Genomic DNA, 50,026 nt, shown 5'->3' with positions numbered 1-50,026 from the left:
TACTCACCCGTTCGCCACTCGCCGCCAGGTTGCCCCGCGCTGCCGTTCGACTTGCATGTGTAAGGCATGCCGCCAGCGTTCAATCTGAGCCAGGATCAAACTCTTCAGTTTAATCTCTGTTTATTTGCTATTTCTAGCACCGTCATTGCTGACGGGTCGCTCACTCAAAATACTGACAGGCCACTTCTTGCGAAGCGCCTATTTCATTACTTCTTGTGAACATTTGATATTTTAAGTATCAGCAGGACTAGCCTGCTGTGCACTTTCATCAAACGTCCACACTTATCGACTGTTAATTTTTAAAGAACTTATTCGGTACTGCTTGCTTGCTGCGGAGCGTTGTGTCCGTCAGCGAAGAAGAAAGAGTATGAAGCGTTTAGATCGTTTCGTCAACCCCTTCTTTTTTCCGCTTCACTCAGCATTTTCATGCGTCGTTCTGCGAGGGGGCGAACTATAGCAAACGAGAATGGATTCCGCAAGTGCGCTACGACGTTTAATATTTTTCGCGCCATCCTCCTCTTCCGCTCTCCTCGCCTCCCATTCCCGTCTTTCTGCAGCCTGTCGCATGCCCATGGTTTCCATGCCAGCCATCCCTTACAGTTGCATCGTCCCAATAGCATTGTCATTCCGGGCAATATGGAAGCTCTCAACAGTTGATCGTTAAGCTACACTTGCCGCTTGCATGACAATACAGAACGAAAGCCTCACATGTTTCCGATGCCTAAAACGCAAGACACCCTGAAAACCGCCGGCGCCTGGCTGCACCGCGGCTTCGATGCGACCGCCACCTGGGTAACGCAGCTGTCGTGGTGGAAGTTCCTGGTGTTCGCAGTGTTGACGCTGATTGCCGGCTCCATCCTGCAAGACGAGCTGTTCTCGTCCAGTCCGGACGAAGAAGTCGTCATCAAAAACGACAAGCATTCGAAACGCAAGAACGGCGACACCAACATCCTGATTGACGACAGCGGCATCCACTTCAACCCGCGCGGCAAGATCCGCAACAAGGATGTCGATAAAACCGACAAGAGCGATTCATCCGATTCCAGCAGCGACGACAGCAAGGGCGTTCCTGTCGCACCACCGGCCCCGCCAGCCGAGCCGGCCAACCCGGCACAGCCCGCCGAACCAGCCGAGCCGGCTGCCCCCGCAGGCAAGGCCGGCAAACCCGCCAAGCCGGGAGTCGCCTCCGTCCCCGCCCTGCCCACCCTGCCAGGCGAAGAAGTCCACATCGACCTGCCGCCGCAGATCGGTGAAGAGTTGTCGAACGCGATTGAAGAAGCCGTCGACGACGCCGCCGAGCAAAAAGTCACCCGCTACCACCGTCAGGCCTCGACCTGGTTCAAGAGCTTCGTCTCGCTGCTGGTGCTGGCTCTGTTCGGCACCAAGGCGCTGATGGGCGGCAAAAAACGCGCCGAAGCCGAAACCCTGACCGCCAACGCCGCCGTCGAACGTGAATCCATGCAGCGCCAGCTCAGCGAAGCCAAAATGCAGATGATGCAAGCGCAAGTCGAGCCGCACTTCCTGTTCAACACGCTTGCCTCGGTCGAACATCTGATCGAAACCGACCCGCCGCGCGCCTCCGCCATGCAGCGCAGCCTGATCAAATACCTGCGCGCGGTGCTGCCGCAAATGCGCGACAACGCCCTGATTACCAACCTCGGCCGTGAAGCCGACATGGTGGTGGCCTACCTGAACCTGCTGAAAATGCGTATGGAAGAGCGCCTGACCGTGGACTTCGACATCCCCGACGGCCTGCGCACCGCCGCCTTCCCGCCAATGATGCTGCAATCGATGGTGGAAAACGCCATCAAGCACGGCCTCGAAGCCAAGCCCGAGGGCGGCACGCTGAAAGTGCGCGCCGATGTCGCCCACAACAAGCTGCGCGTGATCGTCACCGACGACGGCCTCGGCTTCGGCGCCGTGCCTAGCGACGGCACCGGCCTGGGCCTGATGACCATCCGCGAGCGCCTGAAACTGCTGCATGGCGACCAGGGCCAGCTGCTGATCGCCGCCAACAGCCCAAGCGGCGTCATCGCCACGATCGAAGTGCCGTACCAGTTGTCCAAATAAGATCGATTGATTATTACGGCGATTCGTTGAATAATTAATTGTTTAAATAATTAACATTGCAGAACACACCCACATGCCTACAGCAATCATTGCCGACGACGAACGTTTGATGCGCGACCAACTGCGCATGCGCCTGGGCCAGGTCTGGCCCGAACTGGAAATCATCGGCGAAGCCAAGAATGGCGACGAAGCGATCGAACTGGTCGACCAGCTAAAGCCGGACTTCACCTTCCTCGACATCCGTATGCCCGGCAAGACCGGCATGGAAGCGGCCACGGTCATCGGCAACAAGAGCAACATCGTGTTCGTGACCGCCTACGACGCCTACGCGGTCGAAGCCTTCGAGCGCGGCGCGGTCGATTACGTGCTGAAACCGCCCGAGCAGGAGCGCCTGCAGATCACCGTCGACCGCCTCAAGACCCGCATGAACAAGCCAGCCGCCGACGTCAACGCCAGCGTGACGGCGATGCTGTCGCAACTGGCGGAAAAGATCGCCACGCCGAAACCGGCCTATCTGCAGTGGATACAGGCCAGCATCGGCCAGGACTTGCGCATGATCCCGGTCGAGGAAATCCTGTTCTTCCGCTCCGACGAAAAATACACCTGCGTGCAGACCGAGCGCTATGAAGCGCTGATCCGCAAGCCGGTGCGCGACCTGGCGGAAGAACTCGACCCTGCACTGTTCTGGCAGATCCACCGCGCGACGCTGGTCAACGTCAACGCCATCGAAGGCGTGACGCGCGACATCCGTGGCCGCCATCTGGTCATGATCAAGGGCAAGCCGGACAAGCTGGAAGTCAGCCGCAGCTTCCTGCACCTGTTCAAGCAAATGTAATTCCCGCAGACGCCGAGCGCGTCTGCGTCAAATCAATCCCCTGCCCTGCACTTGCATTAGTGTGTACCCACGCGGCCGCCGGCCGCATGGAGACGCGCATGGGTCGCACCCGATCATTGCTACTGCTTGCGGGCGCGGTCGCGCTGGCCAGCCGGCTGTCCTGGCGCATGGGCTGGCAATGCGCCAGGACAGCCGCCGCCCACAAGCGCAGCCGGGGCATCATCCAGCACGCCAGCGACGCCATCATCTCCACCGACGAGCGCCAGCACATCCTGCAAGCCAATCCCTCCGCCGCCGCCATGTTCGGCACCACGGTGCAGGCGATGGAAGGCTCGCCCTTGCACCGCTTCATCCCGCGCGACCAGCGCCAGAACAACGAACCCACGACCACCCGCTATTTCGGCGACACCGGCATCCGCCTGCGCATGAAGGGCCGCCGCGCCAGCGATTACGCGGTGACAGGGCTCAAGGCCGGTGGCCAGCACTTCCCGCTGGAGGGGTCGATCTCGTCGCTGGCGGAAAACGGCCACCGCATCTACACCATCATCCTGCGCGACATCACCGAGCGCAAGCAGGTGCAGGAGCAGCTGGAACAGTCGTACTCGCAGCTGCGCGAGCTGTCTGCAGCGCTGCAGACGATACGCGAGGAAGAGCGCAAGCACATCGCCCGCGAACTGCACGACGACCTCGGCCAGCTGCTGGCGACGCTGCGGGTGGACCTGGCGCTGCTGCAACAGCAGCACAGCAACGACGCCGTGGCCCGCAAGCTGCAGGCCGGCATGGACGAGCTGCTGATGTCGGCGATCACGTCGCTGCGGCGCATCGCCAGCAATCTGCGGCCGCGCGCGCTCGATGAGGGCGGTTTGTATTTTGCGCTGGAGAGCTTGCGTCAGGAATTCGTGGCCCGCTACGGCATCGCCTGCACGCTGGACGCGAATGAAGAGGATTTGATACTCGATGACGCCTACAGCACAGCCATCTTCCGCATCGCGCAGGAAGCGCTGACCAACATCACCCGCCACGCCGAGGCGCGCAAGGTCATGCTGTCGCTGTACCGCACCGATTCACTGCTGCAAATCACGATACACGACGACGGCCGCGGCATCGCCGAAAAGGACATGGACAAAGCGTCGTCCTTCGGCCTGATCGGGATGCGCGAACGCGTCTGGGCACTGCATGGCGACATTTCCATCGTCAGCGACGGCGGCACCCGGATCATGATCCGGCTGCCGCTGCCTCCTCAGGAAAATCCCGCCAGTATTGCTTAGAAGGCGTGACGGATGCCGACGTTGAAGGCCTTGTCGCCGCTACCAGCTTCGTTGTTGTTACCAACGGTGTAGCCAGCGCCGTTCTTGTTCTTGATCTTGGCGTAGGCGACGTAGATGCCGGTACGCTTCGACAGCGAGTGCAGGTAGCCCAGAGCCCACTGGTCGGCGTCCTGGTTGTTGACGGTCTTGTCGTTCTTGCGGATGTACGAAGCCATGATGGTGCCGCTAGGAGCGACTGGCACTTGCACGCCGATCAGCAGGTCGTTGCTGTCAACGCTGGCTTTCGGAGCCACGGCGTAGCCGTAGGCGTTGGCCACTGGCAGGGCTGCGCTGTTCACGCCTTTGTCTGCGCCGTAGGCGAAGTAGGCTTTAACAACCTGGAAGTCGTAGTTGATCGCGAACAGGGTGTTGCGGCCGCTGTCTTGCAGCTTGGCCGGGGTGGCGCCGACGGCGGCGGTGTCGTTGTTGCGGTTGTTGTACACCAGACGCGCGTTCAGCGGGCCGTTGGCGTAGTTCAGGCCGAAGCCGAACTGACGGCCGGCGGTCGAGCTGCCAGCCTGCTCGCCCAGCGAGTACAGACCTTCGGCGCTGAAGCCTTCAACGCTAGGCGATGCGTAGACCAGGGCGTTGCTGGTGCGGGTGTTGGCGCCAGCAGCTGGGAACAAGTTCTTGATGCTGCCTGCGTAGCCGGCGCCGAACGGGTCAGCGACCTGGCTCATGGCGTTGTACAGCATGGTGTATTGACGACCGATGGTCAGGGTGCCGGCTTCCTTGCTTTTCAGGCCGACGAACGATTGACGGTTGAACAGGGCGCTGTTGGCGTTGTCCAGCGCGCCATCATCCACTTTCACGCCGGTTTCCAGGGTGAAGATAGCCGACAGACCGCCGCCCAGATCTTCCGTACCGCGGAAGCCCAGACGCGACTGGCCGCCGATACCGCTGGTGACTTTGGTCACGCTGCCAGCAGCGCCGCCGCGCTCGCCGACCAGGCCGGCATCGACCAGGCCATAGATCGTGACATTCGATTGCGCTTGTACTTGGGCTGCGAAACCGCCGATGATCATTGCTACCAGAGTAAGTTTTTTCACTTGATGTTCTCTACTGAAGGTTGAAAGAAGTAACTGCATGTAATGAATCTACGGGGCGAATCATGCCTATCAATTACTTCAACAATGTGACATTGACCATTTGTTGTAATTCGACATCAATAAAAAAAAGCCGCTAAAAGCGGCTTTTCGGGGCTGAACGGGCTTATTTCAAGCGGCAGCTGAGCAGGTAGTAGTACTCCATGCGTTCGATGCGGACCTGCCGCGCCGACGTCGCGAAGCGCTTGCGCAGCGTACTATCGGTCAGGTAATTCTTCATCACTTCGTAGCGCTGGCCGTCGTCGGCCGTCAGGATCTGGAAGGTATTGCCTTCCAGGTCGGTGCGGGCGAATACCATGCTGTTGCCATCGACATAAGTTTCATCGAGCAACACCAGCAGCACATCCTTGCCCAGCTTGGTGCGCAGCGTCTTCAGGTATTTTTCCTGGTCTTCACGCTTGACGTGGGCCCACAGGCCGGCAGCGAACACCGCCGTGTACTTGCCTTCCAGGCCATCCGGCAGGTTGAAGGCGTCCATCACGCCGAAGCTGACGACATCCTCGTCCAGGCCGCGGGTTTCGGCCAACGCGATCATTTCCGGCAGCAGGTCGGTGGCGTGCACCGATTCCGCCACTTCGGCGATCAGGTCGGTCCAGTAAGCGGTGCCGCAGGCCAGTTCCAGCACCTTGTGGCCCTGGAACAGCTCGGCAACCATTTCCTGCAGGTCATCCAGATCGTCGAAGCGCTCTTCCTGCGCGTAGACCTGGTCATAGTTATCGGCGTTGACGGCATAAAATTGTGCCAACTGATTGGTAATCATGTCTTACTTTCTAATTTACAGTTCGTAGTGCTCTTTTTCACCGCTCATGGCTTGCTCGATCAACTTGCGGTTGAGCGTAGGCGCCAGCAGTTCAATAAAGGTGTAGATATAGCTGCGCAGATAAGCCCCCTGCTTGACCGCCACCCGCGACACATTCATGCCGAACAGGTGGCCCACGGGGATGGCGCGCAGGTTCTTGTCGCGCTCGGCGTCGAAGGCCATGCCCGCTATGATACCAATCCCCATGCCCAACTCCACATAAGTCTTGATCACGTCGGCGTCGATGGCTTCCAGCAGCACGTCCAGCTTCAGCCCGCGCAGGGAGAAGGCATGGTCGATCTTGCTGCGGCCGGCAAAGGCGCCATCGTAAGTGATAATCGGGAAAGCGGCAATTTCTTCCAGCGTAACCTGCTTGGATTTAAGCAAAGGATGGTCCGGCGCCACCACCACCACGTGTTCCCATTGGTAACACGGCAATGTTATCAATCCAGTCACGCCGGCGATGGACTCGGTGGCGATGGCCAGGTCGGCCTGGTCGCGCTGGACCATTTCGGCGATCTGTTGCGGATTACCTTGCAACAAAGACAACCTCACCTTGGGAAACTTCAGCATGAAAGCCTGCACCACTTTCGGCAGCGTGTAGCGCGCCTGCGTGTGTGTGGTGGCGATGGTAAAACTGCCACTATCCTGGGCCGCATATTCCTTACCGATGCGCTTCAGGCTGTCGATCTCCTGCATAATTAACTCCACCGATTCCAGCACCAGCCGCCCCGGTTCGGTCAGGCCGCGGATACGCTTGCCGTGCCGGGTGAAGATATCGACGCCCAACTCCTCCTCCAGCTCGATAATCGCCTTGGACACGCCCGGCTGCGACGTAAACAGCGCCTTGGCGGCGTCGGTCAGGTTGTAATTCTGGCGTACAGCTTCGCGCACAAAGCGCAGTTGGTGAAGGTTCATTGCAGATCCAGGCCCATCATAAATTGAACGTCCATGCTTATACCCAATACGTATATAAGCAAATAAAGACTAAGTCGTATGGAATAAAGACGAAGTTTATTACTATTAGCGCTAGTTTGGGGGTTCTAGCAAGCGACTATCTAGGAAGAATATGTATCAATACGACCAATATGACCATCTTATCGTGCGTGAACGCATCGCCCAGTACCGCGATCAGGTGCGCCGCCGCCTGTCCGATGAGCTGACCGAAGCCGAATTCCTGCCGCTGCGCCTGCAAAACGGCCTGTATATGCAGCGTCACGCCTACATGCTGCGCATCGCCGTGCCTTACGGCCTGCTGGCGTCCAGGCAAATGCGCATGTTTGCCCAGATCGCCCGCAAGTACGATCGCGGCTACGGCCACTTCACCACCCGCCAGAACATCCAGTTCAACTGGATCGAGCTGGAACAGACCCCGGACATCCTGAGCGACCTGGCCTCGGTGGAGATGCACGCCATCCAGACCTCGGGCAACTGCATCCGCAACACCACCTCCGATCCGTACGCCGGCGTCGCCGCCGACGAGATCATCGATCCGCGTCCGTACGCCGAGGTGCTGCGCCAGTGGTCCACCTTCCACCCTGAGTTCATCGCCCTGCCGCGCAAATTCAAGGTAGCCATCAACGGCGCCGTCGAAGACCGCGCCGCCATCGCCGTACACGACATCGGCCTGACCGTGGTGCGCAACGACGCCGGCGAGATCGGCTTCAAGTTCATGGCCGGCGGCGGCATGGGCCGCACGCCCATCCTGGGCAGCGTGATCCGCGACTTCCTGCCATGGCAGCACCTGCTGACCTACACCGAAGCCGTGATGCGCGTATATAACCAGTACGGCCGCCGCGACAACAAGTACAAGGCCCGCATCAAGATCCTGCTGAAAGCCATCGGCGTCGAGGAATTTACCCGTCAGGTCGAAGCCGAATGGACCGACCTCAAAGACGGCCCGGAAACGCTGACCGTCGAAGAGATGCAGCGCGTGATCGACTACTTCCAGCCGCCCGCATATAAACAGCTGGACGACAGCGACGTCGCTGCTCTTCCTGGCGCAAGCGCCAACAAGGCCTTCGCCAACTGGGTCAACCGCAACGTCAAGCCGCACAAACAGCCTGGCTATGCCGCCGTGGTGCTGTCGCTGAAGAAGACCGGCGTGCCGCCGGGCGACGCCACCGCCGAACAGATGGACTTCATGGCCGACCTGGCCGACCGCTACAGCTTCGGCGAACTGCGCGTCACGCACGAACAGAACATCGTGCTGGCCGACGTCGAACAGTCGCAGTTGTACACGCTGTGGGAACAGGTCAAGGCCAAGGGCCTGGCGACGCCGAACATCGGCCTGCTGACCGACATGATCTGCTGCCCTGGCGGCGACTTCTGCTCGCTGGCCAACGCCAAATCGCTGCCGATCGCCGCCGCCATCGCGGAGCGCTTCGACAATATCGACTTCCAGCACGACATCGGCGAGATCGAACTGAATATCTCCGGCTGCATCAACGCCTGCGGCCACCACCATGTCGGCAGCATCGGCGTGCTGGGCGTCGACAAGGACGGCAGCGAATGGTATCAGGTGTCGATCGGCGGCTCGCAGGGCAACAACGCCGCCATCGGCAAGATCATCGGACCATCGTTCTCCGCGCTGCAAATGCCGGAAGTGATCGGCCGCCTGCTGCAGGTCTATGTGCGCGATCGCTACGAGGACGAATCGTTCGCCGACTGTGCGCAGCGCCTCGGCATCGCACCGTTCAAGGAATTTGTGTACGCCACGCCGATCGCCGAAGCCGGTCGCCTGGTTGGAGAGGATGAATATGTCTGACGTTAAAAACCTGATCATCAAGGGCCGCGAAGTTGTCGAAGACAGCTGGCACGTGCTGCGCGCGCCGGAAGCGGCCGACGGCGGCGTCGCCCCCGAAGCCGACGCCATCGCCGCCCTGCCCGTCCCGGCGGGCAAAGTGATCGTGCCGGTCGCCGTCTGGAACGCCCAGCGCGAATCGCTGCTGGCGCGCGCCGAAGCCGGCGAAATCGGCGTCTGGATCGCCAGCGACGAACGCCCTGAAGCACTGAAGGACGACCTGTCGAAATTCGCCGTGATCGCCGTCGACTTCCCTAAATTCACCGATGGCCGCGGCTACTCGATCGCCTACAACCTGCGCACCCGCCTGGGCTGGACCGGCGAACTGCGCGCCATCGGCGACGTGCTGCGCGACCAGCTGTTCTCGATGCAGCGCGTCGGCTTCGACGCCTACGCCACGCGTCCCGACCGCAGCATCCACGATGCGCTCAAAGGCCTGTCCGATTTCTCGGAGACCTACCAGGCGTCGGTGGACCAGAAAGTGCCGCTGTTCCGCCGCCATGCGCGCAACGTCGGCGTCAAAGACGGCGATGCCGGCTACGGTATCTGAACGGAGCGAACATGAGTGACCTGAGCAAGCTGATTGCGGACACCAGCGCCACGCTGAACCGCATCGCCAGCGAACATAGCCCGGCGGTCTTCGCCTCCAGCCTGGCGGCCGAAGACATGGTGCTGACCGATTTGATCCTGAAGGCCAAGCTGAATATCGGCATCTTCTCGCTGGAGACCGGCCGCCTGCATCCCGAAACGCTGGCCATGCTGGACCGCGTGAAGGAACACTACGACGGCTACGAGATCGCCCTGTACAAGCCTGAGACCGAAGCGATCGACGCCTACGTCGCGCAGAACGGCCTGAACGCCTTCTACGACAGCGTCGAGATGCGCCGCGAATGCTGCCGCATCCGCAAGGTGGAGCCGCTGGGCCGCGCCCTGGCCGGCAACAAGGCCTGGGTCACGGGCCAGCGCCGCGCGCAGTCGGCCACCCGCACCTCGCTGATGGTGGAAGAAGACGATCCGGCGCATTTCATGACCAAGTTCAATCCGCTGGCCGACTGGTCGGAGGAAGACGTCTGGAACTACATCCGCGACAACGGCGTGCCGTACAACGCGCTGCACGATCAGGGTTATCCATCGATAGGCTGCGCACCATGCACGCGCGCCATCGAACCGGGTGAAGACGTCCGCGCCGGCCGCTGGTGGTGGGAGAATCCGGAATCGAAGGAATGCGGCCTGCACATGGTCGACGGCAAACTGATACGCATTAAATCCGTGGCGGCGTAATCCCGCCACACCAAAAGAATAGGCATAGTCCCATGAACGCTATAGTTGAAAACCACGCCGCGCATGTCAATGCACGCCACCTCGACGCCCTGGAATCCGAAGCGATCCACATCATGCGCGAAGTGGCGGCCGAGTGCAGCAACCCTGCCCTGCTGTTCTCAGGCGGTAAAGACTCGGTGGTCCTGCTGCGGATCGCGGAGAAGGCTTTCCGCCCCGGCAAATTCCCGTTCCCGCTGGTGCACGTCGATACCGGCCATAACTTCGCCGAAGTGATTACCTTCCGCGACAAACGCGTGGCCGAACTGGGCGAGCGCCTGATCGTCGGCTCGGTCGAAGAGTCGATCAAAAAAGGCACGGTGCGCCTGCGTAATCCGCTGACCGATTCGCGCAACGCCGCGCAGGCGGTCACGCTGCTGGAGACCATCGCCGAACACGGCTTCGACGCCTGCATCGGCGGCGCGCGCCGCGACGAAGAGAAGGCCCGCGCCAAAGAGCGCATCTTCTCCTTCCGCGACGAATTCGGCCAGTGGGATCCGAAGTCGCAGCGCCCGGAACTGTGGGACTTGTATAACACCCGCGTTCATCCAGGCGAAAACATGCGCGTGTTCCCGATCTCGAACTGGACCGAACTCGATGTGTGGCAGTACATCGCCCGCGAAAAGCTGGAACTGCCGCCGATCTACTTCGCCCACGAGCGCCAGGTCATTCCGCGCAACGGCCTGCTGGTGCCGCTGACCGACCTGACCCCGGCCCGCGAAGGCGAAACCGTCGAAACGCAAGTGGTGCGCTTCCGCACCGTCGGCGACATCTCCTGCACCTGCCCGGTGTCGTCGGATGCGGCCACGGTGGAACAGATCATCGCCGAAACCGCAGTCACGCAGATCACCGAACGCGGCGCCACCCGGATGGACGATCAGACCTCCGAAGCCTCGATGGAAAAACGTAAGAAAGCAGGATACTTCTGATGAACGCACTGAATGAAAACCTGACCGAGCGCGGACTGCTGCGCTTCATCACCGCCGGCTCCGTCGACGACGGCAAGTCCACCCTGATCGGCCGCCTGCTGTTCGACAGCAAAGGCATTTTCGCCGACCAGCTGGACGCCATGTCACGCTCCAAGCACAAGCGCACCGTCGGCGACGCCGTAGACCTGTCGCTGCTGACCGACGGCCTGGAAGCCGAACGCGAACAAGGCATCACCATCGACGTGGCCTACCGTTACTTCGCCACGCCGAAGCGCAAGTTCATCATCGCCGACACGCCGGGCCACGAGCAGTACACCCGCAACATGGTCACAGGCGCCTCGACCGCCGATGCCGTCATCATCCTGATCGACGTCTCGAAGGTGAAGCTGCATGACGACGGCAGCGTCGACCTGCTGATCCAGACCAAGCGCCACTCGACCATCGCCCACCTGCTGCAGATCGAGCACGTGGTGGTCGCGGTCAACAAGATGGACCTGGTGAACTACGATCAGGCGATCTACGACCGCATCGTCAAAGCCTACCGCGAGTTCGCCGAAACGCTGGGCTTGAAGGACATCACGCCGATTCCGCTGTCCGCCCTGACCGGCGACAACGTCGTCGACGCCAGCGAGAAACTGAGCTGGTACAAGGGCCCGACGCTGATCGAGCTGCTGGAATCGCTGTCGGTGTACGACGAATCGCACAACGCGCCGTTCCGCTTCCCAGTACAGCTGGTGGCACGCCACAACGGCCACGAAGCCAACGACTTCCGCGGCTACATGGGCCGCATCGAAGCGGGCAAGGTCTCGGTTGGCGACAAGCTGGTGGTGCAGCCGTCCGGCCAAGCCGCTACGGTCAAGGATATCGTCACGCTGGAAGGTTCGCATCAATCGGCGGTGGTCGGCCAATCGGTCACGCTGCTGCTGAACGAATACCTGGACATCTCGCGCGGCGACCTGCTGGCCGGCGCCGACCAGCCTGCGACCCTGCTCAAGCAGCTGAAGGCCGATGTATGCTGGATGTCCGACGAGCCGCTGGACCAGCGCCGCAAATACTGGATCAAGCACGGCACCAAGCAGACTTCGGCCAAGATCACCGGCATCGAGTCGCTGTTGGACATCAACACCCAGCAGCGCCACAGCGCCGAAGGCTTGAAGCTGAACGACATCGCCCGCATTGGCCTGACCGTGCAGCAGCCGCTGGCGGCCGACGCCTATGCCGATATCCGCGCGACCGGCGCCTTCATCCTGATCGACGAAGTCACGCACCAGACCGTCGCTGCAGGCATGATCCGCTTGGGCGAGTAGCCAATACGTCATTCCCGCGCAGGCGGGAATCCATACTCAGCATGGACTCCCGCTTGCGCGGGAGCGACGAGCCAACAAAGGAATCACGATGGTCATCCTCGGAAAAGTCTACCTTATCGGCGCCGGTCCCGGCGCCCAGGACTTGATCACCCTGCGCGGCGCGCGCCTGCTGGCGCAAGCCGACGTGGTGCTGCACGACGCGCTGGTGACGGCCGAGATGCTGGAGCTGTGCCCTCAAGCCGAGAAGATCCTGGTCGGCAAACGCTATGGCCAGCTGTCGACCGCGCAGCAGTTTATCAACAAGCAGATGGTCGACAACGCCAAGAAGTTCCCGCTGGTGGTGCGCCTCAAAGGCGGCGACCCGATGATGTTCGGCCGCGCCGACGAAGAACTGCGCGCGCTGGAAGAAGCCGGCGTCGACGTCGAAGTCGTCCCCGGCATCACCACCGCGCTGGCCGCAGCCGCCGCCAGCAAGCAGCCGCTGACCAAGCGCGGCGTGGCGCGCAGCGTCGCCTTCTTCACCTCCTCCACCGCGCCCGAGCACTCGGCCCACGACGCCATGCCCGACACCGACACGCTGGTGCAGTACATGGGCGGCCGCGAAGCCGTCGCCACGGCCGAACGCCTGCTGGCGCAAGGCCGCCTTCCGGACACGCCGGTGGTGGTCATCGAAAATTGCAGCCGGCCGGACCAGCAAATCCGCCGCCTGACCATCGCCTCGCTGGCGCAAGGCCTGGGCGCGGCCCACGGCCCGGTGCTGGTGATGCTGGGCGACGCGATGCAAACCCGCCCCCACCAGGCCAGCGACGCGACGCCACTCCCTTCAGCAGTACAGCAACTGCGCGCCTGATCCGTAATAGAATGTCCATTCATACCAAACGAGGTAGCAATGGACACTGTACAAGAAGTGCTGGAACGCGCATGGACCGCCCACTCGGCGGGCGGTTTCGATAACGCGCTCAAGGACTACATCTGGCTGTTCGACGCCAGCGCCGCCGATGAGGAAACCGCGCCGCTGCGCCTGTCCTACGTGCTGAGCGCCTGGGCCAAGCTTGCGGAAGAATACCTGCCGGCCCGCCATGCGCTGGTCGAAGTGCGCGATCGCGACAGCAAACGCCTGCTGGCCAGTGCCGACGGCGACAGCGAAACCGCCGCCGCCCTGTTCAACGACATCCGCGCAATCAACGACAAGCTGGGCGACTTGCAAAACACCTACCACCTGTTCCAGCAGCTGCCCGAAGCGCTGGCGCGGCAGTGCGCCCGCTCGGCGCTGCCTTCGCTGATGGCCTGTGGCGACTACGCGCTGGCCCGCCAGCACCTGCCGCAACCCTTGCAGCATCTGGCGCAGGCGGCGGCAGTGTTCAACGAGCGCCGCGCCGGCATGAACGTGCTGACCACCGCCGGCGTGGCCGATCTGCTGGCCGAGGTGTACAACTACATCGTCGAACTGGCGCTGGTACTGGACTTGCTGGACGGCTGCGGCGATACTGCTGCGGCGGAAGCGGCGCGCGAGCAGGCGGTAACGCTGGTGCAGTCGCCGGAAGCGCGCGCCTGCGTGCAGGCGGAACTCGACGCCCCCGGCACAACGCTGGACGCCATGATCGAACTGCAAAACTCTTCAGTGACCGAATAGTGAAAACGAACTACGCCCAAGCCCTCCTTCTCCTCGCACTGCTGCCGGTAGCCGCCCATGCTCCCGCCGCCATCCCCACCTACGATTTCAAGGTCGTCCGCGCCTACCCGCACGATCCGCAGGCCTTCACCGAAGGGCTGCTGTACCGCGACGGCTTCCTGTACGAGAGCACCGGCCTGAATGGCAAATCGTCGATCCGCAAGGTGGAGCTGGAGACCGGTAAAGTCGTCAAGAGCAAGGACATTCCGCCGCAGTACTTCGGCGAAGGACTGACGGCATGGCAGGACACGCTGGTCGGCCTGACCTGGCAGACCCACACCGGCTTCGTGTTCGACCTGGCCACCTTCGAAATGCGCAACCAGTTCGCCTATCCCGGCGAAGGCTGGGGCCTGGCGCAGAACGGCAAGGAGCTGATCATGAGCGACGGCACGGCCAACCTGCGCTTCCTCGATCCCAAGACCTTCCTCGAAGTGCGCCGCGTGAAGGTGACGGCGGACGGCATCCCGGTCGACCAGGTCAACGAGCTGGAAGTGGTGGGCGACGAAATCTTCGCCAATCTGTGGCACACCAACACCATCGCCCGCATCGATCCGGCCAACGGCAAGATCACCGGCTGGATCGACCTGGGCAAACTGTATCCCGACGCCGGCAAGGGCCTCAACGGCGAGAACGTCATGAACGGCATCGCTTACGACGCCGAGAAGAAGCGCCTGTTCGTGACCGGCAAGCTGTGGCCCAAACTTTACGAAATCAAGATCGTCCCGCGGAAGTAAACAACGCAATCAGCTCATCGGCCACCGCGCGCACCTGCGCGGCGCGCCGCACATCCTCGTGCATGACGATCCACAGCTTGCGCTTGACCGGGCAGGCCGGCGTGTCGATGGGCGCCAGGCCGCCGCGCCGCAAATCGAACAGGTACTCCGGCAGCACCGCAACGCCGCAGCCGCCCAGCGCCGCCTGGTACAAAGCGCCCAGGTCATTGGAACGCAGGCAGTAGCGGCGCCCGTCTCGCACCTTCTCCAGCCATTGCTGCTGCGGCGTCTCCTGCATCAGCTCATCGTAGCCGACAAACTCCCACTGCTCCGGCGCGCGCGCCGCCAGGTAGTCCGGGCTGGCGTACAGGCCGTAGGCGATCGTCGTCAACGCCCGCACCGCCAGCCCCGGCGCATCGGGGCGCTTGAAGCGCAACGCGATATCCGACTCGCGCCGCATCAGATCCGTCTCGCGTGCCTCGCCGCGCAGATCCAGCTCGATGCCGGGTAGCCGGAGCAGCGCGGTCTTCAGGCGCGGCGCCAGCAGATAGGCCGACAGCGCAGGCGGCGCCGACACCCTCACCTTCCCGCTCAGCGCAGCGCTGCCGCTGGCCGCCCGCATCAGGCCATGCAAGTTCTCTTCCATCTTGCGCGCATGCGGCACCAGCGCCTTGCCGGCCGCCGTCAGCGACCAGCCTCTCGGAAAGCGGTCGAACAGCTTCACCGCCAGCGCCGTCTCCAGCGCATCGATGCGCCGCGCCACGGTGGTGTGCTCGACCCCGGCCGCCCGCGCGGCACCGCTCAGCGTGCCGGCATCGTGCAGGGCCAGGAAGTATCGGAGGTGATCCCAGTCTGGTTGGCTCATTGTGCAATTATGCACATATATCGGGCGGATTTCGCTAATTTCGTTCAGATCGGTTTAGCGCTATCGTGGCTCCATCACCATCACGGAGAACGCCATGAAACTGCTGAACCGATTATTTTGCCTCGTCATGTGGGTGCCCGCCACGCAGGCGGCCGGAGCGCCCGCAGCGCCAGACTTCCCGCTGGCCGGCACCTGGACGCTGGTCGCCGCCGACCAGCTGCTGCCGGACGGCACGCGCATCCACGACTACGGCGAAGCGCCCGCCGGCCTGATGATGATCGACAAACAAGGCCGCTACAGCGTGCAGATCTACCGCACCGGGCGTCCGCACTTTGCCGGCGGCGACAAGAAGAACGGCACGCCGGCCGAGTTCGAGGCCGCCGTCTTCGGATCGAGCACGCACTTCGGCACCGTCGCCATCGACAGCGAGGCGCGCACGCTAACCTTCAGCATCGCCAACGCGGCTTTTTCAAACTGGGAGGGTACGCAGCAGAAGCGCGCCTATGAATTGAACGGGGATGAACTGAGCTACCGCGTGCCGGCCAGGCCGGACGGGCATATACCGCTGTCAGTCTGGCGTCGCGCGCGCTGACAGCGAGGCCACGCAGTAGTCGGACAGCGCATTAAGCACGGCCGCGTTCTCGCCGGCCGCATCGACCACCGTGATCGATGCCTGCGGATGATCGATGCGCAGCTGCTCGACCATCAGCGGCAGGTCGCGCAGCACGTGGCCGCCCTGCCCCAGGAACACCGGCACCACGGTGATGTGCGCGGTGCCGCCGGCGACCAGTTCGGCCACCAGCTCGGGCAGGCTCGGTGTCATCAATTCCAGAAAGGCCAGCGACACGCTCACGTCCGGCGTGCGCGCCTGCGTCAGCTCGCGCAACCGTTCGAACGGCGCAGCCCACGATGCGGCGCGCGCGCCGTGCGCAAATAAAACCAATGCCTGCTTACTCATGACTAATGCCTCTCCACCCACCACAGGGCTCCCAACGCCAGCGCCAGGAACAGCATGCTGGGCGCGAGCGCCGTGACGAACGCAGGGAAGGCGCTCAGCATGCCTAGATGCGAGAACAGCGAGTTCACCAGCTGGAAGCTCACACCGATCATGATACCAACAAAGATCTTCAGACTCACGCCGCCGCTGCGGGTGTGCAGATAGCCGAACGGCAGCGCCAGCGCCATCAGCACGAAGATCGCCAGCGGGTCGAACAGCTTCTTCCAGAACGCGATCTTGAAGCGCTCGGTCTCCTGCTTGTTCTCCTGCAGGTGGCGGGTGTAGACGGCCAGCTCGTTGGCCGACATGCGCTCGGGATCGGAACCTGCCACCGACAGGATCTTAGGCGTCACCTCGGACAGCAAATTCTTGGTGACGCTGTGTCGGGTTTCGATCAGGCTCGTGTCCTGGGCGAAGTTGTTGGCCAGGTTGGCCTGGCTGCCCGGTTTCAGCAGCGCCGGATTGGTGAAGAGATTTTCCGTCACATCCGACAGCTGCCAGTTGTTGTCGCCCTTGAAGGTACCGGTCTTGGCCAGCGTGATCGAACGCAGACGGAAGCTGGTGTCGAATTCATACAGCTTGACGTCGACCAGCGTGCCGTCCGGGCTGACCTGGCGCGCATTGAAGAAGCGCGTGCCGATGACCATGCCGCGCATGCCTTCGGACTTGACGATATCCTTGGTCCACAGGCCGGAGCGGAACTCCGACGAGATCGCGGCGCCACGGGCGCTCAGCTTGATCTTCTCGGCCAGCGGCGCGGTGCGCGGCGCCACCAGTTCGCCGAAGATGAAGGTGATCACCACCAGCACCAGGCCGACCTTGGCCAGCATCCCCGCCACCATGCCGGTCGACATGCTGGCCGCGCGCATGATGGTGAACTCGGAGGTGGCCGCGAACTGCGCCATCGTGTAGATGGTGCCGATCAGCGCCGCCAGCGGCATCACTTCATACACGTGGGCCGGCAGCCGCACCAGCACATACAGGAAGGCATACTGGATGGTGTAGCCGTTCTGGCCGACCGACGGCAGCTCGCCCGTCAAATCCATGAAGGCCTGCAGCGCCAGCAAGGCGACCAGCAGGAATGCCACCGCCTGCAAAATGGTGACGGCAAAATAGCGTTGCAGGATCTTCATGGCGATACGGCTTTCTTGTCAGCGGCGCGCGAGCGCTTCAGCGCCGCCAGCAATGCCAGCGGATGGTAACGGTGGTTCAGGTTCAAACGCCAGGCGAACAGCCCGAACACCAGCAGCGCCACGGCCAGGTGCAGCGGCCACCAAGACAGCGCGAACATCGACTTGCCCTGCTTGACGTTGGCCTCCACCAGCTTGACCAGATTGCTGTAGCTGAAGAAGATCAGCAGCGAGATAATCAGGTTGGCCGAGCTGCCGGCGCGCGGATTGACGAAGCCCAGCGGAATCGCCAGCAATATCAGCAGCAGGCAGGTGATGGGCGACGAGATCCGCCACAGCAGCTCCGCGCGGCCGACCGGCGTGGTGTCGTACAGCAGATCCATGATCGGCACGGCGGCGATATTACGCTCCGTCTCCAGATCCTGATTGTGGTTGGTCACGCGCATGCTGTAGCTTTCGAACTCCATGGTCTGGAAGTCCGACTGGCCCGGCATGCCCTGGTAACGGCGGCCGTTCTTCAGCACCAGATAGCGCTCGCCTTTGGGCCCGGTACTGACCACGCCTTCGCGCGCGACGATGACGGCGGTGCCGTGTTCATCGACCGTGTTGACGAACACGTTCTGCACTACCGAAGTCTTGCCCTCCACGCCCTCGACGAAGAATATGCGGTTGGTCGACGTGGATTCCTTGAACTGGCCCGGCGACACCTTCTGCAAATCCTCGCGCTTCTGGAAGCGCTCCACGTATTCCAGGCTTTTCAGCTTGGCCCACGGCGTGGCGACGAAGCTCAGGCCCGCCGTCACCAGGATCAGCGGCAGGCCAAACACCAGCACCGGCGCGATCCAGCGGGTCAGACTCAGGCCGGAAGCGAACCACACCACCATCTCGGAATCGCGATAGGTGCGGGTAACGACCATCAGCACTGAAATAAAGCTGGTGAGGATCACAATAGTTGGCAGATAATTCAAGGCTGCGAAGGCGATCAGCGCGACGACATCGCCGGAGGCGACCTTGCCGCCGGCGGCCATGCCAAGAACCGTAATCAGGGTCCAGGTAACGCAGATGCTGAACAGCACAGTGAAGGTGGCCCCGGCGGTACTTGCCATTTCACGTCGTAGGGCGCGTTGAAAGATCATTCGAAAGTTATAATTCGGTAGTTAAGGGCCTCACAGGGCCACAAGTTTAAATAACAGCCTGATAAACAGGCTGGCAATTCGTACACGACACGGAGAATCAAATGGACTTTAGCATAAAAGCATTCGACACAAAAAACACCATCGCATCGGCCAAGGCCGGCGTTGTCGCCGTCGCGGTCTTTGAGAACAAGAAGCTGTCGCAAGCCGCCAAGGCGTTGGACGGCTCCGGTGAAATCACGGCTGCGCTGAAGTCCGGCGACATCTCCGGCAAGGCCGGCACCACCCTGCTGCTGCGCGGCGTGAAAGGCGCGAGCGCCGAACGCGTACTGCTGGTCGGCCTGGGTAGCGACGATGCCGTCAGCGAGAAGAGCTTCGCCAGCGGCGTGTCCGCAGCGCTGAAGGCATTCTCCTCGCTGGGTACGAGCGACGCTATTATCGCACTGCCGATGGCTGAAGTGAAAGAGCGCGACCTCAATTGGGCGATCCGCTGTGTGGTGCAAAGCGCGCACGAAAGCGTGTTCCGCACCGACGGCCAGAAGAGCAAGAAGGACCCGGCGCCGACCGGCGTGAAGAAAATCGCGCTGGCCGTGCCTAACACCGCCGCCACCAAGCTGGCGCTGGCCCAAGCCGAGGCGATCGCCAACGGCATGGACCTGACCAAGGAACTGGGCAACCTGTCGGCCAACGTCTGCACCCCGACCTACCTGGCCAACACCGCCAAGAAGCTGGGCAAGGACTACAAGTTCGACATCGAAGTACTGGACCGCAAACAACTGGAAGCGCTGAAGATGAACAGCTTCCTGTCCGTGACCAACGGCAGCGAGCAGCCGCCGAAGTTCATCATCCTCAAGCACATGGGCGGCAAGCCTAAGGATGCGCCGGTGGTGCTGGTCGGTAAAGGCATCACCTTCGACACCGGCGGCATTTCGCTGAAAGCCGGTCCTGGCATGGACGAGATGAAGTACGACATGGGCGGCGCCGCTTCGGTACTGGGCACCTTCCGCGCCATCGGCGAGATGAACCTGAAGCTGAACGTGATCGGCGTGATCGCCGCCTGCGAGAACATGCCTTCCGGCCGCGCCACCAAGCCGGGCGACATCGTCACCTCGATGAACGGCCTGACCATCGAGATCCTGAACACCGACGCCGAAGGCCGTCTGGTGCTGTGCGACGCGCTGGCCTACGCCGAGCGCTTCAACCCGGCCGCCGTGATCGACATCGCCACGCTGACCGGCGCCTGCATCGTCGCCCTGGGCCACCACAAGAGCGGCCTGTTCACGCGCGACGACGAAGTGCACAACAAGCTGGCCGACGAGATCATGGCAGCGGGTAAAGCCGCCGGCGACACCGCATGGCGCCTGCCGATCGGCGAGGAATACAACGAGCAGCTGAAGTCCAACTTCGCCGACCTGGCCAACATCGGCACCCCTGGCGGCGCGTCGTGCACGGCGGCGGCGTTCCTGGAGAACTTCACCCGCAAGTACACCTGGGCCCACCTGGACATTGCCGGCACCGCATGGAAATCGGGCGGCGCGAAAGGCGCTACCGGCCGTCCGGTACCGCTGCTGTCGAACTTCCTGATTAATCGGGCATAAGCGCGCGCTTAATCAGTACAAGGTAACACCCGCAGCCGGCGGCGGCAGCGCATCGCGCTCCACCGCCGGGTGCATCACCACCGTCAGCGTGGCTGGATAGTCATAGCCCGCGCCCGTATTCTTGTCGATGAAATAGCCGACACCGGCCGTCAGCGCCAGATTCCCCCACAGATTGCCATCCGCCTTGGAGTCGACCTTCTCATAGGCCCAGCCAGCGCCGTCCTTGCGGCAGTCGATGCGCAGCGGGCCCGCGCTCTTGCGCAGCGTGACGCGTTCCGGCGTGGTGACGAACCATTTGCCGACATCGTTGTACAGCACACAGCCGACGCCCGCGATCTCGCGATGATCGAGCACGGTTTGCACCAGCACGTTTTGTTGGGTGGATTCTGTCAGGGAGGCGCAGCCGGTTATCAATGCCGGCAACGCCGCAGCAGCGAATGCGATTTTCAGCGCAGCTGCAATGGGGCGGAAATACATGGTCTGCCTCAGGGTTAGTGGGTCAGACCAGTGTAGCAGCCCGGGGGCTATTCCATATGCTCAATCAAGCGGCGTAAAGCGTTGCACTTTTACGCCATCGACTTCGATAATTTCAAAAAAAACGTCTTTCGGCCGGGCCCAGATGGACCCGTTGGCGGCACGATAAACGATCATGGTGCTGAGATCGGATTCCAGGGTGGCCTCACATACCAGCTCGTAGAGCCCCCCTTTGTAGTGCTTGAAGCGCATACCGGATCAGGCGTTATGCCGCACCGGTTCCGCAGCCACAGCGCGCTCTTCCGCCTGCTCCTGCTGCTTCTTCTTCAAGCCCTGCACCACTTTCAGGATGTCGTCCATGCCGCGTTCGCCACCCAGGGTGGAGAATGCATCCAGCACTTCGTTCAGCACCTGGTTGCGCACGGCAGCCTCGTCGGAGTTGATGACCGGCGGGCGTTGAACGGCAGCCTTGGCCTTTTCCAGCGCGGCGGCTTCCTTTTGCGCGGCGGTCTTGCGGCCGCCCGGCGTTTTGCCGTGCTCTAACGCTGCCTGCCAGATGACCCAGCGGCGTTGCGTTTCAAAAACCAGATACTCTTCTGGCTTGTCTTCCCGGCGTCGGACGATATGACCGTCTTTTTGCGCCCACGTCTCAAATGCAGCTCGCATTTTCATTCCTTTGTAAATGCGCTACGCGCAATTCACTGTTAAAACCACAAGTAATTTCCGTATAGTACCATTTATTGTTAAGCCACAACATAAAAATGTACCCGGTACCCTGCTATTTTTGATTGCCCAACGGAAACACAAGTTTTCCACTTAATTTGTACCAGTATATTTCTCTTTTGCTTATTTTGTCTTTATTTACCGTTCTATTTTGACAACAACGAGACACTCCTAGCAATTTTTTTTTGATTTCACACATTTTGCAACATTTTAGAGCCTCGTAGTGCGCGCACGAAAGGCTTTTTCATGTTTTTTTATAAAAATCGTCAAATTAACAATCTCATGTGTTAAATCAAGATGCTGTAAGATTGATCCCTGTAGGCTAACCGCCCCCGCTAACCCGCATGGACACAGACTCAGATGAAAATAGCCACTTGGAATGTTAACTCACTCAACGTTCGCCTGACGCACGTCTTGAAATGGCTAGAGGAGAATCCCATCGATGTCCTCTGTATTCAAGAAACAAAATTAACTGACGACAAGTTTCCAGTCGCCGCCATCGAGGCCGCTGGCTACCACGTGGCCTTCAGCGGCCAGAAGACGTACAACGGCGTCGCCATCCTGTCCAAACTGCCGCTGGCAGACGTGGTCAAGAACAATCCGCGCTACGAAGATCCGCAGCAGCGCATCCTGGCCGCCACCATCGACGGCGTGCGCATCGTGTGCGCCTATGTGCCGAACGGCCAGAGCGTCGACTCCGACAAGTACGAGTACAAACTGGGATGGTTGTCCGCCTTCCACGACTGGATCAAGGAAGAAGCCGCCGTCCATCCGCAGCTGGCGGTGCTGGGCGATTACAACATCGCGCCGGAAGACCGCGACGTGCACGATCCTGCCGCGTGGGAAGGCCAGGTGCTGGTGTCCGACAAGGAGCGCGCCGCCCTCACCCGCCTGCTCGACATCGGCCTGACCGATTCCTACCGGCTGTTCGAACAGCCGGAAAAATCGTTCAGCTGGTGGGACTACCGCGCGCTGGGCTTCCGCCTCAACAAAGGCCTGCGCATCGATCACATTCTGCTGTCGAAGGCGCTGGTGGCCCGATGCAGCGCCTGCGTGATCGACCGCGCGCCGCGCAAATGGGAGCAGCCGTCCGACCACGCTCCCGTGATCGCCACGCTCGACTAACTAGAGTCGCGGCAGCAGCAGCTGGGCCGTCGCGTGCGGCACCGGCTGCGAGAACAGATAGCCCTGCGCATACTGGCAGCCGTTGCGCTGCAGTAGCGCGTACTGCCCCTCCGTCTCCACGCCCTCCGCCACCACCGACAGCTGCAGGCTGTCCGACAGCGCGATGATGGCCGCCACGATCGCGCGGTCCTCGGCGCTGTCCTCCAGGTCCTTGATGAAGGCGCGGTCGATCTTGATCTTCTTGACCGGGAAGCGCTTCAGGTAGGCCAGGCTCGAATAGCCCGTGCCGAAATCGTCGATCGACAGGCGGATGCCCATGGCGTTGATCTGGCCCAGGATGTCCAGCGTCTGCTCGCCGTGCTGCATCAGCGCCGTCTCGGTGATCTCGAATTCAATCAGCGAAGGATCGATGCCGGTTTCGTCGAGGATGTCGCGGATCGACGCGATCAGTCCCCGGTGCATGAACTGGCGCGGCGACAGGTTGACCGCCAGCGGCACCGGCGCCAGGCCGGCGCGCTGCCACGCCATGCTTTGCTGGCAGGCCTGGCGTATCACCCACTCGCCGACCGGCACGATCAGGCCATTCTCTTCGATGATGGGGATGAAGTGGTCCGGCAGCACCAGCGTGCCGCCGCGCCGCCAGCGCAGCAGCACTTCCATCGTATGCAGGCGGCGCGTGCCGATATCCATGATGGGCTGGAAGTGCAGCTCGAACTCGTCCTGCACCAGCGCGCTGCGCAGGCTGGACTCCAGTTCGAAGTGCTGCGCCGCCGTCTGGTTCATCGCCTCTTTGAAGTACTGGTAATTGTTCCTGCCGCTGGCCTTGGCGTGGTACATGGCGGCGTCCGCGTGGCGCATCAGCGTTTCGACATCGCCGCCATCGTCCGGATACACGCAGATGCCGATCGACGGCGTGATGTGCAGGTTGCGCCCTTCCAGCGGGAAGCTCTCCGACAGCGCCTCGATGATTTTCTCGGCCACGTGGCTGGCCTCATCGGCGCTGCGGATGCCCGGCACCAGCACCACGAACTCGTCGCCGCCGAGGCGGGCCACGGTATCGCTGGCGCGCACCGCGCGGCACAGACGCGCCGCCACTTCCTTCAGCAGCTGGTCGCCGGTCATGTGGCCCAGCGAATCGTTGATGGTCTTGAAGCGATCGAGGTCGATGAACATCACCGCCAGGCGGCGCTCGGAACGCTGGGCCGCCAGCATGGCGCGGTCCAGCCGGTCCGACAGCAGCGCGCGATTCGGCAGGCCGGTCAGGCTGTCGTGATAGGCCATGTGATGCACACGCGCCTCGGCCTGGCGACGCTCGACGATCTCGCCCTGCAGCAGCGCATTGGCGCCGGCCAGTTCGGCGGTGCGTTCCAGCACCCGCACTTCCAGCTCGTCGCGCGCGCGGCTGACCGCTTCCGCCGCCTCGCGCCGCTCCGTGATGTCGTCCACCAGCCACACCGAACGGCCGGTCGCCATGGCCAGGTCAAACGGCCGGCCCGACAGGCGGCCCCAGAACGTGCTGCCATCCTTGCGCACCAGCTGGTACTCGGAGGCGTGCACGCGGCCGGCGTGGAAATCCTCGGCCGTGGCGGCGCGCGCCGCTTCCCATGCATCCTTGTCGGCGTAGAAGGCCTGCACGCTCAGCTGGTTCATCTCGCCCGGCGCGTAGCCGAACAGCTCTTCCATCTTGGTGTTGCAGCGCAGGTTGCGGCCCTGCTCAACCACCGAGATGCCCAGCACCGCGCTGTCCAGGATGGCCTGGTTTTCCAGCAGCGCGTTGCGCAGCGATTCCTCGGCGCGTTTTTGTTCGGTGCGGTCTTCGATCACCCAGATCGTGCCTTGGGTCGGATCGTCCGGATTGACGACGTAGCCGATCAGCTGCGCCCACATCAGCGTGTCGTCGGCGCGGCGCATTTCGATCTCGGTCTGGAACGGCTTGCCGATCGAGAGGAAAGGATAGGCTTGCGCGCCCAGGCGGTCGTAGGCGTCCTGCGACGGATACAAGGCCAGGCCGGGCAGACCGAGGCCTGCATCGCCATCGTAGCGGAACATCTCGGCGAAGCCGCGGTTGTAGCGCGTGATGACGCGGTTCTTGGTGAACAGGATGCTCATCGAAGCGTTGGTCATGATCGCTTCGACTTCCATCTGCGTCTGGCGCGTGGCGGTCACGTCTTCCAGGATCCAGATGGTGCCGCCTTCGCTGTGCGCATCGTCGACCGCATTGGCGCGCACGCGGCACCAGAACAGGCTGCCGTCGCGGCGCTTGAATTCGTATTCTTTTTTCTCGAACGGCTGGCCGGTGCCCAGCAGCGGCGCGGCCTCGCGGCCGAATTCCTCGTACTGGGCCTGCGACGGGAACACCATCGCCGACGGATGGCCTATCATCTCGTCGATGCTGTAGCCGAACATCTCCGCCATGCGCGGATTACAGCTCAACATGATCTGCGCCTTGCTGAACAGGATGCCGACCGAGGCGTTGTCCAGGATGGCCTTCTGCTCCAGCAGCAGCTGGCGGGTCGCTTCCTCGTGCTGCTTCTGCGCGCTGCGGTCGTCGAAGATCCAGATCGTGTCCTGCTGCGTGCGGCCCGGATTGATCACGTAGCCGAAGGCGTGGGCCCAGAAGGTCGAACCATCCTGGCGCCGCATTTCCATCTCGGCCTGGTATGGTTTGCCGCGCGCCAGCAGCGGCCGCGCTTTCTTCACCACCGCGTCGAACGCCTGCTGCGACGGGTACAGCGTCGATGTCAGCTGGCCGACGCCGTCGTCGTCGCTGAAGCCGAAGAACTCGGCGAAGCGGTGGTTGTAGCGCAGGATGCGGTTGTCGCGCTGGAAGCCGATCGCCAGCGGCGCGCTGTCCATGATGGCCTGCATCTCCAGCAGCGCGCGGCGCAGCTTCTCTTCGTCGATGCGGTGCTCGTTGATGTCTTCCATGATCCACACCGTGCCTTCGGCGGTGTTGATCGGATCGATGGCGCGGCCGAACACGCGCGCCCAGAACAGCGAGCCGTCCTTGCGGCGCAGCTGCGCCTCCTGCATGAAGGACAGGCCCTGCGACAGCGGCGGCCCGGCCTTGCGGCCCATGTCGACGAAGTCCGCTTCGCTCGGATACACGATCACCGAAGCCACGCCCTCCAGCTCCTGGCGGCTGTAGCCCAGCATTTCGGCGCAGCGGATATTGCACTCCTGGATGATGCCGTCCTTGCTGAACAGGATGCCGACGGCGGCATTCTCCAGGATGGCCTGCTGCTCCAGCAGCGTCTTGCGCAGCGAGCGCTGGTCGCGCTCGACCGCGCTGATGTCGTGGAAGACGATGGTGCCGCCCGATGCGCCGGCCGGCAGCGCCTTGGCCTTGGCCTGCACCGACAGGTATTGTCCGTTGGCGCAGGTCAGGCAGCTGTCCCAGCGCACGCCAAAAGTCCCCGACAGCATGGCCGTGTCGAGATGCTCGGCGCTGGCCGCGCGCACGTGGCGCGCAAACAGCTCGGCCGCCGGACGACCGCACGGATCGGCGCCCAGCAAATCGATCAACTCCCAATTGGCGGCCACCACCACGCCGTCATCGCTGTAGGCGCACGCAGGGACGCCGATCAGCGCCAGCGCGTCCGCCACAAAGTCAGGATTAGTCGAAGCTCGATTCATGTACACCAAAAGGCACCCGAAAAAAGATGCCACCTCGCCCGTTACTTCACGGCAGCATAGTTGGCAGATCATAAACCACATTGGGCTCATTAGCCATCGCACACGCCGAGCGATACCCCTAAAAACGACAATGCCCGGCGAACCGGGCATTGCTGTCATCGGACCACTTGTCAATTCTATCAGTGAGCGGTGGCTCCGGCGGCGCCGATGCCGGTCTCGGAACGCATCTCCTGCGCCTCATAGCCGGCGCGGTCGATGCGCGCCCGCGCGCTGCGGTCCAGCATCGAGAACAACCAGATGCTGGCGAAAGCGGCCGGCATCGAGAAGATGGCCGGCGACGCATAAGGGAACAGCGCGTCCGCATGGCCCAGCACATCGACCCACACCGATTTCGACACCACGGTCAGCACCACGGCCGTGATCAGGCCGACGAAGCCGCCAATGGTGGCGCCACGCGTGGTGCAATCCTTCCACAGCACGGACATGAACAGCACCGGGAAGTTGGCCGAGGCGGCGATGGCGAAGGCCAGCGACACCATGAAGGCGATGTTCTGCTTCTCGAACACGATGCCCAGCACCACGGCGACGATGCCCAGCGCGATGGTGGTCAGGCGCGACACGTACAGCTCCTTGGCGCTGCTGGCCTTGCCCCTCTTGATAACGGTGGCATACAGGTCGTGCGACACGGCCGAAGCGCCGGACAGCGTCAGCCCGGCCACCACGGCCAGGATGGTCGCGAAGGCCACGGCCGAAATAAAGCCGAGGAAGACATTGCCGCCCACCGCCTTGGCCAGGTGGATCGCCGCCATGTTGTTCCCGCCCAGCAGTTTGCCGGCGGCGTCCTTGAACTCGGGATTGGTGCTCACCAAAACGATGGCGCCGAAGCCGATGATGAAGGTCAGCACGTAGAAGTAGGCGATCCAGCTGGTGGCCCAGAACACCGACTTGCGCGCTTCCTTCGCGCTCGGCACGGTGAAGAAGCGCATCAGGATGTGCGGCAGGCCGGCGGTGCCGAACATCAGCGCCATGCCGAACGAGATCGCCGACACAGGGTCTTTGATGAAGGTGCCGGGGCCCATGATGGCGTCCTTCTTGGCGTGCACTTCGACCGACTTGGCGAACAGCGCCTCCGGGCTGAAATTGAACTGTGCCAGCACCACGACCGCCATGAAGGTGGCGCCGCCGAGCAGCATCACGGCCTTGATGATCTGCACCCAGGTGGTGGCCGTCATGCCGCCGAACAGCACGTAGATCATCATCAGCGAACCGACCAGCACCACCGCGATCCAGTACTCAAGGCCAAACAGCAGCTTGATCAGTTGCCCCGCGCCGACCATCTGCGCGATCAGGTAGAAGGCCACCACCACCAGCGTGCCGGAAGCGGAGAAGATGCGGATAGGCGCCTGCTTGAAGCGGTAGGCCGCAACGTCGGCGAAGGTGAAGCGGCCCAGGTTGCGCAGGCGCTCCGCCATCAGGAAGGTAATCACCGGCCAGCCGACCAGGAAGCCGATGGCGTAGATCAGGCCATCGTAACCATTGAGGAACACGGCGGCGGAGATGCCGAGGAAGGAAGCCGCCGACATGTAGTCGCCGGCGATGGCCAGGCCGTTCTGGAAGCCGGTGATGCCGCCGCCGGCGGTGTAGAAGTCGGCCGCCGATTTGGTCTTGGCCGCCGCCCACTTGGTGACGAACAGCGTGAACACCACGAAGGCGCCAAACATGATGATCGCGGTCCAGTTGATGGGCTGCTTGGTCGCCTGCCCCAGGTCGGCGCCGGCCGCGAGGGCCGCGCCGCTGGCGCCCAGCAAGGTCAGCGCCGCAAACCAGCCCAGGCTGCGCTTGGCCGCGTTCATGATTGCACCCGGTCGTGGATGGCCTGGGTCAGGTCATCGAACTGCTTGTTGGCGCGGCGTACATAAAGGCCCGTCACCAGCACCGTGAACACGATCACGAACAGGCCAAGCGGCATCCCCCAGGTCATCACGCCGGCGCCAGTCTTCGACGCCAGCAGTTCCTTGTCGAAGGCGATCAGCAGGATGTAGCCGTAATAGACCAGCATCATCACCGCCGTCAGCGTCCAGCCGAAACGGGAGCGCGTCTTGACCAGCCTGTGATAGCCGGGGTCGCGCTTTATTTTTTGAACCAGATCGTCATGCATGGTGTGTCTCCTTTGTTGTTTGTCACAACAATAAACAGCGAGACTTACCGGCCCCTTACGCGCACACTATTTCGCCACACCTTCCTGCAGCACCCGTTGTATCTGCTGCAGCGACGCTGGATCTTCGATGGAAGTCAGGTCGCCGGGATTGCGCCCCTCGCAGATCGCCTGTATCGAACGGCGCAGCAGCTTGCCCGAACGCGTCTTCGGAAGTTGCGGCACGAAGTACACGCGCGATGGCCGCGCCACCGCGCCCAGCTGGCGATCGACAACGCCCAGGATCTCGCGCTCCAGCAATGCGCAAGCCTCGTCGCCGACAATGCGCGACGCATCCTTGACGATGACGAAGGCTACCGCCACCTGGCCTTTGAGCTTATCCTCCACGCCCACCACCGCCACCTCCGAAACATTGGCGTGGCTGGAGATGGACTCCTCGATCTCACGCGTACCAAGACGATGGCCGGCGACGTTGATGACGTCGTCGGTGCGGCCAAGGATGAAGTAGTAGCCATCGGCGTCGCGCACGCCCCAGTCGAAGGTCGAATACAGCTGCTGCTCGCCGCAGGCGGTCCAGTAGGTATCGACGAAGCGCTGGTCATCGCCGTACACGGTCTGCATGCAGCCCGGCGGCAGCGGGCCTTCGATCATCACCACGCCCTTCTCGTTGGCGCCGCATTCCTCGCCGGTCGATTCGTTGACCAGCTTGACCTTGTAGCCGTACATCGCCACGCCAGGACTGCCCAGCCGCGTCGGCAGGTCTTCGACGCCCTTGGCGATGGAGAGGATGGGCCAGCCGGTTTCGGTCTGCCAGTAGTTGTCGATGATGGGTACGCCCAGTTCGCCGGAGATCCATTGCGACGTGGTTTCGTCCAACGGCTCGCCGGCCAGGTACAGCGCGCGCAGCGACGACAGATCGTACTTGCGCATGAACTCAGGCGGCTGCTTGCGCAGCACGCGGATCGCCGTCGGCGCCGAGAACATGCGTGTGACCTTGTACTTCTCGACGATGCTCCACCAGATGCCCGGGTCCGGGCAGATCGGCGTGCCTTCGTACATGATGGTCGCCATGCCCGCGATCAGCGGGCCGTAGACGATGTAGGAATGGCCGACCACCCAGCCGATATCCGACGTGGCGAAGAAGGTCTCTCCGGCCTTGCTGCAGAAGTTGTACTTCATCGACGACGCCAGCGCCACCGCATAACCACCGACATCGCGCTGCACGCCCTTCGGTTTGCCGGTGGTGCCGGAGGTGTACAGGATGTAGGATGGTTCGTTCGATTCCATCCAAGTTACCGGCACGCGCGCATCGATGTGCGCGGCGCGCAGGCTGGCGTAGTCTTCGTCACGGCCGGCCACCAGATTCATGGGCGCCAGGCCGCGATCCACCAGCAGCACCTTGGCCGGCTTGGCCACGGACAGTTCGATCGCTTCGTCCAGCAGGTGCTTGTACGGGATGGCCTTGCCGTTGCGCGAACCAGCATCGGCGGAGACGACCAGCACTGGCTTGGCGTCGTCGATACGGCTGGCCAGGCTGTTGGCGGCAAAGCCGCCGAACACCACCGAGTGCACCGCGCCGATGCGGGCGCAGGCCAGCATCGCGAACGCCGCCTCGGCGATCATCGGCATGTAGATCAGCACACGGTCGCCACGGCCGACGCCCAGCGCCAGCATCACAGCGGCGCAGCGCTCCACCTCGGCCTGGAGCTCGTTGAAGCTGTAGCTGCGCTCCGTGTTGGTTTCGGTGGAGATGGCGATCAGCGCGGGCTGATCGCCCTGCGTGGCGCACCAGCGGTCCACGGCGTTGTGGCACAGGTTCGTCTGTCCGCCGACGAACCACTTGGCGAACGGAGGATGGGAATAATCCAGCACCTGCGTACATGGGGCGTTCCAATCGATGAGCGCTGCCTCGTCCTGCCAGAATTGTTCAGGCGTGACGATAGAGCGCTGATAGAAATCAGCGTAATTCATGTCTCCTCCGTTATGGTGTGTGCAGCTTAGAACGTATCGCCGGGAACCCGTACCCAACCTTCCATCAGCACGCGAGCGCTGCGGCTCATGACCGCTTTTGTTACGCTCCACTCGCCGTTCTGCTGCGTCGCCTCCGCGCCCACCCGCAGCGTGCCGGATGGATGGCCGAAGCGCACCGCATCGCGGGCGCCACCGCCGGCCGCCAGGTTGACCAGCGTGCCAGGTATCGCCGCCGCCGTGCCGATGGCAACGGCCGCAGTCCCCATCATCGCGTGGTGCAGCTTACCCATGGACATGGCGCGCACCAGCAGGTCCACATCGGTAGCGGCGACCTGCTTGCCGCTGGATGAGACGTATGGTGCAGGCTTGGCGACGAAGGCCACCTTGGGCGTATGCTGACGCGTGGCCGCATCGTCGATATGCTTGATGAGGCCCATGCGCAGCGCGCCGTGTGCGCGTATCAGTTCGAAGCGTGCCAGCGCTTTCGGATCGCTGTTGATCGCGTCCTGCAGTTCGGTGCCGAGGTAGCCGATGTCTTCGGCGTTGACGAAGATGGTCGGAATACCGGCGTTTATCATGGTCGCCTTCATCGTGCCGACGCCCGGCACTTCGAGGTCGTCGACCAGTTGGCCGGTCGGGAACATCGAACCGCCTGCGCCCTCCTCTTGCGCCGCCGGGTCCATGAACTCCAGTTGCACTTCGGCCGCCGGGAAGGTGACGCCGTCGAGTTCAAAGTCGCCGGTTTCCTGGACTTCGCCGTTGGTCATCGGTACGTGGGCGATGATGGTCTTGCCGATATTGGCCTGCCACACGCGCACCACGGCCACTCCGTCTTGCGGGATACGGGCCGGGTCCACCAGGCCACCGCTGATGGCGAACGCGCCGACGGCGGCGGACAGGTTGCCGCAGTTGCCGCTCCAGTCGACGAAGGCCTTGTCGATGGAGACCTGGCCGAACAGATAGTCGACATCGTGGTCAGGCTTGCTGCTCTTGGCCAGGATGACCGACTTGCTGGTGCTGGAGGTTGCGCCACCCATGCCGTCGATCTGCTTGCCGTACGGGTCGGGGCTGCCGATCACGCGCAGCAGCAAGGCGTCGCGCGCGGCGCCCGGCTGTTGTGCGGCTTCCGGCAAGTCCTGCAACCGGAAGAACACGCCCTTGCTGGTGCCGCCACGCATGTACGTGGCGGGGATCTTGATTTGAGGTTTATGTACCATGACATTCATCCGTTGCCGTCACTCCCGCGAAAGCGGGAGTCCATGCTGAGTATGGATTCCCGCCTGCGCGGGAATGACATGGGTTAAGCCGCTTTGGCGGATTCAAGGAAGTCCTGCGCGAAGCGCTGCAACACGCCGCCCGCTTCATAGATCGATACTTCTTCCGCCGTATCCAGGCGACAGATCACCGGCACTTCCACGCGCTCGCCGTTGCGGCGGTTGACTACCAGCGTCAGCGTCGAACGCGGCGTGCGCTCGCCGATCACGTCATAGCTTTCGGTGCCGTCCAGCGCCAGCGTCAAGCGGTTCACGCCCGGCTGGAACTCCAGCGGCAGCACGCCCATGCCGACCAGATTGGTGCGGTGGATACGTTCGAAGCCCTCGGCCACAATCGCCTCCACACCGGCCAGACGCACGCCCTTGGCCGCCCAGTCACGCGACGAGCCCTGGCCGTAGTCGGCGCCGGCGATCACGATCAGCGACTGTTTGCGTTCCATGTAGGTCTCGATGGCTTCCCACATGCGGGTGACTTTGCCTTCCGGCTCAACGCGCGCCAGCGAACCGGCTTTGACCTTGCCGTCCGCATCGCGCACCATCTCGTTCTTCAGCGTCGGATTGGCGAAGGTGGCGCGTTGCGCGGTCAGGTGGTCGCCGCGGTGGGTGGCGTAGGAGTTGAAGTCCTCTTCCGGCAAGCCCATTTTCGCCAGGTATTCGCCGGCAGCACTGTTCAACATGATGGCGTTGGACGGCGACAGGTGGTCGGTGGTGATGTTATCGCCCAGGACCGCCAGCGGCAGCATGCCTTTCAGCGGACGAGCGCCAGCCAGCGCGCCTTCCCAGTACGGCGGACGGCGGATGTAGGTGGTCTGCGGACGCCAGTCGTACAGCGGTTTCACTTTGACGCCGTCGTCTTCCTGCTTGGCGAACATCGGGATGTAGACCTTGTTGTACTGAGCCGGCTTGACGCTGGACGCGACCAGCGCGTCGATCTCTTCGTCGGTCGGCCAGATATCCTTCAGCGTGACCGGCTGGCCGTTGCTGTCGATGCCCAGCACGTCCTTCTCGATATCGAAGCGGATCGTACCGGCGATGGCGTAGGCCACCACCAGCGGTGGCGAAGCCAGGAAGGCCTGCTTGGCGTACGGGTGGATACGGCCGTCGAAGTTGCGGTTACCCGACAACACAGCGGTGGCGTACAGATCGCGGTCGATCACTTCTTTCTGGATCACCGGATCGAGCGCGCCGGACATGCCGTTGCAGGTGGTGCACGCGTAAGCGACCACGCCAAAACCCAGCTGCTCCAGCTCAGGCATCAGACCCGCTTCTTCCAGATACAGCGTCACGGTCTTGGAGCCGGGCGCCAGCGAGCTTTTCACCCAAGGCTTGCGGGTCAGGCCGCGCGCGTTGGCGTTACGCGCCAGCAGGCCTGCCGCGACCATGTTGCGCGGGTTGTTGGTGTTGGTGCAGCTGGTGATGGCGGCGATGATGACGGCGCCGTCAGGCATCAGGCCAGGTTCGTTTTCCACCACGCCGCTGATGCCGCGCGCGGCCAGCTCGGAAGTCGGTACGCGGTTGTGCGGATTCGACGGACCGGCGATCGTGCGGACCACCGACGACAGGTCGAACTTCAACACGCGCTCGTACTCGGCGGTCTTCAGGGCTTCGCCCCACAGGCCGGTTTCTTTCGCGTAGGTCTCCACCAGCTTGACCAGTTCATCATCGCGGCCGGTCAGCTTCAGGTACTTGATGGTTTGCTCGTCGATGTAGAACATCGCGGCGGTGGAGCCGTACTCCGGCGCCATGTTGGAAATGGTCGCGCGGTCGCCCAGCGTCAGGTGCGAAGCGCCCTCGCCGAAGAACTCCAGGTAGGACGAAACAACCTTCTGCTTGCGCAGGAATTCGGTCAGCGCCAGCACGGTGTCGGTGGCGGTGATGCCGGCTTGCGGCTTGCCCGTCAGTTCAACGCCAATGATGTCCGGCAGGCGCATCCACGATGCGCGGCCCAGCATCACGCTCTCCGCTTCCAGGCCGCCGACGCCGATGGCGATCACGCCCAGCGCATCGACCATCGGCGTGTGCGAATCGGTGCCGACCAGCGTATCCGGGAAGGCCACGCCGTCCACAGCCTGAATCACCGGCGACATGCGTTCCAGATTGATCTGGTGCAGGATGCCGTTACCCGGCGGGATCACGTCGACGTTCTTGAACGCCTTCTTGGTCCAGTTGATGAAATCGAAGCGGTCTTCGTTGCGGCGGTCTTCGATGGCGCGGTTCTTGTCGAAGGCATCCGGATCGAAGCCGCCGCATTCCACGGCCAGCGAGTGGTCGACCACCAGCTGGGTAGGCACTACCGGGTTGACCAGCGCAGGATCGCCGCCTTGCAGCGCGATGGCGTCGCGCAGGCCGGCCAGGTCGACCAGCGCGGTCTGGCCCAGGATGTCGTGGCAGACCACGCGGGCCGGGAACCATGGGAAGTCCAGGTCGCGCTTGCGCTCGATCAGCTGCGACAGCGAAGCATTCAGCGTCGCAGGATCGCAGCGGCGCACCAGATTCTCAGCCAGTACGCGCGAGGTGTACGGCAGTTTGGCCCAGGCGCCTGGCTGGATCGCGTCGACAGCGGCGCGCGCGTCGAAGTAATCGAGCTTGGTGCCCGGCAGGGATTTACGGAATTGGGTGTTCATTATTTGCGGTCCTTGATCGGGACGAACTTCAGGTCTTCAGGTCCGACGTAGTTCGCGCTTGGACGAATGATCTTGTTGTCGATGCGCTGTTCGATGATGTGCGCGGCCCAGCCGGAGGTGCGCGAGATGACGAACAGCGGCGTGAACATCGCGGTCGGCACACCCATCATGTGGTACGAGACGGCCGAGAACCAGTCCAGGTTCGGGAACATCTTCTTGATGTCCCACATGACGGTTTCCAGGCGTTCGGCGATGTCGAACATCTTCATCGAGCCGGCTTCCTGCGACAGCTTGCGCGCCACTTCCTTGATGACGACGTTGCGCGGATCGGAGATGGTGTACACCGGATGGCCGAAGCCGATCACGACTTCCTTGTTGGCGACGCGGTTGCGGATGTCCGCTTCGGCTTCGTCGGCGTTTTCGTAGCGCTTCTGGATCTCGAAGGCGAATTCATTGGCGCCGCCGTGTTTAGGGCCGCGCAGCGCGCCGATCGCGCCGGTGATGGCGGAGTGGATGTCCGAACCCGTGCCGGCGATGACGCGGCTGGTGAAGGTGGAGGCGTTGAACTCGTGTTCCGCGTACAGGATCAGCGAGGTGTGCATCGCCTGCACCCAGCTCTCGGACGGCTTCTCGCCGTGCAGCAGGTGCAGGAAGTGGCCGCCGATAGAGTCGTCGTCGGTTTCCACGTCGATGCGTTTGCCGTTATGGCTGAAGTGGTACCAGTACAGCAGCATCGAGCCGAAGGAAGCCATCAGACGGTCGGCGATGTCGCGCGCGCCCGGTACGTTGTGGTCGTCCTTTTCCGGCAGCGTGCAGCCGAGGACCGAGACGCCGGTGCGCATCACGTCCATCGGGTGTGCCGATGCGGGCAGTGCTTCCAGCGCGGACTTCAGCGCTTGCGGTAGGCCGCGCAGCGAGCGCAGTTTGGCTTTGTAGCCTTTCAGCTCGGCGGCATTCGGCAGCTTGCCGTGCACCAGCAGGTAGGCGATTTCTTCGAACTCGCAGGTGTTGGCGACATCGAGGATGTCGTAGCCACGGTAGTGCAGGTCGTTGCCGGTTTTGCCGACGGAGCACAGTGCGGTGTTACCGGCGGTGACGCCGGACAGGGCGACGGATTTTTTTGGTTTGAAGGTGGCTTCGGTCATTTTATGGGTCTCCTGATTATTTCTTCTGTGCGGCGAACAGTGCGTCCAGCTTCTGCTCGAAGCTGTGGTAGTTGATGCGTTCATACAGTTCGGCGCGGGTCTGCATGGTGTCGAGTACATTCTGCTGCGTGCCGTCGCGGCGGATCGCGCCGTAGACGTTTTCCGCAGCCTTGTTCATGGCGCGGAAGGCCGACAGCGGATACAGCACCAGGCCCACATCGGCGCTGCGCAGTTCATCCACGGTGAACAGCGGCGTTGAGCCGAATTCGGTGATGTTGGCCAGTACCGGCACCTTGACGGCGGCGGCGAATTTTTTATACATATCGAGGCTGATCATCGCTTCCGGGAAGATCATGTCGGCGCCCGCTTCCACGCAAGCGACGGCGCGTTCGATGGCGGCGTCCAGGCCTTCGACGGCCAGCGCGTCGGTGCGGGCCATGATGACGAAGTTCTCATCGGTGCGCGCATCGACGGCGGCGCTGATGCGGTCGACCATCTCCTGCTTGGTGACGATCTCCTTGCCCGGGCGGTGGCCGCAGCGCTTGGCGCCGACCTGGTCTTCGATGTGCATGGCGGCGGCGCCGAACTTAATCATGGACTTGACGGTGCGCGCCACGTTGAAGGCGGAGGCGCCGAAGCCGGTATCGACATCGACCAGCAGCGGCAGGTCGCACACGTCGGTGATGCGGCGCACGTCGGTCAGCACGTCGTCCAGGTTGGAAATGCCCAGGTCCGGCAGGCCGAGCGAGCCCGCCGCCACGCCGCCGCCCGACAGGTAGATCGCCTTGAAGCCGGCGCGCTTGGCCAGCAAGGCGTGGTTGGCGTTGATCGCGCCGACTACCTGCAACGGGGATTCTTCCTGGACGGCTTTGCGGAACGCGGCGCCTGCGGAGTATTGAGTCATGGGGTTACCTTTCAATGTTGCGATGAAGTTGCGGGAGTTATTGCAAGGGGCGTGCCAGATAAGCACCCTATACAAATCAACAACTTACGGCAATTAGACGTTTCACAGGTGTTTCATTTTGAAACATCGAAACATATGAACTACAATTGAAACATGCGCCATTCCACTCCCCTGCCCTTCGACGTCAACGACAAACCGGTGATCTGGACGGTTTCCGTCTCGCGCCTGTACGACCTGTTCCGCGACATCACGCTGGAATACGACGACCTGGCCACCATCGAACCGATCAACCTCGGTTTCGACGAAGCGGCCCGCCACATCCGCGAGCGCATGGCCACCGAGCGTTGCGACGCCGTTATCGCCGCCGGTTCCAACGCGGCGTATCTGAAGGGGCGTCTGTCGGTGCCGGTGGTGATCGCCAAGTTCAGCGGCTTCGATGTGATGCAGGCACTGGCGCGTGCGCGGCGCGTGTCGGACCGCATCGGCATCGTCACTTATCAGGAGCGCTTGCCGGAGCTGGCCGAATTCGCAGGCACCTTCGGCTTCGATGTCGAACAGCGCACCTACGCCACCGAAGAAGATGCGCGCGCCCAGATCAACGACCTGAAAGCGTCGGGCATCAAGGCCATCGTCGGCGCCGGCCTGATTACCGACCTGGCCGAGGAAGCGGGATTGACCGGCGTGTTTGTCTACTCGGCCGCCTCGATCCGCCACGCCTTCGACGACGCGCTGGAGATGGCGCGGCTGGCGCAGCTGGAATCGAACCGCAGCCGCACGCGCGGCGCCGTGGTGGCGGACACGCTGCGCGCCAAGCACGGCATCAACGACCTGCGCGGCGATTCGGAAGCGATGGAGTCGTTGCGCCAGTCCGTGCTGCTGTACGCGAAGTCCCCCGCCACGGTGCTGATACAGGGCGAGACCGGCTGCGGCAAGGAGCTGGTGGCGCAGGCTATCCACCGCGAGAGCCCGCGCACGCTGGGCCAGAACCGCCCCTTCGTCGCCGTCAATTGCGGCGCGATCGCGGAATCGCTGCTGGAGTCCGAACTGTTCGGCCACGAGGAAGGCGCTTTCACCGGTGCGCGGCGCGGCGGCCATGCGGGCTTGTTCGAAGCGGCCAATCGCGGCACGCTGTTCCTCGACGAGATAGGCGAGATGCCGTTGACGCTGCAAACCCGCTTGCTGCGCGTGCTGGAAGAGCGCGAGGTGGTGCGCGTGGGCGGCACGCGGCCTATCGCGGTCAACGTGCGCATCATCAGCGCCACCCACTGCGATCTGGAGCAGCGCGTGCGCGAGGGCCGCTTCCGCGCCGACCTGTTCTACCGGCTGGCGGTGCTGCGCTTGTCGCTGCCGCCGCTGCGCGCTCGGCAGGAGGACGTGATGACGCTGGCCGAATGGTCGCTGAAGAATGCGCTGGCGTCGCTGGGTGCGCGGCCGCATCCCAATTTGCACGCCGAGATGGCGGCCTGCGCGCCGCTGCTGCAGCGCTACGACTGGCCCGGCAATGTGCGCGAGCTGCGCAACCTGGCCGAGCGCCTGGCGCTGTTCCTCGCCGCCGAGCCACTGCAGGCTTTGACGCCGGCCTTCGTGCTCAGCGTGGCGCCGGAGCTGGCGGCGCGCGCAGCGCCGCTACCCGGTGGCTCCGGCCTCGCCACGGCTAGCGCCTCCGGTGCCACCGCGTCCGCACTGCCCGCCGTCCGTCCATCCGCCGAAAGCATCAGCTCCGTGCTGGCCCGCTTCGGCGGCCGCCGCGACGCCGCCGCTGACTATCTCGGCATCAGCCGCACCACACTCTGGCGCAAGCTGCGCGCCGAAACCGGCGAATAAGCCTGCGGGGGTGCACCGGTACTGCGCGGCTACCGCTCATCCCTGCCAAAAAACCGTTCATCCAGTAGTCGTCGCCGGCGTCGTTCCGCGGCGATAGCATGGCCTCACTTACTGACAACAACGGAGGTCAACATGCAACGCTCGCTCGTCCAACGTATCGCCACCATCACCGCCAGCCTGGCCCTGGCTTACGCCGCCGCACCGGCCGTTGCCGCCGGCAGCGCCGCAGCCTCCGCCCATCCTGCCTTCAAGGTGGAAGTCACCGGCAAGGGAGCACCCGTGATCCTGATCCCAGGCCTGGCCTCGTCCGGCGAAGTATGGGACGGCACCGTCGCCCATTACTGCGGCAACCGCCAGTGCCACGTCGTCACCCTGGCCGGATTCGCTGGCGTGCCCGCCATCGAAGGCCCGCTGCTGCCGGCTGTTGAGCAGCAGCTGAGCGACTACATCGCCGTCAACAAATTCGACCACCCCATCGTCATCGGCCACAGCCTGGGCGGCTTCCTCGGCATGAAGCTGGCCGCCGACCATCCAGACCAGGTGGGTCGTTTGATTATCGTCGACACGCTGCCGGCACTGGCGGCGATTCAGATGCCCAGCATTACCGCTCCGCAGATGAAGGAAATGGCCGCAAGCATGCGCGCCCGCATGGAATCCATGGACCCAGAATCCTACCGCGCCAACCAGCTCAAGACGCTGCGCACCATGATTACAAAACAGGAAGACATCGACCGCGCCGCCGGCTGGGGCAAGCTGTCCGACCACGCCACCGTCATCAACGCCATGACCGAAATGATGAGCGAAGACCTGCGCACGGAAGTAAGCCGCATCAAGTCGCCGACACTGGTGCTGGGCGCCTGGTACGCCTACAAGGACTATGGCACCAAGCCGATGTTCGAACAGATGTACAAGAGCCAGTACCAGCAGCTGCCCAACGTGAAGGTGGAGCTTGCGGACACCGCCCGCCACTTCATCATGTACGACGATCCGGCCTGGATGTATGATCGCATCGATAACTTTTTAAAATAATCCATCATGACCAACGACCGTCCACTGCTCGCCCGCCTGAACTGGTACTGGCTGTTCCAGCTGGCCGGCTGGCTGTTCCTGCCGCTGCTGCTGATCGCCATGACGCCAGGCGACAGCCACACCCCGCGCATGCTCGGCATTTCGTTCTGGGGTGTGGTGGCGGGCCTGATCATCTCGGACACCTGGCACCGGCTGCTCAAGCGCCAGATCCGCAACGGCGTGCGGGTGGGCTGGAAGGCCATCATGGTGGCGATCCTGGTATTGGGCGTCATCCATACCGCCGTGCAGACGGTCGGCTACATGGTCATCAAGCCTTTCGGCGAAGTGCACGGCGTGTACTGGGTGCCGGGCGCGCTGATGTTCTGGTGGGGAGTTTATCTGGTGTGGAACACCTTCTACATGGCGGTGCTGTCGCTGCGCCGCGCCAACCGCTTCGAGCAGGAGGCGCTGCGGCTGGAGATCAGCGCCAAGGACGCCGAGCTGCGCGCCTTGCAGGCGCAGGTCAATCCGCATTTTTTCTTCAACAGCATGAACAGCGTGCGCGCGCTGATTTATGAAGACCAGAACGCCGCCGCGCAGATGATCGATCAACTGGCCAGCGTGATGCGCTACGCGCTGCAATCGGGCCAGAACGATACGGTGCCGCTGGCGGCGGAGATCGAAGCCGTGCAGGCCTATCTGGCGATCGAGAAGATCCGCTTCGAGGAGCGCATGCGGGTCAGCGTGGAGATCGGCCTGGGCCTGGATCAGGTGCGCATTCCGCCGATGGCCTTGCAGACGCTGGTGGAAAACGCCGTCAAGTACGGCGTCGAGACCAGCCCCACGGGCAGCGAGATCCGCATCCGTGCGCAGCGCATGGACGATGGCAAAATCCATATCGAGATCGCCAACCTCGGCGCGATTCTGCCGTTCGCAAACTCCACCAAGGTTGGCCTGGTCAACACCCGCAAGCGTTTGGCGCTGGCGCTGGGTTCCAACGCCAGCCTGGATCTGACTGAAAACAGTGGCTGGGTACGCGCCACGCTGACTTTACCGGAGGCCGCGTAATGCGCGCACTGCTGATCGACGACGAACGCCTGGCGCGCGCAGAGCTGCGCCGTTTGCTGGCGGCCCACCCTGAAGTAGAAATCGTCGGCGAGGCCGTCAACGCGGCCGATGGCATCCAGCAGATCACCGCGCTCAAACCGGACCTGGTATTCCTCGACGTGCAGATGCCGGGCGGTAGCGGCTTCGACATGCTGGCCGCGCTGGAGGAAGCGCCGGAGGTGATCTTCACCACCGCGTTCGACCAGTACGCGTTGCAGGCCTTCGAAGTGAATGCGCTGGACTATCTGCAAAAACCGATCCAGGCGGCGCGCATGGCCGCGGCCTTGCAGCGCTGCGCCTTGCGCCACAGCCGCGCGCTGGCGTATGCGGCGGCCGGCGTACCGGCCGTGGCGCCGACGGCGGCCAGGAAGCTGTTCATCAAGGATGGGGAGCGATGCTGGTTCGTCGGCTTGCAGGACGTGCGCTTGTTCGAATCGGACGGCAATTACACGCGGGTCTACTTCGACCATCACAAGCCGCTGATGCTACGGTCCCTGAACCAGCTGGAGGACAGGCTGGATCCGCAACGCTTCTTCCGCGCCAGCCGCCGCCACATCGTCAACCTGGACTATGTCGAGCAAGTCACGCCCAACGACGCGGGAGGCCTGGACCTGCTGCTGCGCGACGACCTCGAAGTAGAAGTCTCGCGCCGCCGCGCCGCGCAATTCAAAAGTCTGGCCAGCTTGTAGGGCAACGCTGAGTACATACCGACTAAGTAATCACGACTTTCGATCGGAACTTTCTTCGACAGGGCCCATCTAACCCCTTGGGGCATGCGTCGATGGCCGCAAGTACCCGGCCCCATCCATCCCATTATTCACGAAGGAATACGGTGCCGATAACAGTTATGCGGTACTAATTATGTCAATTCATCTAGATTTGGAATAGTCAACATGAAACTTCCAAAAGAATGTCAGAGTTTGGACGATGTACGCACGGAGATTGACCGGCTGGATTCGCAGATTATTGCCGCGCTTGGCAGCCGCCTCGATTACGTCAAAGCCGCATCGGCATTCAAGGCCGACGAAAAAAGTATACCAGCGCCTGAGCGGGTGGCGGCGATGATACCGCGAAGACGCATGTGGGCCGTGAAAGCCGGACTTGAGCCGGACTTTATCGAAAGAATATTTCGCGAACTGATAGCTTGGTTTATCAATGAACAGATACTCTACTATCGATCGACAGCGCACGGCTTACCCCTTGATCGCGGCAACTTAAGGCGGGCGCTGGACGCGGGGCATGAGCGGGCAAAAGCCGCGGGCCGCCCCATGTTGGTCAGCGTCACCCAGCGCATCGACGCTTTCGATCCGATCAAGGTGTTCGACGCCGCCCGCATTTCGGCAAGCCCGGCGTTTTTATGGACGCAGGGAACAGCCAACTTCGCGATGGTCGGTGTCGATGCCGCCCGGGTGTTCGAAGGCCAGGGCCAGGACAGGTTTGCGCAAGTCCTTGCCGCCTGGCGCGCCTTGCTGGACGGGGCCTTGATCGACAAGCCGGCAGGCGCACAGAACGTCGGCCCCATGCTCAGCGGCGGATTTTCTTTCGATCCAGAACAGACCAGGACGCCTCGTTGGCACGGGTTCGCGGATGCCTCGTTGATACTTCCGAAATTGCAACTGACGAAAGCGATGGACGCCAGCTATTTGACGGCGAATATCATCGTCGAGGCGGACCAGCAGCCGGAGACGGAAGCCGCGCGGCTGGAACAGCTCTGGCTGCATATACTTGGCCACACGGAACCGGATGCGGAAGTGGCAAGCACACCGGATCTGCTACATTACCGCAACGTCCTGCCTCCCGCGCAATGGGAACAGCTGGTGCGGGATGCAGCGGCCACCATACGCGGCGGCGCCATCCAGAAAGTGGTACTGGCGCGGGAAGTTCAAGCGGTCGGCACGCTGCCATTCACCGTCAGGCACGCCTTGCAAAGGCTGCAAGACATTTACCCGCAGGCCTACCTGTTCGCTATTTCGCGGGGAGACAGCTGCTTCTTGGGCGCCACGCCCGAAAGGCTGGTGCGGCTGCACGCGAAAACGGTGGAAGTCACCGCGCTCGCCGGTACTTGTCGCCGGGGCCGTTTTACCCGGGAAGATCATCTGCTGGGCGAGCAACTGCTGAACAGTAACAAGGACAGACACGAGCACGCGCTGGTGGTGGATATGTTGCGCAACGCGCTGGATGCCTACTGCGAGAATCTGGACATCCCCTCACAACCGGTCCTGCTTAAACTCCAAAACGTACAGCATTTGTATACCCCGATCGCCGGGTGCTTGCGTAGCGACGCTCATGTGCTCGACCTGGTCGCCGCGCTGCATCCCACCCCTGCCGTCGGTGGACTCCCACGCTCGGCGGCGCTGGCGTATTTGCGCAGCCACGAGCAGCTCGATCGCGGCTGGTTTGCGGCGCCGGTGGGATGGATGGACGCGCAAGGACAAGGAGAATTTGCTGTAGCGCTACGTTCTGTACTGATGACAAATAACGAAGCATCCTTATTCGCTGGCTGCGGCATCGTTGGCGATTCGGAACCGGAAAGCGAATTCGCGGAAACGGAACTCAAGCTGCGTGCGATGAAGTTCGCCCTCGGGCAGGATGACCGACAGATGCGATAAGCGCGGAAACGCCACGGTATCCCGCACCGGCAAAAAATCCGGGATTTCCCGGATTTTTTGCCGGATATGCCAGTAGTGAGGCAAGCAATTCGGCTAGCAATGAGCTGCTCTACGGCGCCGCATGAACCCCATCACGCCCAAGCCGCCGCCGACCAAGAGCAGAGTGGCCGGTTCAGGCACGGCCGCCAGCGATGTGACGGTCGCCGCGCTGCTGCTCAGCAGGCTGACGGTGTAATTCCCGGCGCTCAGCAGTCCCGACGTGTCCGAGAACGTTCCGCTGAGCAGGCCCGAATCGCAAACGCTGGGCACACCGCTGTTGGAAGCGCAATTCACGTTGAGCACAGCCTGACTGTCGTTGAAGACCGTGTTGCCGGCAGCATCGTTAATCGTGAAGATGTTCGCAATCGTGCCTTGCGCGCCTTCGCCATTGGTGGTGGTGGACGCGTAATACCTGTATACATCACTGAAATTGAAGGTGATGGTGCCCGGGCCCGCCAGCACAAAAGAAAACGCGATGGCGGCGTTCGCGGTATTCATCCCTCCCGACGATCCCGCTTTACCGCCGCCAGTGGTGACCCGCGCCTCGGCGACATTATTCACTTGGGGAACTCCGCCGGCAGAGAACGGGTTGCCGGCCGCTGTATCGCTATCGCCGCGCGAGCCAACCATACCGCCAGTGGATCCCGCCAAAAAAACGTAGTTATTCTGGCCGGGCACGGTCCCCGTACCCGAAAAAGCTTCCAGCGCATCCGAAGCGTTCCCCAGCGGCACAGGGTCTTGAAAGACCGCCCCCGGGAATCCGGTGAAGGTCGCAAAGTTGCTGGTATTGCGTTGCGGCGTGCCTGTCACGGTAATGGTGGATCCCGGGCTCGACGTTATTGCAAAATTTGTCAGCCTGTTTTCAGCAAACGCTATGGCGGTCGCTTGCGCACTGCCGGCAGCCCCGAATCCCGCAACCGTTATACCGATGGCGGCGGCTATCGTTTTTTTCTTCAATATTTTCGCATTCATGATGGTCTCTCTTATTTAAAATTTCCGAAATAAAAATTTATAATGAAGAAAAAGGCAAGCAGAAACCTCTCCTTCAAACAGAGAATTAGCACGAATCGATCCAGTATTTTATTCCATACAAATCAACCACTTACGAAAAATAATAAATATTATTAAAGCGCACTGTAAAAAAATCCGACCAGGTAATTATTTATTATTTCCGGCTTTACTTTGCCTTGGCCGGAAAGGCCGGATCACTTCAATGGCTTTTTCCAGTTGCAGGTAGCGGCTGGCGATGACGTCCGCTACGTGCGCAACGCCTCGGCCGGCACCATGCGCATGGCGATCCAGGTGTGGCGGGTGATGGCGATCAGTGCGACGATCAGCGTCAACGCCAGCGCGAACAACATCGTCCAGTAACCTATCGGCGCGTGCTCGGTGAAGGAGGCCAGGTAGCGGTTGATCGCCAGCCCCGCCAGCGGCAAGGCGATGGCGGCGGCGATCAGCGTCAGGGCGCCGATCTCGCGCACCACCAGCAAGCCGATATCGCCCCGCTTTGCGCCATGCAGCTTGCGCAGCACGATCTCCTTCGCACGCCGCTGTACCGTGTTGGCCGCCAACACGTACGTTCCGAACGCCGCGATCACCAGCGCGATGACGGTGGCAATCGCCAGCAGCTTGGCCACGCGCGCGTCTTCCGCGTAGTTGACGGCCAGGACATCGCTGGCGCGGTGGGTCTTCGATACCGCATCCGGGAAGTAGCTCGGCCACAGGCGCTGCACGGCGAGCTCCACATCGGCCGGAGAACCTTTGGTACGCACGCTCAGCACACTGCCCGCAGTCCACAGTTCATACGCGGTCGCACGCGGCGCTTCCCGCAGCGAGTGGAAGCGCAGTTCCGGCACGACGCCGACGATGCGCTTGGCGATGACCTTGTCGTCGAAGCCGGTGAACAGCACCGTCTCGCCGATGGCCGCCTCGTTGCTGGCGAAACCCAGCTCGCGCACGGCGACGGCGTTCAACAGCACCGGCACGTTGTCGTCTTCCTTGTCCAGGCCAGCCTGGAACAGCCGTCCCGCCACCGCATTGATGTGATACGTTTCAAAGAAATTGGCGCTGACCGATTTCATCTCCATCATCGCCACCGCACCGCCAGGACGTTTCAACTCGCGCGACCACGCCCAATCGAGCCGCCCCACAGGATCCTCGGAAATGGCCACGCTCTCCACGCCAGGCTGCGCCGACAAGGCCGTGTACAAGCCACGCGCCTGCGGCTGGTCCCTCACCCGGCCCGGCATATCGACGATCACCAGCGGCGCCGGATCGAAGCCCGGCGACGCATGCATCGCATAGTCGGTCTGCCAGGCCACGGCGATCGTCACGCTGGCGAACGCCATCGCGGTGGCAACCTGCACCACGGTGAGCACGCGGCGCCATTGCATGCTGCCGCGCGACTCGGTGTCCGGACGCCCTGCCAGCACCTGCGTCGGATGCACGCGCAGCGCCACCCAGGCCGGATAAATCGCCGTCACCACGCCCAGTAGCGCGCCGATGCCGAACGCCGCCAGGATGTTCGACAGCGAGAACAGACTTTCCAGATGGCGGTTGACCAGTTGCGAGAACATCGGCAGCGCCAGCCACGCCAGCAGCAACCCAAGCAGCGTCGCCGCCGTCGACACCATCAGCGACTCGACCAGGAACTGCCGCATCAGCTGCCCGACGCCTGCGCCCAGCACCTTGCGCATCGCCACCTCGCGCTGGCGACGCAGCACGCGCACCGTGGTCAGGTTCAGGTAGTTGATCGCCGCCAGCGCCAGAATCAGCACCGCCACAGCCGCGATACCGGCCACGACGACCGGGTTGCCCCGTTCATGCGTCTTCGACATGGGGCTGTCCGCGAGTTTGTAATCGAAATAGGAATCGCGCAGCGGCGACAGAACCAGCTCGATGGCGCGCCGCTTGCCCAGGCGCTCGCGCGTCTCCGGCGGGAATCGCTGCACGCTCGGCGTGGTGTCGACCACCTGTTGCAGACGGTCGCGTATCGCCGTCAGCGAGGCGCCGGGCCGTACGCGTATCAGCAGCTTGCCCATCCAGCCACGTTCGCCGGTCAGCATCTCGTGCCGGATGTCCTTGCCCGCCACGACGGAGTTCACGCCGAACAGCACCTCGAACGGGATCGTCGTATTCGACGGCGGCGTGCGTACGACGGCGCCCACCTGCAAGGTATTGCCCTCATTGAGCATGGTGCGGCCCAGCGCATCGCGAGTGCCGAACAGGCGCAGCGCGGCGTCTTCGGTGATGACGAACAGATTGGGCTTGTCCAGCGCCGACAGGTCACCCTGCACCGCCTTCAGTCCCAGCGTCAACGGGAAGCCCGGCAGCACGGTCAGGCCGCCCACCCGCAGTATCTTGCTGCCGATCCGCACGGTGAGCGGATCGCTCTCCGGCCGCGCCGGAATGTAGCTGGTGGCGTCGGTCACGCCAGGCACCTTCAGCGCAGCTTCGCGCAGGAACATGGGCGCCACCTCGTGCAGCGGCTCGCTCGGATCGACGTTGTAGTACTGCTTGACGACATAGATGCTGTCGACATCCGGGATGTGCGCGTTGTACTCCATCGAATACCGCACGAAGCCAAGCAGCAGCAGGCCCGCCGCCAAACCAACACCCAGGCCAAGCACCACCGCCAATGTGTACGCCGGCTCCTGGATCAGGGTGCGCCAGCCGATACGAAAGTCTCCGAGCTTCATGTGTTTGGTCCGTTGAGGGAAATACCCCAGTGTTGCAACATCCATGCCACGGGCTTTTGGACGCCAGGACGGACAAAATCAGCGCGCAATGTTCGGAAGTGAACGCTATCGCTGTTCACTTCCGAACACTTTACTTCGCCTTGATCGGGAAGGCCGGGCGCACAGGGCGCACCGGCGGGTTCTTCGCCAGTTCGGCCTTGATGACCTCAATCGCTTTTTCCAGTTGCGGATCGCGGCCGGCGATGACGTCGGCCGGATTCTGGTCGACTTCGATATCCGGCGCCACGCCTTCGTTCTCCACGCCCCAGCCGCCGTCGCGGGTCCAGAAGGCCAGGTTGGGCGCGGTGATGCCGCCGCCATCCATCAGCGTCGGGAAGCCAAGGATGCCCACCAGGCCACCCCAGGTGCGCTTGCCGATCAGCGGACCCATTTGATTTTTGCGGAACATCCACGGCAGCAGGTCGCCGCCCGAGCCGGCCGTTTCATCGATCAGCATCGCGCGCGGTCCCTGAATCGAGGCCGACGGCGTTTTCATGTCCGCGCCATAGCGCATGGTCCACCAGGCGATTTCCTTCTTCTGCAAAATCTCCAGGTAGTAGTCGGCCACGCTGCCGCCACCGTTGAAGCGCTCGTCGATGATGACGGCGTCCTTGTCGGCCTGCGGGAAGAAGTAGCGCTTGAAGTAGGTGTGGCCCAGCGTCGCGGTGTTCGGCACGTAGACGTAGGCGACCTTGCCGCCAGTGGCCGCGTTCACCTTGCGGATATTCCCTTCGATCCAGTCGCGGTTGCGCAGCGCGTCCTCGGTCGCCACTGGCACCACGGTGATGGTGCGCGATTTGCTGCCGTCCGCGTTCGGGCCGACGGTGATGTCAATGGCCTTGTTGGCGGTGTTCTCGAAGGCGCTGTACAGATTCGTCGGCGCCAGCAGCGGACGGCCATCGACCGCCAGCAGATACTCGCCAGCCTTGACGTTCAGGCCAGGCTCGGTCAGCGGCGCGCGCAGCGCCGGGTTCCAGTTCAAGCCGCCGTACACCTTCTTGAAGCGATAGTGGCCGTCGCTCACTTCGTAGTCGGCGCCCAGCAGGCCGCCCGGCACCGGCTTGGCATCGGTGAAGAAGTCGCCGCCGCCGCCGCGATGGTGGCCCACGCCCAACTCGCTGCACAGCCACTGGATCAGGCGATTCAAATCGGCGCGGCTGGACAGCTCAGGCAGGAACTGCGCGTACTTGGTGCGCATCTTGTTCCAGTCGGCGCCGTGCATGCCGGGGTCGTAGAAGAAGTCGCGGTTGATGCGCCAGGCTTCGTTGAAGATCTGCTCCCACTCGGCGCGCGGTTCGGCGCGCACTTCGATCGCTTCGACCTTGATCTTGCCTTCGCCCGGCGACAGTGTCTTGGCGGTGGCGCTGCCCATGGCCCAGGCTTCCTTCAGGCGGTACAGGATCTTCTTGCCGTCGGCGGAGACTTCGTATTCGTCGGCTTCGGCCAGCAGCGTTTCGGCCTTGCGGTCCTTCAGGTCGAAGCGCTGGATGGCTTTCTTGCCGTCGTTCTCGCGCAGGAAGAAGATCTGCCCTGCTTCACCTGCGTTCAGATCGGACAGCGCGGCCGCAGGTACGGGCAGATCGACGATGCGGTTCTCGATGCCTTCGAAGTCGATGGAGATCGGCGCCACCGGCGCCACCGTTACCTTGGGATCGTCGCGGCCTGTCTTCGGATCGACCTTGGGCGGCTCCGCCTTGGCTGGCTCCTTGGCCGATGCCTGGGCCGGCGGCGTGGCCGACGATGCGCTCTTCTCCTCGTCGCTTTCCTTGATCAGCGGCGACGGCAGGTCGCGCCGCAGCACCGCCATCCAGATCGTGCGGGTGACGCGATTGTCCTCGTTCTGCTGCGAGAACCAGTTATTGCTTGGTCCCGCGTTGGTCGAGGCGAAGAAGTACAGGTACTTGCCGCTCTTGTCGAACACCGGATCGACCACGTCGGACAAGCCGTCCGTCACCGGCCACGATTTATTCTGCTCCAGCGAGTAGATATAGGCGCTGCGGGTGTAGGTCATCGAGTTCAGCGCGTAGGCGATCCAGCGCGAATCCGGCGCCCATGTGGCGTGCAGCGTTTTGCTCACACCATACAGCGGCTCGCTGGCGATCTTCTTGATCGCACCCGTCGCCACGTCCAGCACGTACAGCGTCCACGCGTTGTCGGTGTAGGCGATCTTCTTGCTGTCGGGCGACCAGACCGGATAGTCGTAGAAGCCTGCACCGGTGAGCTTGAACTTGCGCGGCTCGCCCTTTCCGTCCTGGGCGCGGATGTGCAGCGCGTACTCGCCCGATTCGTCCGAGAAGTAGGCGACGGAGCGGCCATCCGGCGACCAGGCCGGCGTGCGTTCATTCGCGGCCGGCGTATGCGTCAGGTTGCGCACATCGCCTTTATCTGCGGGGATGGTGACGATCTCGCCGCGGAACTCGTACGCCACGCGCGCGCCGGACGGCGAGATCGAGGCGTTGCGGATATACTTGGCGCCACTGACCCAGCGCGGACGCGATGCCCCCAGGTCGCTATTGACGCCGATGGTGAGCTTGCGCGACTGGCCGCTGGCCAGGTCCAGCGCATGCAGATAGCCGGCCTGCTCGTAGACGATGCCGCCGCCGTCGGCTGCGATATTCAGCACCGGGAAGTCGGTATGCCGCGTCAATGCGCGCACCGCCTTGCTCTTGACGTCGTAGGCGTACAGATTGAATTCGCCGTCGCGGTCGGAGCGGAAGTAGACCGTGTCGCCTATCCACACCGGATCGACATCGTTCGAATGCGTGGCGGGCTGCGGGATCTTCTGCACCGATTTGTCGGCGCGGTTGAACAGCCACAGGATGGAGTTGGTACCGCCGCGATAGTGCTTCCACTGCATGAAGGCCGGCGAGAACGGGTTGTAGGCGATCTGCTTGCCGTCCGGCGACCAGCCGGCGCGGGCGGCGTTCGGCACTTCCAGCTCGGTCTCCACGCCGCCGCTCACCGGCACGGTGAACAGCTTGCGATAGCGGTTGTTGAAGGCCGCACGCGGGGACGTGAACATCACCGACTTGCCATCGGGCGTGAAGGCCTGCACCACATCGGCGCCGGGATGGTAGGTCAGCCGCTTAG

Annotated in this window: 40 protein-coding genes and 1 rRNA gene (1 of these 41 only partly in view); 19 read left to right on the top strand and 22 right to left on the bottom strand. The window is 62.7% G+C overall.

Going from position 1 to position 50,026, the window contains the following annotated elements; translation table 11 throughout:
- Positions 1–111: ribosomal RNA gene (locus tag GEV02_RS08030) — 16S ribosomal RNA — on the bottom strand; the annotation flags it as partial.
- 597 nt (positions 112–708) lie between these two features.
- Here GEV02_RS08030 and GEV02_RS08025 point away from each other — a divergent pair.
- From GEV02_RS08025 to GEV02_RS08015, 3 genes are all read left to right on the top strand, one after another.
- Complete coding sequence (locus GEV02_RS08025) at positions 709–2,070, top strand: sensor histidine kinase (protein WP_152837503.1); 1,362 nt, start codon at positions 709–711, stop codon at positions 2,068–2,070.
- Positions 2,071–2,143: 73 nt separating this feature from the next.
- Positions 2,144–2,905, top strand: coding sequence for a LytR/AlgR family response regulator transcription factor (locus tag GEV02_RS08020; RefSeq protein ID WP_070270238.1), 762 nt, complete (start codon positions 2,144–2,146; stop codon positions 2,903–2,905).
- Between the two features lie 98 nt (positions 2,906–3,003).
- Positions 3,004–4,173, top strand: a complete 1,170-nt coding sequence (locus tag GEV02_RS08015; protein ID WP_152837502.1) for a sensor histidine kinase — start codon at positions 3,004–3,006, stop codon at positions 4,171–4,173.
- Here the strand turns inward: GEV02_RS08015 and GEV02_RS08010 are convergent.
- The 3 genes from GEV02_RS08010 to GEV02_RS08000 form a co-directional block, all read right to left on the bottom strand.
- Positions 4,170–5,237, bottom strand: a complete 1,068-nt coding sequence (locus tag GEV02_RS08010) for a porin (protein WP_152837558.1) — start codon at positions 5,235–5,237, stop codon at positions 4,170–4,172. The genes GEV02_RS08015 and GEV02_RS08010 overlap by 4 nt on opposite strands.
- Positions 5,238–5,424: 187 nt before the next feature.
- Positions 5,425–6,078: a class I SAM-dependent methyltransferase gene (locus tag GEV02_RS08005; RefSeq protein WP_008446533.1), complete on the bottom strand. Its 654-nt coding sequence runs from the start codon at positions 6,076–6,078 to the stop codon at positions 5,425–5,427.
- 15 nt (positions 6,079–6,093) lie between these two features.
- Positions 6,094–7,035 carry a CysB family HTH-type transcriptional regulator gene (locus GEV02_RS08000; protein WP_008446531.1) on the bottom strand — a complete coding sequence of 314 codons (942 nt, stop codon included), beginning with the start codon at positions 7,033–7,035 and terminating at the stop codon, positions 6,094–6,096.
- A gap of 151 nt (positions 7,036–7,186) precedes the next feature.
- On the opposite strand from GEV02_RS08000, the gene GEV02_RS07995 reads away from it, so the two are divergent.
- From GEV02_RS07995 to GEV02_RS07960, 8 genes are all read left to right on the top strand, one after another.
- A complete protein-coding gene (locus GEV02_RS07995) occupies positions 7,187–8,884 on the top strand; it encodes a nitrite/sulfite reductase (RefSeq protein WP_152804087.1) in 1,698 nt (565 codons plus the stop codon).
- On the top strand, positions 8,877–9,470 hold the full coding sequence (locus GEV02_RS07990; RefSeq protein WP_152837501.1) for a DUF934 domain-containing protein: 594 nt from the start codon (positions 8,877–8,879) through the stop codon (positions 9,468–9,470). Before GEV02_RS07995 ends, GEV02_RS07990 begins: the two co-directional genes overlap by 8 nt.
- Before the next feature lie 11 nt (positions 9,471–9,481).
- Positions 9,482–10,201 carry a phosphoadenylyl-sulfate reductase gene (locus tag GEV02_RS07985; protein ID WP_152837500.1) on the top strand — a complete coding sequence of 240 codons (720 nt, stop codon included), beginning with the start codon at positions 9,482–9,484 and terminating at the stop codon, positions 10,199–10,201.
- 32 nt (positions 10,202–10,233) lie between these two features.
- On the top strand, positions 10,234–11,166 hold the full coding sequence (gene cysD / locus GEV02_RS07980) for a sulfate adenylyltransferase subunit CysD (protein ID WP_008446524.1): 933 nt from the start codon (positions 10,234–10,236) through the stop codon (positions 11,164–11,166).
- On the top strand, positions 11,166–12,473 hold the full coding sequence (locus tag GEV02_RS07975) for a sulfate adenylyltransferase subunit 1 (RefSeq protein WP_152837499.1): 1,308 nt from the start codon (positions 11,166–11,168) through the stop codon (positions 12,471–12,473). The genes cysD and GEV02_RS07975 overlap by 1 nt, the downstream gene beginning before the upstream one ends.
- An 88-nt stretch (positions 12,474–12,561) precedes the next feature.
- Positions 12,562–13,323 carry a uroporphyrinogen-III C-methyltransferase gene (gene cobA / locus GEV02_RS07970; protein WP_152837498.1) on the top strand — a complete coding sequence of 254 codons (762 nt, stop codon included), beginning with the start codon at positions 12,562–12,564 and terminating at the stop codon, positions 13,321–13,323.
- 39 nt (positions 13,324–13,362) lie between these two features.
- On the top strand, positions 13,363–14,106 hold the full coding sequence (locus GEV02_RS07965; protein WP_152837497.1) for a hypothetical protein: 744 nt from the start codon (positions 13,363–13,365) through the stop codon (positions 14,104–14,106).
- On the top strand, positions 14,106–14,879 hold the full coding sequence (locus tag GEV02_RS07960) for a glutaminyl-peptide cyclotransferase (protein ID WP_328595751.1): 774 nt from the start codon (positions 14,106–14,108) through the stop codon (positions 14,877–14,879). The genes GEV02_RS07965 and GEV02_RS07960 overlap by 1 nt, the downstream gene beginning before the upstream one ends.
- On the opposite strand, the gene GEV02_RS07955 is transcribed toward GEV02_RS07960, so the two are convergent.
- The gene (locus tag GEV02_RS07955; RefSeq protein ID WP_152837496.1) at positions 14,857–15,723 is read right to left on the bottom strand and encodes a LysR family transcriptional regulator; all 867 of its coding nucleotides are present in this window, start codon (positions 15,721–15,723) and stop codon (positions 14,857–14,859) included. The two genes, GEV02_RS07960 and GEV02_RS07955, sit on opposite strands and share 23 nt — an antisense overlap.
- Before the next feature lie 94 nt (positions 15,724–15,817).
- Between GEV02_RS07955 and GEV02_RS07950 the strand changes: the two genes are divergently transcribed.
- The gene (locus tag GEV02_RS07950; protein ID WP_152837495.1) at positions 15,818–16,315 is read left to right on the top strand and encodes a lipocalin-like domain-containing protein; all 498 of its coding nucleotides are present in this window, start codon (positions 15,818–15,820) and stop codon (positions 16,313–16,315) included.
- Here the strand turns inward: GEV02_RS07950 and GEV02_RS07945 are convergent.
- The 3 genes from GEV02_RS07945 to lptF are packed head-to-tail and all read right to left on the bottom strand — an operon-like array spanning position 16,292 to position 18,956.
- The gene (locus tag GEV02_RS07945) at positions 16,292–16,681 is read right to left on the bottom strand and encodes a sirohydrochlorin chelatase (RefSeq protein ID WP_152837494.1); all 390 of its coding nucleotides are present in this window, start codon (positions 16,679–16,681) and stop codon (positions 16,292–16,294) included. The genes GEV02_RS07950 and GEV02_RS07945 overlap by 24 nt on opposite strands.
- 2 nt (positions 16,682–16,683) lie before the next feature.
- Positions 16,684–17,853, bottom strand: a complete 1,170-nt coding sequence (gene lptG / locus GEV02_RS07940; protein ID WP_152837493.1) for an LPS export ABC transporter permease LptG — start codon at positions 17,851–17,853, stop codon at positions 16,684–16,686.
- Positions 17,850–18,956: an LPS export ABC transporter permease LptF gene (gene lptF / locus GEV02_RS07935; RefSeq protein WP_235922693.1), complete on the bottom strand. Its 1,107-nt coding sequence runs from the start codon at positions 18,954–18,956 to the stop codon at positions 17,850–17,852. The genes lptG and lptF overlap by 4 nt, the downstream gene beginning before the upstream one ends.
- A 131-nt stretch (positions 18,957–19,087) precedes the next feature.
- Between lptF and GEV02_RS07930 the strand changes: the two genes are divergently transcribed.
- Positions 19,088–20,581, top strand: coding sequence for a leucyl aminopeptidase (locus tag GEV02_RS07930; RefSeq protein WP_152837491.1), 1,494 nt, complete (start codon positions 19,088–19,090; stop codon positions 20,579–20,581).
- 12 nt (positions 20,582–20,593) lie between these two features.
- Here GEV02_RS07930 and GEV02_RS07925 read toward each other — a convergent pair whose 3' ends face one another.
- From GEV02_RS07925 to GEV02_RS07915, 3 genes are read right to left on the bottom strand one after another with little or no spacing between them, the layout of a single operon-like run.
- Entirely contained in the window at positions 20,594–21,058 is a 465-nt protein-coding gene (locus GEV02_RS07925) for a hypothetical protein (protein WP_152837490.1), read from the bottom strand.
- 60 nt (positions 21,059–21,118) lie between these two features.
- A complete protein-coding gene (locus GEV02_RS07920; RefSeq protein ID WP_152804112.1) occupies positions 21,119–21,307 on the bottom strand; it encodes a DUF1653 domain-containing protein in 189 nt (62 codons plus the stop codon).
- 6 nt (positions 21,308–21,313) lie between these two features.
- Complete coding sequence (locus tag GEV02_RS07915) at positions 21,314–21,721, bottom strand: hypothetical protein (protein ID WP_008446505.1); 408 nt, start codon at positions 21,719–21,721, stop codon at positions 21,314–21,316.
- A gap of 417 nt (positions 21,722–22,138) precedes the next feature.
- Between GEV02_RS07915 and xth the strand changes: the two genes are divergently transcribed.
- On the top strand, positions 22,139–22,903 hold the full coding sequence (gene xth, locus GEV02_RS07910) for an exodeoxyribonuclease III (protein ID WP_152837489.1): 765 nt from the start codon (positions 22,139–22,141) through the stop codon (positions 22,901–22,903).
- Here the strand turns inward: xth and GEV02_RS07905 are convergent, their stop codons facing one another.
- The 8 genes from GEV02_RS07905 to prpB form a co-directional block, all read right to left on the bottom strand.
- On the bottom strand, positions 22,904–26,539 hold the full coding sequence (locus GEV02_RS07905) for a bifunctional diguanylate cyclase/phosphodiesterase (RefSeq protein WP_152837488.1): 3,636 nt from the start codon (positions 26,537–26,539) through the stop codon (positions 22,904–22,906).
- Between the two features lie 179 nt (positions 26,540–26,718).
- On the bottom strand, positions 26,719–28,392 hold the full coding sequence (locus GEV02_RS07900; RefSeq protein WP_152837487.1) for a cation acetate symporter: 1,674 nt from the start codon (positions 28,390–28,392) through the stop codon (positions 26,719–26,721).
- Complete coding sequence (locus GEV02_RS07895) at positions 28,389–28,697, bottom strand: DUF485 domain-containing protein (protein ID WP_152837486.1); 309 nt, start codon at positions 28,695–28,697, stop codon at positions 28,389–28,391. Before GEV02_RS07895 ends, GEV02_RS07900 begins: the two co-directional genes overlap by 4 nt.
- Positions 28,698–28,763: 66 nt before the next feature.
- Positions 28,764–30,665 (bottom strand): propionate--CoA ligase, encoded by a 1,902-nt coding sequence (locus GEV02_RS07890; protein ID WP_152837485.1) that lies wholly within the window; start codon positions 30,663–30,665, stop codon positions 28,764–28,766.
- A gap of 26 nt (positions 30,666–30,691) precedes the next feature.
- Positions 30,692–31,882, bottom strand: coding sequence for a 2-methylaconitate cis-trans isomerase PrpF (prpF, locus tag GEV02_RS07885; RefSeq protein WP_152837484.1), 1,191 nt, complete (start codon positions 31,880–31,882; stop codon positions 30,692–30,694).
- 83 nt (positions 31,883–31,965) lie between these two features.
- Positions 31,966–34,563: a Fe/S-dependent 2-methylisocitrate dehydratase AcnD gene (gene acnD, locus GEV02_RS07880; protein ID WP_152837483.1), complete on the bottom strand. Its 2,598-nt coding sequence runs from the start codon at positions 34,561–34,563 to the stop codon at positions 31,966–31,968.
- On the bottom strand, positions 34,563–35,708 hold the full coding sequence (gene prpC, locus GEV02_RS07875) for a bifunctional 2-methylcitrate synthase/citrate synthase (RefSeq protein WP_152837482.1): 1,146 nt from the start codon (positions 35,706–35,708) through the stop codon (positions 34,563–34,565). Before prpC ends, acnD begins: the two co-directional genes overlap by 1 nt.
- Before the next feature lie 16 nt (positions 35,709–35,724).
- Positions 35,725–36,612 (bottom strand): methylisocitrate lyase, encoded by an 888-nt coding sequence (gene prpB / locus GEV02_RS07870; RefSeq protein ID WP_008446489.1) that lies wholly within the window; start codon positions 36,610–36,612, stop codon positions 35,725–35,727.
- 153 nt (positions 36,613–36,765) lie between these two features.
- Between prpB and prpR the strand changes: the two genes are divergently transcribed.
- The 5 genes from prpR to GEV02_RS07845 all read left to right on the top strand — a co-directional run bounded on the left by prpR (position 36,766) and on the right by GEV02_RS07845 (position 43,160).
- The gene (gene prpR / locus GEV02_RS07865; RefSeq protein WP_152837481.1) at positions 36,766–38,436 is read left to right on the top strand and encodes a propionate catabolism operon regulatory protein PrpR; all 1,671 of its coding nucleotides are present in this window, start codon (positions 36,766–36,768) and stop codon (positions 38,434–38,436) included.
- Between the two features lie 132 nt (positions 38,437–38,568).
- Positions 38,569–39,465, top strand: coding sequence for an alpha/beta fold hydrolase (locus GEV02_RS07860; RefSeq protein ID WP_152837480.1), 897 nt, complete (start codon positions 38,569–38,571; stop codon positions 39,463–39,465).
- Between the two features lie 6 nt (positions 39,466–39,471).
- The gene (locus GEV02_RS07855) at positions 39,472–40,512 is read left to right on the top strand and encodes a sensor histidine kinase (protein WP_152837479.1); all 1,041 of its coding nucleotides are present in this window, start codon (positions 39,472–39,474) and stop codon (positions 40,510–40,512) included.
- Positions 40,512–41,240 carry a LytR/AlgR family response regulator transcription factor gene (locus GEV02_RS07850; RefSeq protein ID WP_152837478.1) on the top strand — a complete coding sequence of 243 codons (729 nt, stop codon included), beginning with the start codon at positions 40,512–40,514 and terminating at the stop codon, positions 41,238–41,240. The genes GEV02_RS07855 and GEV02_RS07850 overlap by 1 nt, the downstream gene beginning before the upstream one ends.
- A gap of 204 nt (positions 41,241–41,444) precedes the next feature.
- Positions 41,445–43,160 carry an isochorismate synthase gene (locus GEV02_RS07845; RefSeq protein ID WP_152837477.1) on the top strand — a complete coding sequence of 572 codons (1,716 nt, stop codon included), beginning with the start codon at positions 41,445–41,447 and terminating at the stop codon, positions 43,158–43,160.
- A gap of 93 nt (positions 43,161–43,253) precedes the next feature.
- Here the strand turns inward: GEV02_RS07845 and GEV02_RS07840 are convergent, their stop codons facing one another.
- The 3 genes from GEV02_RS07840 to GEV02_RS07830 all read right to left on the bottom strand — a co-directional run.
- A complete protein-coding gene (locus GEV02_RS07840) occupies positions 43,254–44,171 on the bottom strand; it encodes an EDSAP-1 family PEP-CTERM protein (protein WP_152837476.1) in 918 nt (305 codons plus the stop codon).
- Between the two features lie 284 nt (positions 44,172–44,455).
- Positions 44,456–46,897, bottom strand: coding sequence for an ABC transporter permease (locus GEV02_RS07835; protein WP_152837475.1), 2,442 nt, complete (start codon positions 46,895–46,897; stop codon positions 44,456–44,458).
- 130 nt (positions 46,898–47,027) lie between these two features.
- Positions 47,028–50,026 carry the 3' portion of a S41 family peptidase gene (locus tag GEV02_RS07830; protein ID WP_152837474.1) on the bottom strand. 310 nt of this gene lie beyond the right edge of the window, so 2,999 of the gene's 3,309 nt are visible here — the last part of the coding sequence; its start codon lies beyond the right edge, outside the window; its stop codon occupies positions 47,028–47,030.

The sequence above is a fragment of the Rugamonas aquatica genome (genome assembly GCF_009380215.1).
In the GTDB taxonomy this organism is placed as follows: Bacteria; Pseudomonadota; Gammaproteobacteria; order Burkholderiales; family Burkholderiaceae_D; genus Rugamonas; species Rugamonas aquatica_B.
The sequence above is the reverse complement of the archived record's forward strand: the minus strand, read 5'-3'. Positions and strand labels throughout refer to the sequence as shown.

Coding starts and splice junctions, on each gene's coding strand:
- GEV02_RS07930 (WP_152837491.1), top strand. CDS start 19,088: ATGGACTTTAGCATAAAAGCATTCGACACAAAAAACACCATCGCATCG.
- GEV02_RS07840 (WP_152837476.1), bottom strand. CDS start 44,171: ATGAATGCGAAAATATTGAAGAAAAAAACGATAGCCGCCGCCATCGGT.
- GEV02_RS07990 (WP_152837501.1), top strand. CDS start 8,877: ATGTCTGACGTTAAAAACCTGATCATCAAGGGCCGCGAAGTTGTCGAA.
- GEV02_RS07890 (WP_152837485.1), bottom strand. CDS start 30,665: ATGAATTACGCTGATTTCTATCAGCGCTCTATCGTCACGCCTGAACAA.
- prpB (WP_008446489.1), bottom strand. CDS start 36,612: ATGACTCAATACTCCGCAGGCGCCGCGTTCCGCAAAGCCGTCCAGGAA.
- GEV02_RS08005 (WP_008446533.1), bottom strand. CDS start 6,078: ATGATTACCAATCAGTTGGCACAATTTTATGCCGTCAACGCCGATAAC.
- cysD (WP_008446524.1), top strand. CDS start 10,234: ATGAACGCTATAGTTGAAAACCACGCCGCGCATGTCAATGCACGCCAC.
- GEV02_RS07845 (WP_152837477.1), top strand. CDS start 41,445: ATGAAACTTCCAAAAGAATGTCAGAGTTTGGACGATGTACGCACGGAG.
- cobA (WP_152837498.1), top strand. CDS start 12,562: ATGGTCATCCTCGGAAAAGTCTACCTTATCGGCGCCGGTCCCGGCGCC.
- GEV02_RS07965 (WP_152837497.1), top strand. CDS start 13,363: ATGGACACTGTACAAGAAGTGCTGGAACGCGCATGGACCGCCCACTCG.
- prpF (WP_152837484.1), bottom strand. CDS start 31,882: ATGGTACATAAACCTCAAATCAAGATCCCCGCCACGTACATGCGTGGC.
- lptG (WP_152837493.1), bottom strand. CDS start 17,853: ATGAAGATCCTGCAACGCTATTTTGCCGTCACCATTTTGCAGGCGGTG.
- GEV02_RS07915 (WP_008446505.1), bottom strand. CDS start 21,721: ATGCGAGCTGCATTTGAGACGTGGGCGCAAAAAGACGGTCATATCGTC.
- GEV02_RS07850 (WP_152837478.1), top strand. CDS start 40,512: ATGCGCGCACTGCTGATCGACGACGAACGCCTGGCGCGCGCAGAGCTG.
- prpC (WP_152837482.1), bottom strand. CDS start 35,708: ATGACCGAAGCCACCTTCAAACCAAAAAAATCCGTCGCCCTGTCCGGC.
- GEV02_RS08000 (WP_008446531.1), bottom strand. CDS start 7,035: ATGAACCTTCACCAACTGCGCTTTGTGCGCGAAGCTGTACGCCAGAAT.
- GEV02_RS07955 (WP_152837496.1), bottom strand. CDS start 15,723: ATGAGCCAACCAGACTGGGATCACCTCCGATACTTCCTGGCCCTGCAC.
- GEV02_RS07835 (WP_152837475.1), bottom strand. CDS start 46,897: ATGAAGCTCGGAGACTTTCGTATCGGCTGGCGCACCCTGATCCAGGAG.
- GEV02_RS07860 (WP_152837480.1), top strand. CDS start 38,569: ATGCAACGCTCGCTCGTCCAACGTATCGCCACCATCACCGCCAGCCTG.
- GEV02_RS07925 (WP_152837490.1), bottom strand. CDS start 21,058: ATGTATTTCCGCCCCATTGCAGCTGCGCTGAAAATCGCATTCGCTGCT.
- acnD (WP_152837483.1), bottom strand. CDS start 34,563: ATGAACACCCAATTCCGTAAATCCCTGCCGGGCACCAAGCTCGATTAC.
- GEV02_RS08010 (WP_152837558.1), bottom strand. CDS start 5,237: ATGATCATCGGCGGTTTCGCAGCCCAAGTACAAGCGCAATCGAATGTC.
- GEV02_RS08015 (WP_152837502.1), top strand. CDS start 3,004: ATGGGTCGCACCCGATCATTGCTACTGCTTGCGGGCGCGGTCGCGCTG.
- GEV02_RS07995 (WP_152804087.1), top strand. CDS start 7,187: ATGTATCAATACGACCAATATGACCATCTTATCGTGCGTGAACGCATC.
- lptF (WP_235922693.1), bottom strand. CDS start 18,956: ATGGCAAGTACCGCCGGGGCCACCTTCACTGTGCTGTTCAGCATCTGC.
- GEV02_RS07895 (WP_152837486.1), bottom strand. CDS start 28,697: ATGCATGACGATCTGGTTCAAAAAATAAAGCGCGACCCCGGCTATCAC.
- xth (WP_152837489.1), top strand. CDS start 22,139: ATGAAAATAGCCACTTGGAATGTTAACTCACTCAACGTTCGCCTGACG.
- GEV02_RS07950 (WP_152837495.1), top strand. CDS start 15,818: ATGAAACTGCTGAACCGATTATTTTGCCTCGTCATGTGGGTGCCCGCC.
- GEV02_RS08020 (WP_070270238.1), top strand. CDS start 2,144: ATGCCTACAGCAATCATTGCCGACGACGAACGTTTGATGCGCGACCAA.
- GEV02_RS07920 (WP_152804112.1), bottom strand. CDS start 21,307: ATGCGCTTCAAGCACTACAAAGGGGGGCTCTACGAGCTGGTATGTGAG.
- GEV02_RS07985 (WP_152837500.1), top strand. CDS start 9,482: ATGAGTGACCTGAGCAAGCTGATTGCGGACACCAGCGCCACGCTGAAC.
- prpR (WP_152837481.1), top strand. CDS start 36,766: ATGCGCCATTCCACTCCCCTGCCCTTCGACGTCAACGACAAACCGGTG.
- GEV02_RS07905 (WP_152837488.1), bottom strand. CDS start 26,539: ATGAATCGAGCTTCGACTAATCCTGACTTTGTGGCGGACGCGCTGGCG.
- GEV02_RS07975 (WP_152837499.1), top strand. CDS start 11,166: ATGAACGCACTGAATGAAAACCTGACCGAGCGCGGACTGCTGCGCTTC.
- GEV02_RS08025 (WP_152837503.1), top strand. CDS start 709: ATGTTTCCGATGCCTAAAACGCAAGACACCCTGAAAACCGCCGGCGCC.
- GEV02_RS07855 (WP_152837479.1), top strand. CDS start 39,472: ATGACCAACGACCGTCCACTGCTCGCCCGCCTGAACTGGTACTGGCTG.
- GEV02_RS07945 (WP_152837494.1), bottom strand. CDS start 16,681: ATGAGTAAGCAGGCATTGGTTTTATTTGCGCACGGCGCGCGCGCCGCA.
- GEV02_RS07900 (WP_152837487.1), bottom strand. CDS start 28,392: ATGAACGCGGCCAAGCGCAGCCTGGGCTGGTTTGCGGCGCTGACCTTG.